This is a genomic window from Roseovarius sp. MBR-78, assembly GCF_040547535.1.
Classification (GTDB): domain Bacteria; phylum Pseudomonadota; class Alphaproteobacteria; order Rhodobacterales; family Rhodobacteraceae; genus Roseovarius.
Genome location: NZ_JBEPPX010000017.1, coordinates 1 through 54,368 on the forward strand (window position 1 = coordinate 1; position 54,368 = coordinate 54,368).

The window sequence follows — 54,368 nt, forward strand, 5'->3', positions numbered from 1 at the left end:
GGGAACTAAATGCGACAACTGTGTAGAAACCAAGGGCTTTCTGTTGAGCAGGGCCACAGAGAGCGCCCTTGCATCCGTTTTCAAACGGTCGTTTAGTTACGATACATAAAACTGCAAAAAGACTGTTTTGATGCCCCTGATCGGTTATGCGCGCGTATCGACCGAGGATCAGACCCCCCTGCCCCAGTCTGAGGCCCTGAGATCTGCGGGCTGCGCCGAGATCCATGAAGAACAGGCCTCGGGCGGCAATCGTGCGCGGCCGGTGCTTGCGCGGGTGTTGGAGCGGATCGGCAAAGGCGACACGCTGGTCGTCGTGCGAATCGACCGCCTCGCGCGATCCCTGTCGCATCTGCTGGAGGTGATCGAGCGGCTGGAGGCGAAGGGTGCGTTCTTCCGTTCCATTCAGGACCCCATCGACACCGGGTCCCCGCAGGGCAAGTTCACGTTGCAAGTGCTGGGGGCCGCGGCCGAGTTCGAACGCGCCCTGATCCGGGAACGCACCAAGGCGGGGCTGGCCTCTGCGCGCACCAAGGGCCGCGTGGGCGGAAACCCTGGGCTGCGGGACAAAGACCCTGCCGCTCTTCGTAAGGTACGGCTGGCGCGACAGGACGGCTACATGGAGCGGCTGAACGAGACTGCCCAAGACTGGGTGCCCCATGTGCGTCGCCTGCGCCCCGACTTGGCTTGGGAAGACGTGGTGCGCATCATCAACGGCCCCTTGCCCGAGGCGCGTCGCTGGACCCAAAGCCGCCTGCTACGCGCTGTGAAGGCCTATGTCCGCGACGGCTTCCTGCCTACCGAGGTGCTGGCCCGCGCCGGGCGCCGCGAAACCGATGACCGTCTGCCCGCCATCGTCGCCGGCATCAAGGGCGCGGATCCCGATATCACGCTTCAGGCGATCTGTAACCGCCTAGAGGCGATGCGCGAGCGCACACCCCGCGGTAGGACAAGCTGGCAGCCGTCTTCAGTGAAGATGCTGCTGGAGCGGGCCGAGAGACTTGGCTTGCTCGACTGAGCGCGAAGAGAACGATCTGTTCACGCGAAGGGGTTCACGATCCGGAGTTGGTCCTCCACAAGCAGGCCATCCTGCATATCTTCGCTCCACAGAGTCGTGCAGCCTGCGATCAAAGCGCTGGCCACGATCATCGCATCGTAGACCGAGAAGCTGTAGCGCTCTGCGAGAGCGCGGCCGACATCGTGGGTCTGCAGTGTAAGCTCCTCGACCGGACACAGGGTGCGCACGCCCGCAAGAAATGTCCCCGTCTCTTCCCAACTGAGGCCGGCCTTGCGGCGGCAGTTTACCAGCGCCTCGTTCAACACCTGAACACTGATCCGGGGCCCCTGCCCCAGGATCACCTCGGCGCGATCAGCCTTCGGACCGTCGTCGAGCAGGTAAAGAACGACATTCGTGTCCGCAAACTCAGCGCTCATGCGCGTCGTCGCGGCTCAGACGTTCTGCAGCGGACAACTTGCCCCGGAAGCGGCGCAGGCCGGTCAGCACCTCATCCGCACGAGCAAGGCGCCGCACTCTGACCCGTCCGTCGTCCTTGACCAGGTCGATCTGATCACCCTCCTTGAGACCAAGCTCTCGGACGAGCTCTGCGGGCAAACGGACGGCCAGCGAGTTACCCCATTTCGCGACCTGCATCTTGAGCTCCCATGCGGATATACGTCTTGTAATGTATATCCGAATGGTTCCGAAGACAAGCCAGCGCCGAACCCCGGCCACTCTTGTGCATGACGCAGCGAATGACACCATATCTAGAAAGAGCTTGCACGAATCTGAAAGCTCGGGCAATAGTCTCGATAAATAACGCGCGGTCACATAAAAAACGCGCCCACGAATCGAGGCAGAGATGAGCGAAGCTGAGCAGGACCTGGACATTGCCATCGGGCACTACGCAGAGCTTCTCGCGTCCAATCTTCATGCGCAACGTGCGGCCCACTTCCCTCCCGACGCCAAGAAAGTCATGCGCAGCCTGACTAGCGGCGAGGCGGCAGAGTTGCTTGGCGTCGATCATACCTACCTTCGCAAGCTTCATCGAGAAGGAAAGATCGCTGACGTCGAAACCACCGCAGGCAGCCACCGACGATATACCCTCGATGATATCTGGGAAATTCGCCACGCCCTAGAGGCAAACGCGAAGAAGCCTGGGACCTACGTCCCGGGGCGTCGTGCCGGTGACGAGCTTCAGATTGTCTCCGTTGTGAACTTCAAAGGCGGCTCGGGGAAAACGACAACATCAGCTCACCTTGCGCAGCGCTTGGCTCTCAAGGGATATCGTGTCCTTGCGATCGATCTGGACCCCCAAGCATCCTTTTCCGCGCTGCATGGCATCCAGCCTGAGCTGGACCTGATGGAGGGTGGAACGCTTTATGACGCAGTTCGCTATGATGAACCGGTCCCGATCTCGGATGTAATCCGTAAAACCTACATCCGAGGCCTCGACCTTATCCCCGGGAACCTAGAGCTCATGGAATTCGAACATGAGACGCCGGCTGCCATTCAGCGAGGCGGCGCCCGCGCGTTCTTTGCCCGTGTGCGTGATGCGCTTGATAGTGTTGAAGCAGACTATGACGTCGTCGTCATCGACTGTCCGCCGCAGCTTGGCTTCTTAACCATGTCCGCCCTTTCAGCATCGTCAGGGGTGCTTGTTACCGTTCACCCGCAAATGCTCGATCTGATGTCCATGTCGCAGTTTCTGCGAATGACCGCTGATCTGCTTGGCGTCATCCGGGATGCTGGCGCAAACCTTCGCTTCGACTGGCTGCGCTTTCTGCCGACCCGCTACAAGGTGGGTGATGCCCCGCAGACCGAAGTCATTGCTTTCATCCGGGGTCTGTTCGGCAGGTCAGTGCTGACCAACCATATGGTTGAGTCGACTGCGATCTCTGATGCAGGGCTGACGAAGCAGACGCTCTACGAGGCCGACAAGAAGGACTTCACGCGTCAGACTTTCGATCGTGCAATCGAATCCATGAACGCCGTCAACGACGAGATCGCGGCGATTATCCAGAACACGTGGGGACGCAATGGCAAGAAAGCCTAAACTGGGACTGCCGCTGCAGACCCTGCGCAACGCGCCCGATGCTCTTGAGGGGCGCAGGCTGCGCGGCGGCGTTTTCGAAATCGAGCCTGACCAAATCGAAACCACAGGTCGGCTCGATGACCGGCTGCAGATCGAGACAGAGGGCCTCAAGGCGTCAATTTCCAAGAACGGACAGCGAGTACCAATCCTCGTTCGGCCACTTGAGGGTGATCGCTACAGCCTGATCTATGGCCGTCGTCGACTGGAAGCTTGCAGAGAACTTGGGATCAAGGTCCGCGCCATTGTCACAGAGATGGAGGGCGATCAGGCACTTCGTGATCAGCTGTTAGAGAACCAGGAGCGGCGGGATCTAAGCTTCATCGAACGTGCGCTTGTTGCCGCAGCCTTGCTCGACGGTGACCATTTGAGCGTATCCGAACGCACTAACAAGGGTGTCGCCGAGGTTCTCAATCTGACCGAGGCAGGAGTGTCGCAGCTGTTAAGCGTGGTCCGCACCGTTGGGGAGGACCTGGTCCTCGCCATCGGTGCCGCTCCGGGCATTGGTCGGCCAAGGTGGGAAGAGCTCAAGAAGTTGCTGGGGGCTACGGATGCCGATCGCGAACTGCTTGCAGCTTTGGCCGGTGAGGCCAAGACATCCTGCCAAGGCGGTATTGACGAGAAATCCGATCATGCATTTTTGGCCGTCCTCTCTGCTGCAGGGAAGCCCGAACAGACCACATTCTCGTCTCGCCCTCGCGGGCGGCCCGGCACGGTGATTCCGGGGGTCGGTGCCGCCACTGTCACGACCGGACGTCGTGGAAAGCAACTCAAGCTCGAGTTGAAGGCCGAGGAGAGCGATTTTGTCAGCTGGCTTGAGGGCAACGCCCCGCAGCTGATCGCCGAGCTTCACGAGCGCTGGAAGCGTTCGGAAGACTGAGGAAGAGCAACAATCAAAAAGGAGGCACGAGACAGGCAGAAAAGAAAAAGGCCCCGAGAAGCAAGCTTCACGAGACCTTTCTTAGGTTTCGCACGGGACCAGCCCGCTACAAAACTTCAGTTTTCGCACCTCTGAATGTAGCGATCTGGCCCCTTTCCCGCAAGCGCAAAGCGATTCGCGGGCCAGGGAAATTTTGCCTTCGTGAATGACATCATGGATTACACACCGATTTCGCCGTTTATGCGGCCGATATCGCACGCCCATCTGCGCGTGATCGAGCGGCCCGAGGCCTCTGTTCCAGGCAAGCCCGTCAACAAGTGGGAGCTCCTCCGCGAGTTGTCCAAGGCGCAGGCAGCATTTGGGGTTTCTGAGCGCGATCTGACCGTTCTTCAGGGACTTCTCAGCTTCTTTCCGGACGATGTGCTTGGCGGCAACACCGAAATGGTCGTCTTTCCATCCAACAAGGCGATCTGCGAGCGGCTGAACGGCATGCCTTGCTCGACGATGCGCCGTCACCTCACCCGGTTGGTAGAGGCAGGCTTGCTCATGCGACGCGATAGCCCTAACGGGAAGCGGTATGTGCGCAAGCGTGGCGAAGATCGGGTGGCCTTCGGCTTCGACCTCTCACCGCTCTATTGCCGGGCAGAGGAAATTGCACGGGCCGCAGAGGCTGTGCGTGAGGCCGAGGACCGTGTGCGGCGACTGAGGGAGGTGGTGAGCCTCATGCGTCGCGACTTGGCCGCTCTGGCAGAGTTCGGCGAGGAGATCCATCCCGGGCTTGGCCTATGGGACCAGCTCCGCGACAAGTCCGCCCTCACAGCCCGCGCTCTTCGCCGTAAACTTTCGCTTGAGGAACTGTCGGCATTTCGGACGGAACTGGAGACCTTTCTTGACCAGGCGCGTAATGTCATTGATGGCCCTGAAACAGAAGAAATGAACACCAATGATGCCCGATTTGAGCATCACCATCATAATTCAAATAAAGAATCTATAGATCTTGAACCTGCCTTAGAAAAAGGCGGGGCGGCGGCCGGCGCGCCTGATGATGATACGGGTGAGCCCGTAGCTGACCTTGAAGAGCCTGACACGAGGCGGGTGCCGAAAATCCCACTTCACCTGGTGATTGCCAGCTGTCCCTCGCTCAAGACTTTCTATCAGGGCGACGTTCGACATTGGCACCAACTTTTCGATGCGGCTTGTCATGTACGGCCGGCTATGGGGATCAGTGTTTCCGCTTGGGAAGAAGCGCAGCGCTGCATGGGACCAGAGCAAGCCTCGATCGTCGTCGTGGCCATGCTGGAACGTTTCTCCGACATCAGATCACCGGGTGGATACTTGCGGGCGCTAACGACCAAGGCCGCGGCGGGCGAATTCTCTTGCGGTCCGATGGTCATGGCTTTGATCGGTCGGCGAAGTGCGGCTTAACAGCTGTTAAGTTTCCACGTCTTCGTTGCTCGGTTGGCCTGACTTAACAGCTGTTAAGTCGCCTATTGGCAACCATACGATCATCGAGAGGGAAAGGAGGGCTGGTTTGAGGGTGACGGGAAGTGAGATCGGGAGAGAGGCTTCCGACGCCCGTCGTGGAGAAGGTCTGATGACCAAAGCTGTCCAGAGAATCACCCTGTCCCCTTCGCGGGATATCCCTTTTGACAAGCTGGTGCTGAGCCAGTCCAACGTGCGGCGCATCAAGGCTGGCGTGTCCGTCGAGGAACTGGCCGAAGACATCGCCCGCCGCGGTCTGTTGCAGAGCCTGAGCGTACGGCCCGTGTTGGCTGACGATGGGATCGAGACCGACAAATTCGAGATCCCGGCCGGTGGCCGCCGGTTCCAAGCCTTGTCCTTGCTGGTGAAGCAGAAGCGGTTGGCGAAGACGACGCCCATTCCCTGCATCGTCCGCGATGCTTCGTCCGACATCCTGGCCGAGGATGATTCCTTGGCCGAGAACATGCAGCGCGTCGCCCTGCACCCGCTCGATCAGTTCCGCGCGTTTGTGGCGCTGCGGGACAAGGGTCAGAGCGATGCAGAGATTGCTGCCGCCTTCTTCGTGACGCCGCAGATCGTGAAGCAGCGCCTCAAACTTGCCGCCGTCGCCCCTGCCCTGCTTGAGGTCTATGCCGAGGATGGCATGACGCTGGAGCAGCTCATGGCCTTCACCGTGAACCCTGATCACGCGCGTCAGGTTCAGGTCTGGGATGTGATCCATTCATCCTGGAACAAGGAGCCATTCCAGATCCGGCGCATGCTGACCGAGACCTCGGTCCGGGCGTCAGACCGGCGTGCGGTCTTTGTTGGTGTTGAGGCCTATGAAGCGGCTGGTGGCACGATGCTGCATGACCTCTTTCAGGGCGATGACGGTGGCTGGCTCGAGGACCCTGCCCTGCTCGATCGGCTGGTGACGGAAAAACTCCAGGCCGAGGCTGAGACGGTTGCGGTTGAGGGCTGGAAGTGGATCGAGGTCGCGCTTGACCTGCCCTACGGCTACAGCCACGGGCTGCGGTCTCTGTCTGGTGATCCGGCACCGATGACGGATGACGAAGGTGCAGCTCATGCCAAGCTGCTCGCCGAGTACCGAGCGCTCGAGGAGGAATACGCGGATCAGGATGACATCCCCGATGAGATCGACACGCGGCTTGGCGTATTGGAAACGGAGATGGAAAAGATCGAGACCCGGCCGTTGATCTATCATCCGTTGGAAATCGGGCGGGCAGGGGCGTTCGTCACGCTCGACCGCTACGGTGCGCTGGCCGTCTATCGCGGCTATGTGCGGTCAGAGGATGAGCCTGTTGAGGAGGCCGCGGTCCAGGATGGTACTGATCCTGCGGTGGCGGGGCAGGGAGATGATCGTGGTCTCGCCGATGGCCAGGCCAGTGCCGCTCATGGCGGAACCGTCATCATGTCGGGTGGCCAGCCGATCGGAGCTGACTTGCCTTATGATGAGGATGAGGGAGCGCTGAAGCCACTACCCGAGCGATTGGTCATGGAGTTGACGGCCCACCGGACGCTGGCGCTGCGTGAAGCGATCGGGCGCTCGCCGGATGTCGCGCTGACGCTGCTGCTGCTGAAGCTTGTTACCGACACCTTCCGCACCCCCTCTGCTTCGGGCAGCTGTCTCGAGGCGTCCGTGCGTCACGTCTACATGTCGGCGCAGGCGTCTGATCTGAAGGACAGCGTGGTGGCAAAGCTGGTCGACCAGCGTCATGCGGAATGGGAAGCCGGTCTGCCGCTTGGCGACGATGCAGCGCTCTGGGACTATCTGACGGTCCTTGACCAGAGCAGCCGTCTGGCTCTGCTGGCGCATTGCCTCAGCTTCGGTGTCAACGCGTTGCATGAGAAGGTGAACCCCTACGGGGCAGGCATCTCTGCCGGCGGTCTGACCCGGCGGATGGCGCATGCCGATCTCGTGGCGCGCGCGACAGATCTCGACATGGTCGAGGCGGGATGGGAGCCGACGGTCGACACCTATCTCAATCGCGTGCCCAAGGCGCGCATCCTTGAGGCCGTGCGCGAGGCGAAAGGGGAGGGGACTGCCCAGCTTCTCGATCACCTGAAGAAGGGCGAGATGGCCAATGAAGCCGAGCGCCTGCTGAAGGGCAGCGGCTGGTTGCCCGAAGTCCTGCGCCGGAACGATCTCGTGGCGCTGGACGATGAGGACCATGCCGAAGGGCAGGGGGCGGATGTCGATGCTGAAGTGGCCGACAGCGTCAGTGAAGCTGACCTTCCTGCATTCCTGACGGATGACCTGCCTGCTGAAGGCGCGGCGATGCTGGCTGCGGAATAACGTTATCTGGCAGGGGGCGGGCATTCCGCCCCCTATCATCCGATAACGTAATAATATCAATAGGATAGATGAAAGTTCTCGAATTCGGAATGAGGAATCCTGTCTGCAACAACCATTATCGATACCGCACCCCTCGGGGCGCTCATTCGCTACACCGACGGCAGTCCCAAGCCGCCGGCACGCTTCACGAAGAAGCTCGCAGCCTGGGAGCGCTCGAACGGCGTGGGCCGTCTTGTGAAAAAGGAACCACCCCGACCTTACCCGACATGGACGGCTCCCGCGTCGTTCACGCTGCATGAGGGTAACTTCTCCTCGGACGGGGTGATCCTCGTCACCATCATGCGCAGCCATTCCGCTGACAGCGCCCTTGTCTTCGAGGTGGCCGAGGAGCCGAAGCCCGGGCAGGTCCGCGTGCTTCTGGACTTCGGCGGGAATACGGAACTGCTGCATCTGGCGGAGTCCGTCACCGCGGCCGAGCTTTGGATCGCGCGGGAGGGCTATCGCAACGCGCGGCTCGAAATCGTCGGCGATGAAGAGGGCGAAAGGGCAGGGGGCGCGGACCTGGCCGCCTGAGCCCAACTGAAACCGAGGGGCCCGCCGAAGCGCGGGCCTCTCAACCATCACAACCTTGTCCTTTGAGTTCGCGGGGCACCAAAGGATCCATCCCCAAGGAAGGACGTCTTCAACCAAGAGCGTGGCCGGGAGGCTGGCGGCGTTCCAAACATCAGCGGGACAATCGGCTCCTGACGTTGGGGGACCATCCCCCGCTCGCCATTCCCTTCCTTGGCCCGAATCCCGTCTTCGAGATCAACCCGCGGGGGGTCGGACTACGGGCAAGCCCGTGCCGCCGGGCGGATTCGGAGCAAGTCCGAACGCACCCGGTGATGTCAGCCAGGCCTCTAGCCTTCGAGGTCCTGTCGCGCGGGGGATGGTCCCCCGCCTCCAAGACAGGAGCCAAACAAATGTCCCGCAAAGATGCACACGCCTTCGCCGCCTCCCTCGCCGCCACGCTCATGGTCTCGATCGTCGTCTTCCAGGCAGGGGATGGAACCTTCGGCGCCGTCCCCGCCGATGAAATCGACGGCGACGAGGTTCATGTGCTGGTTGAGATTGACCCGTGGGCTTAGGCCCACGGTTGCCTCGGCAACTTTCATGGTAACGGCTACCCCCAGAATGTCCGGCTGTCGCATCCCTGTAACATTAGACGTCTAGACGTCTCTATGAAGAGATTCGGGAGATGCACCTTGCCACAGCTTGTCAGACAATCCGGGATGGCCGTCTGGGCGCAGATTGCAACAGCCTTGCGTGGCCAAATCGAGCAGGGTCTCGACGACGGGGATTGGCTGCCCGCCGAACCCGAGTTGGCCTCGCGCTTCGGCGTCAACCGCCATACCTTGCGCCGTGCGGTGGATGAACTGATCGCCGAAGGGTTGGTCGAGCGGGTCCATGGCCGTGGCACGCGGGTCCTTGCGCGCGGGCTGGTCTACGGCATCGGGCCGGATACCAAATTTACCGAGCGTTTGGCTGCAAGCGGGCGGACGGCACAAGTCACATTGATCGACACGAAAGAGATTGTGGCCGAGGGCGGCGTTGCGCGACGGTTGCGTGTGACCGAGGGCGCGCCTGTGCTGCGTCTGCGCACCCTGCGCGGTGAAAGTGATATGCCCTATGCGTTGACCTTGCACTTCATGACCGGTGATGCGGCAGAGGCGGCGCGCAGCTACACCGGCGGTTCTCTGACGCAACATCTGCGTGCGGTGGCGGGTATCACGCTTGACCGGGTTGAAAGCCTTATCACCACACGCATGCCATTGCCCGAGGACGCGCTTGCCCTGCGGATGCCGCGCACCCAGCCGGTGCTGCGCGTCAAGGGCGTGAACGCCTGCCGGGAATGTGGCGTGATACAAGAATATGCGATCACCCAGTTTCGTGGCGACCGCATCCAGCTTTCGGTGGCAGATCCCGAGTGGGCCACCGAAAACCCGCCGCCGGACTAAGGTGCGGCTGCAACCCTGACTCCCCAGTCATTCAACGCGAACCAAAAGGAAGAACCATGTCCATCCTCAAGACCTTTGTTGCGGCTGCAGCCGCAACTGTGATCTCTATCACTGGCGCTCTTGCGCAACAAGCCGACGGCACCGCCGGCAATCCCTACCGCGTCATGCTCGTGCCCGCCGATGGTGGCACTGAAGATGGCACGCGGGCCGACTTCCAGCCAGTCTTCGATGCTGTCACACAGACCACCGGTATCCACTTCGATATCAAGGTCGGTCAGACCTATGCGACCGTGATCGAGGCGATCTGCTCGGACGTGGTGGAAATCGCCTGGTTCGGCGCTGCCTCTTACCTGCCCGCACAACAGCGCGGTTGCGCCGAACTTCTGGCGGTGGACGTCGTCAAGGGCGAGTCGACCTACTTCTCTGGCATCTACGCCCGCAAGGACAGCGGCATCGCCACCGTGGCGGATCTGGCTGGTCACTCCATGGCCTTTGGTGATGCCAACTCCACATCGAGCTTTGTCTATCCGGTTGCGATGATCGTTGCAGCGGGCCTCGATCCGGCGACGGATCTGAGCGTGATCCGCATGACCGGCAGCCACGCCAACAGCCTCAAAGCACTGGCCGAAGGTCAGGTGGACGCGGCGGCGGCCTCGTTCGACAGCTTCGAGAAGGCGATCAACCAGGGCACGATCAGCGCCGAGGACTTCGTCGTCGTGGGCAAGTCGGACCCGATCCCGAACCCGCCGCTGGCGATGTCGACCAAGCTGCCGCAAGACGTGAAAGACGCGCTGCGCGCCGCCTTCAATACTGTCCATGAAGCCTCCGGCGTGACCCCGGAGATGATCCGCGGTTATGGCGGCAAGCAGGTGGACCGCTACGACGCCAACATCACCGACGAAATGCTGGCACCGGCACTTGTGACCTTGTCGGGCGTGTCGGGCGACTTGCGCGCGTCGATCATCGCCAAGGCGGGTGAATAATGTCTGTCGCGGCGATCCAATCCGCCGCGCAGGCAACCGGGGGAGAGGTGCAACCGCACCTCTCCTTCCGGGACTTGCGCAAGGTCTATCCGGACGGTGTCGCCGCATTGGATGGCGTGTCGGCCAATGTTCGCAAAGGCGAATTCTGCGTCGTACTTGGCCCGTCCGGTTCGGGCAAGTCCACGCTTCTGCGGGTGGTCAACGGACTGACTGACCTGACCTCTGGTACAATGACCCTGGGGACAACGGCCCTGTCCGCACGGACCTTGCGCGGCATTCGCCGCCGCGTGGCGATGGTGCATCAGCAGTTCAACCTGGTGGAACGTGCCAGCGTGGCGTCCAATGTTCTGACCGGGGCCGTGGCCGAGGTGCCGTCATGGCGTGCGATGCTGGGCTGGTATCCCGATCATCTCCGGGACCGCGTCTGTGAAGTTGTCGCCCGCGTGGGGCTTGATGAAATCCATCTGCCGCGCCGTGCCTCGGCCCTGTCGGGCGGGCAACAACAGCGCGTCGGCATCGCGCGGGCGCTGCTTTTGAAGCCCGAAGTCATCCTTGCCGACGAACCCGTCGCCAGCCTTGACCCCGCAATCAGCCGCGAAGTTCTGGGCCTGTTGCGAGAGGCGGCTCTTGAACAGGGGGCGACCGTGCTGTGCAGCCTGCACCAGACCGATCTGGCGCGGGAATTCGCCGACCGGATCATCGGGATGCGCAAGGGCCGTGTGGTCTTTGACGGGCCACCGCATCTGTTCGACAGCACTGCGGAAGAAAAACTCTACGAAGGCCTGACCGCGCCTGCGGATCAGCCCGCCAAAAGGGAACAAGCCTATGCGTGAAGGTGAACTGGCGATCGGGGCGCATCATCCCCGCCCTGCGAAAGAATGGCACCTGCCTGCCCCCTATGACTGGCGCGCGGCGCTTGCCGTCCTGCTGATCGCGCTGGCGCTGATCTGGTCGGGCAACCGCATGGAAGTCGACAAGATGCTTGGCCTGTCCGGCGAGGCGGTGTTGTCTGCCGTTGGCCTTCAGGAAACCAGTCAGGTCGGTCGTGGTCTTGGCCGGATGCTGGGAGCGCTGTTTCCCTTTGTGATCGAAGACCGGCTGGAACTGGCGCGGCTGACCGACATCGATCGCGACGCGTTGCCGATGTTCACGCGGATCGAGGCAATCGAGGTCACGACATTCCACATGAATGCCGAGACGCTTCAGGCCGAACCACGGATAGAGGTGAAGGAATATCTGGTCCACCCGTTCGGCTATCTGACCAAAGTGCTGGCCAAGATGGTCGAGACCTTCGAGATCGCGATCTGGGCGACGATTATTTCGGTCATTCTGTCGATCCCGCTGGCGTTCTTCGGCGCGCGCAACTACACGCCCAACCGTTTTGCCTATTCCGCCAGCCGGGGCGTCGTCAGCTTTCTGCGCGCCATGCCGGAACTGATCATCGCGATGTTTCTGGTGCTGGGCTTCGGGTTCGGGGCGATTGCGGGCTATCTTGCGCTTGGGCTGCACGGCGCGGGCTTTCTGGGCAAGTTCTATGCCGAGGATATCGAGGCCGCGGACCGCAAGCCGCAAGAGGCGTTGACCGCCCTTGGCGCGGGCAAGCTGCGGGTGCTGCGCGCCGCCGTGCTGCCACAAGTGGCACCATCCTATGTGGCCTACACCCTGTATATTCTGGACCGCAACGTGCGCATGGCCGCCGTCATCGGCTTGGTCGGTGCGGGCGGTATCGGGCAGGAACTTAAGGGCCGCTACGACACGTTTGAATATGGTCATGTCGGCACGATCCTTTTGGTGATTTTCCTCACCGTCTTCGTGCTTGATCAAATCTCGGCGCGGGTGCGTTCCCGCCTGATTGGATAAGGAATTGATGATGAGACCGGAGAGAGAAAACTGGACTGCGGCACTTGCTGCGGCTGACACCGGACGGGTTGCGGCGCTTGCCGACCGCATCCGCGACCGCGCACAGGTAGAGCCGCTGGCCCCGCCCCGTGAAGGGCTGATGCTGATGCAGACGCGCGATTCTGTCGCGGGTGCCGCCTTCCATCTGGGCGAAATCCCCATGGCCCGCGTCCATCTGCGCCTGACCACGCCCGAAGGAATGGCGAGCGGCGGTGCTGCTTTGATGAGCGACGATCTAGCCTTGGTCACACGGCTTGCCATTCTGGATGCGGCGCTGATGGCCGATCTACCCGAAGCGCCCGAGATCGAGGCGCTGCTGGCCGAAGGTATGGCGGCCCGCGCCGAGGTGCAGGCCCGCCGCGCGCTGGCGCTGGACCGCACACGCGTCGATTTTCAACTTTTGTCGGAGGAAGACGAATGAGCGTTCTTGACCTGCCCCGCCTTTGGCGGCCTGCGACGCATCAGGCATTGTTCAGGCGGATTCTGGACGTGGCTGCGCGCCCCGGCCAGATCGCCGATCTGGGGGACCTGCTGGACGGGCGGCCTGCTGCACTGGCAGCACTTGCCACCTTTTGCGACAACACCCAGACACTGTCCGATTTGACCGGCACGCTTTCTGGAACTGATCTGGCCTTTCTGGACGTCAACAAGGCCGCAGTTGACAAGGCGGGTTTTATCCTTGCCGCTGGCACTGCCGCCCCTGATTTTGCCCCCCACCTTGGCACGCTTGATTCACCCGAAGGCGGGGCGACGATTATTGTGATGGTCGAAAGCCTGACAGATGGTGCCGCCCTGACGCTGACCGGACCCGGGATCGCGACCCAGACACGGCTTGCGCCATCGGGCCTTGCAGACGGCTGGCTGACCGCCCGCGCGCGCTGGTGCGCCGATTTCCCGATGGGGGTAGATTTGGTGCTGGCCGATGCCACCTGCCTGACCGTCATCCCCCGCACAACCAAGATAGGAGCCTGAGCCATGGCCTATGTAGCCATTCGCGGCGGCGCTGACGCGATCAAGGGGTCTTCGCGCCTGATGGACGCGATGCGCGCCATGGGCGAGAGCGCCCCGCTGGAGCTTGACCAGATCGAACGCCAGATGCCGCTTTTGCATTCCAAGGTCCTGTCCGAGGGCAGCCTGTATCACCCGCGCCTTGCCTCGCTCGCGCTGAAACAATCACTGGGCGACAGCCTTGAAGCCGCGTTCTTTTTGCGCGCTTACCGCTCGACCAAGCCCCGCCTTGGCGAAACCGCGCCGCATGACACCCGCAACATGCGCGTGATCCGCCGTGTTTCTGCCGCGTTCAAGGACATTCCCGGCGGGCAGATGTTGGGGGCAACGCCCGATTACCTGCACCGGTTGTTCCGGTTCGAGTTGATGGACGAGGGCGCAGAGCGGTTTGACGAGATCGCACGCGACTGGCTGGGCAACCGCGCCGCAAGCGACACGCCGCTGACCTTCCCCAAGGTGCTGGACAGCTTGCGCGACGAGGGTCTGCTTGCCCCGCTGGAAGACAACGACGAGACGCCTTTTGATATCACCCGCGAGCCGCTTATTTTTCCGGTGCCGCGTTCGGCGCAACTGGCGACCATGGCACGCGGGGAAACCGGCGGTCTGCTGGCGCTCGCTTATTCCAACATGCGCGGGTACGGCGACGTCCACCCCACGGTCGGCGAATTGCGTGTCGGTTACGTGCCGGTCATGGTGCCGCATCCGGTGACGGGCAAGCCGATGGAGGCAGGCGAGGTTCTGGTGACGGAATGTGAAATCGTCGCCATGTTCGAGAAATCCGACGATGGCGCGCCGGTCTTCACTTTGGGCTACGGGGCCTGCTTTGGTCATAACGAGGTTAAGGCGATTGCCATGTCCGTGCTGGACCGCGCGATCAGTGTCGCCAAGGAAAAGGGCCGCATCGCCAACCCTTCGGAAGACCCCGAATTCGTGCTGCTGCATGTGGACGGGATCGAAAGCATGGGCTTTTGCACCCACTACAAGATGCCCCACTACGTCACCTTCCAATCCGACATGGACCGCCTGCGCGCCGCGCGCGGCAAAGCCGAGGAGTCTACCGATGCACCCCGTTGACACCATGGGCCAGAACCGCGACGGCGCGGAATACGGCTTTGCCTTTCTGGACGAGGACGCCAAGCGCGAATTGCGCCGCTCGATTTTCAAGGCGGTCTGTATTCCAGGCCATCAGGTCCCCTATGCCAGCCGCGAAATGCCCATTGCGCGCGGTTTCGGCACTGGCGGGATGCAGTTGACGCTGGCGCTGCTTGGCCCCGATGACGCCTGCAAGGTGATTGATCAGGGCGCCGATGACAGCGTGAACGCGGCCAATATCCGCAACTTTTTCGCGCTCACCTGTCCGGGCGTCACCGGCACACTGCGGACCGAAGAGGCAAGCGTGATCCAGACCCGCCACCGTATCCCCGAACTGCCGCTGCGCGCCGATCAGATCCTTGTGTTTCAGGTGCCGTATCCTGATCCGCTGGTGGTGGTGGAACCCAACGCGGCCAAACGCCGCCGGATGCACGGGCGCGCCGATTATGCGCGGCTTTGGGTCAAGCTCTATGAAGATATGGTCGCCTTTGACGAGATCACCATCTCGCACCGCTATCCCACGCGGATCAACGGGCATTATATCATCGACCCCTCACCGATCCCGCGCTTTGACGTGCCGAAACTGCATCAGGCCGATTGCCTATATCTGTTCGGCGCAGGCCGCGAAAAGCGTATCTATGCCGTGCCGCCACATACGGATGCCGTGCCGATCACCTTTAACGACGTGACCTTTGCAGTGGAAAATTTCCGCGACAAAGCCACGGGCAAACGCCACTGCTGCCGCCGCTGCGGGGCTGATGACAGCTTTCTTGATGAATTCCTCGATGATGCGGGCGCGCGGGTCTTCCAATGCTCGGATGCCGCCTATTGCGACATGCGCCTTGAACGGCTGGAGGCCGCAGAATGAAACCTATCCTAGATGTAGACAACCTCACCCGCATCCACGGCCCCGGCTGCGCCGCCTGTCTGGACGTGACCGGGCCGGAGCATGACACCAACATCTGCCGCCATTGCGGATCGGTGGTGGCCGTGGCGGGCGCATCGTTCCGGCTCCACAAGGGCGAGGTGCTGGGCATCATGGGCGAGAGTGGTTCGGGCAAATCGTCCCTCGTGAAGATGCTCTATTTCGATGACAAGCCGACTTCGGGCCGCGCCACATTCCACGACGAAGGCCAGGCGCATGACCTCTTCTCACTGAACGAAGCACAGCAACTGCGCCTGCGCGATACCCGCATGGGCATGGTCTATCAGAACCCGTCGCTGGGGCTGAATTTCGACATATCAGCGGGGGGCAACATCGCCGAGCGGCTGTTGATGTCGGATGAACTCAGCTACCGGGTGATCCGCGAAAAGGCCACGGCGCTGCTGTCCCGGACCGAGGTGCCGCCCGCGCGCATGGACGAATTGCCGCGCAACTTCTCGGGCGGGATGCAGCAACGGGTGCAGATTGCCCGCGCCCTGTCCACCGGCGCGCCGCTGTTGCTGCTGGACGAGGTGACAACCGGACTTGATCTGTCGGTGCAAGCGCGCATCCTTGATCTGATCATGGAACTGCAAGAGGTGACGGGCGTGTCCATGCTGGTCGTCACGCATGATCTGGGCGTGGTGCGTCACCTGACCACCCGCACCATCGTGATGAAATACGGCCGCATTATTGAATCCGGGCTGACCGACCAGATCCTTGAGGATCCGCAGGCGGCCTATACCCAGCAACTTGTTTCCAGCGCATTGTGAGGGCCTGATGGACAATATTCTTTCCGTGCGCGATCTGGGTAAGGGGTTCTATATCCACGACCGCGCCAAACATGTACCCGCCGCAATGGGCATCAGTTTTGATCTGAAACCGGGGCAACTTGCGGCGCTGGTGGGGCCATCGGGGGCGGGGAAGTCCTCGCTACTCAAGGCGATCTACCGCACCTATGTGCCGTCGTCGGGGCAGGTTCTGTATCGCAGTGCTGCGGGCGATCTGGTGGATCTTGTGACCGCCCCCGAAACGCAAATCACCGACCTGCGCCGGTCCGAGATCGGCTTTGTGACGCAGTTTCTGCATTGCCTGCCGCGCCTGTCCACGCTGGACGTGGTGGCCCGGCCCCTGCTGCAACAGGGCGTCGCGCGCGAGGCCGCGCATGACAAGGCGGCACGGATGCTGGCCGCACTCGCCATCCCCGAACAGCTCTGGGATGCAACGCCCGCAACCTTCTCGGGCGGGGAACGCCAGCGTGTGAACATCGCGCGCAGCTTTACCCAAGGGGGGCGGCTGATGCTGCTGGACGAACCCACCGCATCACTGGACCCTGCCGCACGCGAAAACGTCTGCGCCATGATCGAGGCCGCCAAGGCCGAGGGTGCTGCCATGGTCGGCATCTTTCACGACATGGCCATTGTTGAACGGCTGGCCGATGTGAAGATCACGGTAGAGCGCCGCGCGTTCGAGGCGGTGGCATGACCCGGCATCTGGAAAACGCGCGCATCGTTACGGCTGATGGCCTGCATCATGGCAGTGTCACGATTGAGGATGGGCGCATCGTGGCGCTGAACGGGGACGCGCCGAAGGGGGCAGCTTGTCTTGATCTGCGCGGCGATCTGCTCTTGCCCGGTCTGATCGACCTGCACGGCGATGCGATTGAAAAAGAGGTGGAACCCCGCCCCAACGCCTTTTTCCCGCTGCCGGTCGCGTTGGATGCCATTGACCGGCGCATGGCAGCGGCAGGGGTGACGACTGCGTTCCACGGCATCAGCTTTGCCGAGGGCGAATTGGGCGTGCGTGATGTGGAATTTGCGGAAAAGCTGGCGCGGGGTCTGCATGGTTTCAAGGGCGCGGTCGATCACCTTGTGCATATCCGCTACGAGCTGACGGATGCCGGATCCGAGGCGCGGGTCACGCGGCTGATTGATGATGGCGTTGCAGGCCTCTTGTCGTTCATGGATCACACACCGGGGCAGGGACAGTTCAAGGATGCCGCAGCCTACGGCGCCTATTTTAGTCGCGTCTATGCCAAGCAAGACGGCGAGATTCTGGAAAAGATCAGCGCGAAACAGGCCGAAGCGGGCAATATCGTGGCCCGCGTGGAACGACTGGCCGATCACGCCCGTCCGCATGGTGTAGCACTGGCGGGGCATGACGACGAAGGCGCGGACCGCGTTGCTTTCATGGCGCGTGTGGGGGCGACGATCAGCGAATTTCCCCTTGATCTGGACACGGCGCGCGCGGGCTGTGCCGCCGGTCTTGTCACGCTGTTCGGCGCGCCCAACGTATTGCGCGGGCGCAGCCAGTCCGGTGCGCTGTCGGCGCGCGATGCGATTGCGGCAGGTGTCGCGGGGGCGCTGTGTTCGGACTATGCGCCGCAGGCGATGCTGCCCGCGCTTGGTGTGTTGACGGGTGAAATGGGCCTTGGCTGGAGCCAGGCGATTGACCTGCTGTCCGGCGCGCCTGCGCGTGCAACGGGACTGACGGATCGGGGCGAAATCGCGCAGGGCAAACGCGCCGATCTGATCCGGGTGCGCGATGCGCAGGGTGCGCTGTCTGTTGCGGCGACTTGGGTTGCGGGCGCGCAGGTTTACGGGTTCGGGGCACCATGACGGGACGGCTGTTTCTGATCGTCGGGCCATCCGGTGCGGGCAAGGATACGGTGATTGCAGGGGCAATGGCGCGGCTTGCCCCTGAAGATGACGTCATCCTTGCGCGCCGGTTCATCACCCGGCCCTTGCATCCCGGCGGTGCCGAGCAACATGTTCCCGTGACACCCGCCGCCTTTGCGCGGATGCGCGCGGCGGGGGCGTTCGCGCTGGATTGGGACAGTCACGGGCTGCGCTATGGCCTCGGGATCGAGCTGCGGGCGTGGCTGGCGGCGGGCATGACAGTGATTGCCAACGGATCACGCGCGGCTTTACCACAGGCACGCGCGGTGTTTGGCGCAGCACTGATCGCCACCGAAATCACCGCCCGCCCCGAAACGCTGGCGGCACGGCTGGCAGCACGCGGTCGCGAAAGCGCCGGGGACATCGCGGCGCGCCTGTCCCGCACCGATGCCCTGCCACATGCACCGGTCGATCTGAGAATCCCTAACGATGACGCCCCCGATGTGGCCTCTGGCCTGCTACTGGCCGCGATCCGGCAAGGGGCCATGATATGCGCCTGACATTCCTTGGCACGGGTGGTGTCTGGGCCGCGCCCGTTCACGGCTGCCCCTGTTCCGCTTGCGATGCTGCCCGCACCGACCCCTCGCGCGCCCGCGCCCCTGCCTCGGCCCTGCTAGAGGTTGCGGGGCTGCGCCTGCTGATCGACGCGGGCCGCACCGATCTGCCGGACCGCTTCCCGCCCGGCAGCCTTGACGGTGTGTTGTTGACGCATTTCCACGCCGACCATTGCCTTGGCCTGACCCTGATGCGCTGGAGCCTGGCCGAACCCTTGCCTGTCTGGTGCCCCCATGATCCGCGCGGCTATGACGACCTGACCAAACACCAAGGACGGCTGCGGTTCCAGACCTGTGCGGCGGGCGATGCATTCTGCATAGGGCCGGTCACGGTGACGCCGGTTACGCTGATCCATTCGCGCCCGACACTCGGCTGGGTGATCGAACACGGGGCAGAACGAATCGCCTACCTGTCCGACACACGCGGCCTGCCCGAGCAGACCTTTGCGGTCCTCGAGGCCGCCCCCCTCGACCTCGTTGTACTCGACTGCGCCTATCCGCCAGGCAGCCCCGACCCACGGGGCCACAACGATCTGGACGAAGCCAATGCGATTCTCGCGCGGCTTGCCCCGAAACAGGCACGGCTGACGCATCTCAATCACGATCTCGATCAGTATCTGGCCGCCTCGGGGGTCGCGTGCAGGACCGCGCGGGATCATGAGGTCGTCGAGGTTGCTGAGCAGGGTTTCTAGCATGGCACCAGATGCTAGACCTGACAGTCAAATCCACTGCCGCCTTCCCCCGCCCTCACGAACCACCGCAGTTTGCGCCCCCGGCCTGACCACGTGAGCGCCGGGTTCTCAGGGTCCCGTTACTTCGCCGCTGCAGGCGCACGGGAGGATTTCGTCTCAGTCCCGACCAGTTCAGCCAGCGAGTAGAACATTTTTCTGGCCACAGCTTCCACCTTGGTGCGGACTTCCACCTTCTGTCGATATTGATTGGTGGAGATCGCCTTGGCGATGTCCTTCTGCATTCTCTTCAGCTCGGGAAGCAACAACGCCTCGAGATCGTAATCAGCCATGCTATGCCTCGTGTCCTGAATGTTCCGGTATCGATAGCCTGTCGCAGTATGGCCCCGCAACTCCCGCCAGGCAGGGTGAGGGGTGGCGGGAGCCGGTGATCGTCATTTTCGCCGCCAGTGGGGTGCTGGGCTTGGGTTCAGGCAGTCCCGATTGGCAAGATGACAGGGTCTGGCATGGGCTCCCCGCGCCTCTCTGGCTTCTGGTCCATCCCTTCGACGGACAATCCCCTAATCCCGTTCGGTCTCCTGCGCGCAACCCCGCGTCAGCCCGGGCCGTGTTGGCCGCCTATGGCGTCCTGCCCGCTCCACCCCGGTCCTTTGGGGGTTTCCGGTGTCCATGCTGTCCACCGTGCACGCATCACCCGACGGGCTTTTTCCGGGTCTTGTCGAAGGGACGGTCCCGAAGACAGGAAACACAGGAGCTAATCATGCAAAACATCGTCATCCTCGCCGGCAACATCGGTCAGACCCCCGAAGTCCGCACCACCCAGGGCGGCACCAAGATCACCAACTTCAGCCTCGCCACCTCCCGCCCCCGCCTCTCGGAAGGTCGCGTCCTGCGCGACGAGAACGGCTACCGGGTCAGGGACACCGAATGGCACCGCATCACTTGCTTCAACGGTCTCGGCAAGACGGTTGCGGAGCATTGCGAAAAGGGCATGAAGATCCTCGTCCACGGCCGCATCCACTACACCAAGTGGATCGACAGCATGGGGAACGACCGCTACGGCTGCGAGATCATCGCCGAGAAGGTCGACTTCCTGAGCCGGCCGAAGTCGGCCGAGAACGAAAACCCCGAGCTGGTCGACCGCGACGATGAGATCCCGTTCTGAAGAACGGGGTCTCCCCCCTCGGGCCCGGCGGGGAAACCCGCCGGGTTCGCTGCGCTGCTACAATGTAGCTTCGAGCCGACTTTGGCCGATGATGCAATTTATTTGAACGGCAGCTATCTGCCGAGCAGTGCACGCATTAACGGGTTCGTCATGGCAATGTCGGGCATGCTTTCTGGTCGGTATGGAATACTGAAATTAATCAAGTCGTCGGACTCGCGCGAAGCTTCGACACCAATACTCTCAGCCATGTCCTCTAAGACATCGCCAATTGCCTCGAAGGCATCCAGATTCTTCCATTTCCCAAATTCGCTCCAAAGCGCTTCGTGCACTTCAATTAAGCGTTCGTAGAACGGAGCAAACCACCCAAACTCAGACTCATCGGTGAGAGCAGGCGGATGCGTTTCTGGGGTTTCCTGCGCCGCTGCGGCACCGACAAAGTAAGATGAATACTTTAGCAGATCGCCGAGCTTGCCATACACTTCCCCTACAATCTGCCCAACATCCCCGTGGGTCCGATATGCCTTGATCAGCTCATAGCATTGGCCCCTGGTATCGCCCAACACCTTGACCAAGGTTTCGAGGTAACCCTCTGCGGGGTCATATCCGATAGAGCCGGCGATGCGGCATACTCATCCCACGTTGCCAGAATTACCTGCCAGCGCATGTTGTCTAGGATATTGCTATGTGTTTTCTGAAGAAGAAACCCGGGGAAAGACCTGTCAAATGCTGCTGTCACCTCCACATGCGCGCATTCGTGCGCAACTAGATGAAGCGGTTGCCAGAAGTATTCGGTTTCCTCCCCGGGTTCTTCTAGGATGCTGAGCGCGTAGTTCGCGTTAAGTACTAGATGCGTTTTGATCACACCGTTGCGAATTACCGTGGGTGCCATTGCAACACCGATGGCGACACCTTTGGTGGCGGTGAGCGTGTAGGTTGTCTCATATCCACGATCAAGATCAGCTAGTGCCTCGTCGTAGTCGAAGGCGACGGTGACGCCATCCAGGTTGGCTAGGTCAATGGATTGACTGATGACGCTGAGAACGGAATGCAACTTGTACATCGCCTCCTTGGCGTAGTCCTCATCTGCAAACATTCTGGCGGAAAACTGAAGATCGCTCGGAATCGTAACGCCTTGTGGCAGTTCGTCGGTCTTGCCCTCTTCATCCTGCATCTTGCTCACCATTCACCCGCTAAGTCTGAGATTCCCCGCGCACATCTAGATATGGACACATACTGTGCTGGCACAACCGAATCTGGGTAAGAAATTCGGAGATGGCGCAGGCGCAGCGAGCGCCCGCTTCGTCCCGCATTGCTGCCGCTCGTGCCTCTCTTGAAGAGTGAAAGAAAGGCTGACTGCTTTCGCGACAGGTTGAAGGCTGGGAGAGTGGCTCCCGGCGCCTGTCACGGGAGATAGCCGATGGGCGTTGTAGAAGTTCTGGATCCGGTACAGCCGGCGCGGGCTGGTGGCTGGAAAGTGGATGTGAGCCGGGGTGAACGGAACGGGCGGGTGTCGTCCGAGTGGTTCAACCGGCCGGATGACGAGCGGTATCTGTCGCTCGACGATCTGTGGGCATCGGTGAAGGGCCGCTCCGAGCGCAGCCGCAGTCGCGTGGTGCAGACGGCGGACATCCGGGTCGAGGCCGCGCGTGACAGCGCCGAACGGCTGCATCTGGTCCTGCCGAAAGCCGATGCGCCCGTCGCGCCCACACACTGGGCGTTCGGGCAGTTGGCCAGCATCGTCGGCGCTCCTGCCTCCTACCTGCGGCAGTTGCCCGCGCCGCTGGCGGGGATCAACCTGCAATACGGCCTGACCAACCACCGCGCCGAGCAGGTAAAGACCTTCGAGACGGAAGACGGCCGCACCGAACTGCGCGCCGTGACCGGCCCCGACTATGGCCGCATTCATGACCACGAGCTGGTCGAGGCGGTGCAGCGCATCGCGGGCAATGGCACCGGCGACACGCGCTGGAAGGTGCCGGGAGTGCTCGACTGGTCGACCGGGGTCTACAACCCCGATGTCGAGATCAGCCGCGACACGACCACCCTCTATGCCTCGGACCGCGACGTCTTCCTGTTCCTTGTCGACGATCACAACCCGATCGAGGCGGGACGGCTGCCCGACGGCTCCCCCGATCTCTACTTCCGGGGCTTCTACTGCTGGAACTCCGAGGTGGGGGCCAAGACCCTCGGAATGGCGAGCTTCTATCTGCGGGCCGTGTGCCAGAACCGCAACCTCTGGGGCGTCGAGGATTTCCAGGAGATCAAGATCCGGCATTCGAAATACGCCGCCTCCCGCTTCGCCCATGAGGCGGCACCGGCGCTGACGCGGTTCGCCAATTCCTCGCCGCAGGGCTTCGTGAACGGCATCAAGGCCGCTCGGCAGCAGATCGTGGCGCGGACGGACGAGGACCGGGACGGCTTCCTGCGCAAGCGCGGCTTCTCGAAGGCGGAGTCCAGCAAGATCATCGAGAAGGTGCTGATGGAAGAGGGCCGCCCGCCGGAAAGCATCTTCGACTTCGTGCAGGGCATCACGCGGCTGGCCCGCGACAAAACCCAGCAGGATGCGCGGCTCGACATGGAGGGGCGCGCCAAGAAGCTCCTTGACCGGGTCGGCTGACGTCGGGCCCGACAATGCGACCGCCCTCGCGCGCGGCGGTCGCGCATTCCCCTTCCATATGCATGCCACTGGCCCCGCCCCGAGAGGGCAGGGGGCTTTGGCCTGCGCATTTCAGCGAGAAGCCCCATGACCCCCCAGGAAGAAACCATCGTCCTCGAGGCCCGCGACATCCTCGGCCGCTACCTTAGCCAGAACCCGGTCATCGGCAGCTGGCAAGCACTGATGGACTATTGCGCTCTGACCGTCCGAGGTCCCATCGAGCGCTTCCACGTCCTCTACCTCGACCGTAAGAACCGCATCATCGCCGATGAGCTTCTCTCGACCGGCACAGTCGATCATGTGCCGGTCTATCCGCGCGAGGTGATCAAGAGGGCCCTGATGCTGAACGCCAGCGCCCTGATCCTGATCCACAACCACCCGTCGGGTGATCCGACGCCGTCCGAGGCTGATCTCAGCATGACCAAGGAGATCCAGAAGGGCTGCAAGTATCTCGGCCTGACGCTGCATGACCACATCATCGTCGGTGCCGGAACGGAGCTGAGCCTGCGGGCCCTCGGCAAGCTCTGATCGTGGCACCAGACTTGCTACCGTCGCCCCTTCGAGGACGAGGGCGGCGGTTTGGTCTTTGACGGATGAGGCGGGGAGAGTGGCTTCCCGCGCCGTCGGAGATATTGCCATGTTTGATCTTCCCCTGCCGATCCAACCGAGCCCGCGCCCGATGGGTCCTGGCACAAATGGTGGGACTGTCGCTTCTGATCCCAGCCTGCCTTTCGCGCTGACGCGGATGCACCGGACGCCGGCAGCCCTGATGTCGGGCACTGCTGCTCCCGTGATCGTTGAGCGTTTCGCGACATTGGTCGACGCCATGCAGGGGGCGTTTGAGCATGCAAAGGATAACGGCCTCGATGCAGCGCCGCAGCTTCTGGCCATCCTTGATTGCGACGAGCGCCTGGTTCTTGCCGGGGCCACCAGTCATGGCGCTGTGGCTTGGTGCCACCCTGTCGCCAATGCTCTTGAGGCGCGGGCCGTTGTGACCGAGGCGGTTCAACTTCGCGCCCAGGCTGGCCGTGCCACTGACTGGCACGAGCCTGAACTGGCGCAGCGACTGCGTCACCGTGCCGATCTGCTGGATGCCCGCCTTGTCGATCCGCTCTGGCGCGCCTTTGCCGCCCGCGCGCTGCAGATCGCGGCGTGACGCCCGAGAGACAGAGGAGGGATGGGAGGGGTTTGAGCCTTCGGGGGGCAGAGGAGTGCGCCACCCGGGGATCTGACCTGTCCTCACCGAACGGAGATATCCATGACCCAGACTGAACCCACTCTGGCCGCCCCGCTGCGGCCTTCCACCGTCGATTTCGGGGCGATCCTTGCCGCGCATGCCGAACGCACCGCCCGGATCCTCGCCCTGCGCCCGGGCAACAAAGACCGTCTCTTCGATGGTCTTTTAGCCGCCGGCATCACCCATGTCACCGTGACCTTCGACGGTGCTGGTGACAGCGGCCAGATCGAAAGCATCGGCGCCTGGTCCGGCGAGACCGCCGTCGATTTCCCTGCGACCGAGATCGAATACGCCGCGCTGACCTGGGACGACCCCGAGGTCGAGATGCGGCAGCTCTCGCTGGAGGATGTCGTCGAGCAGCTCACCTACGACTTCCTCTCCGACACCCATGGCGGTTGGGAAAATAACGACGGCGCGTGGGGCGAGTTCTGCTTCGACGCGTCCGCCCGCTGCATCCATCTCGAGTTCAACGAGCGCTTCACCTCGTCCGAACTTTACACGCATGATTTCTGAGGGGGCAGCGATGGCACATCCCTATCACCACGCGCTCTCCTCGGTGAAGAAATGGGGCGGCACGGTCGAGGATACCTTGGAGGTGCATGCCTGGTTAGACCAGAGCAAGGAGATCACCGCTGATTTTCGGCATCGTGCGCTCCGCCACCACGCCGAGGGCATATTCATGGCCGAGACGATTTTCGGTCCGACCCTCACGCTCTCGACCGGGCGCATCATCCCGACGCGTTGGGTCGGCGAGCAGCATGTGAAGGAGGACCTCGGCTTCATCCCGAGCTTTGCCGACTGGGTGAAGGCCATCCGTCCCGAGCCCTGGATGGGCCGGACCGAGCAGATCGAGGCGCTGGTCGATCCGCATCGCGTCTCGCCCGTGGTCGAGCTCTCATGACATGACCGATCCCACTTATCTACGTCTTGGCTTGCCGCCGACAGCTTCGCCACTGGCAGTGGTTCGCGCGGCGGTCCGGGCGCTGCACCCCGACACGCGCGCTGTTCGCGGCTTTCGGACGGCGCGCAAGCGCTTCTACCGGCAGATGCTCTGCGCGCATGCCGCGCGGCAGGCATCGGGCGACAAGCCCACCGGCTTATCGCTCCCAACCATCTCTTAATCCCAATCCCGCGCCCGGCCCCAAGGCCCGGGTTTGTCAATCTCAGGAGGTCCCCATGGCGGATTACTTCACCCATTTCTCATGCCTGATCGACGTCGGCAGCCCCGACAAGGCCGCGCGCGCGCTCGCGCTGTTTCATGACCTGCGCGCTGCGGATCAGGACGCAGACGAGCCTGAGGTCTCGGGCTTCACTCTTGAGCGCCAGGACGCGCCCGAAGGCAGCACCCTCTGGATCCATGACGACGAGCACGGCGATGTCGAAGCCGTCATCCGCTTCGTGCTGCGCCTGGCCGAAAACCTCGACCTCACCGGCCTCTGGGGGTTTCAGTACGGGCTGACCTGTTCCCGGCCTCGCCTCGACGCCTTCGGCGGCGGTGCGCATGTCATCGATCTCGGCGCGCGCAAATCCGTCGGCTGGACCAGCACGCAAGAATGGCTGGCCGCTGCGCTGAATGGGGAGGACGTCGATGCCTGAGGTCATCTGCACAACAGTCTACCAGTTCCAGGAACTCTCGGATGCGGCGAAGGAAAAGGCGCGCAGCTGGTATCGCGAGCTCGGTCCCCACGACGATTGGTGGGACGCGGTCTACGAGGATTTCGAGCGGGTCTGTGAGATCCTCGGCATCCGCCTGAAAACCACGCCCGTGCGCCTGATGGGCGGCGGCACGCGTCAAAAGCCCTGCATCTGGTTCTCGGGGTTCTGGAGCCAAGGGGATGGCGCATCGCTCGAGGGCTATCTCAGTCATGCCAAGGGCGCGGCCGCGCGCATCCGGGACTATGCGCCCCAGGATGCGACGCTGCACGGTATCGCCGACCGGCTGCGGGCCATCCAGCGGCGCAACTTTTACCAGCTTGCTGCTGAGGTCAGCCATCGGGGCCGCTACTACCACGAATATACCATGTCCGTGGACGTCACCCGCGACAGCCCGACCTGGCAACCGCCCACTCAGGATGCCGAAGAGATTGTGACTGAGGCGATCCGCGATCTCGCCCGCTGGCTCTACCGTCAGCTACAGAGTGAATACGACCACCTTACCTCGGACGAGTCCGTTGAGGACGGCATCATCGCCAATGAATACACCTTCACGGAAGGGGGGCGGCGGTTTGGGTGAGAACGCAGAGTTGAAACCTGTCAGAAAACCGCTTATGTTTCTGACAAAGGAGTGATCATGGAGCGCATGACTGAAAGCATTATGCAAGTCGCAACAACGTTGCCGGAGGGGGTGCCCTTGGCAGCGAAGGGGCTTTTGCACCTCGGCTCGCGCGCGGCAGTCGATCAGACCCTCTCGCGCTTGGCCGCGCGTGGAGAGTTGATCCGGGCCGGACGCGGGATCTACATGCGCCCGGTCCAGACGCGCTTTGGCCCGCGTAGCCCCTCGGCCGAACAGGCGATCGAGGCGCTTGCTGCACAGAGGGGCGAGACGATCGTCCCAAGCGGCGCTTCTGCTGCGAATGCCCTGGGCCTGACGACGCAGGTGCCGGTTCAGTCGGTCTATCTCACCTCTGGTCGAAGTCGTGTACTCAGCCTTGGCCGTCAAGTGGTCGAGCTGCGCCACGCGCCGCGCTGGCAATTGGCCCTTGGGAACAAGACCTCCGGGCAGGTCGTGCGTGCTCTTGCCTGGCTTGGGCCGGAGCAAGCGACCGGCGCTCTGCCTATCCTGCGTTCCAAGCTCACGGACACAGCGAAGATGGAGTTGATCACTGTCGCGCCGCAGTTTCCGACCTGGCTGGCACAAATGATCGGGAAACTGGTCCATGGCTGAGGCGTTCCTCCGCCTCAGCGCTGGCGACCGTCTGGACGCGCTTGGTGTCGCAGCCGATCAGCTTGGGCGGCCAAGCCATCTGCTCGAAAAGGACGTCTGGGTTGTCTGGGCGATCCAGCAGCTATTCGGATCGCCCATCGGTGCCAGTCTTGTCTTCAAGGGTGGCACCTCGCTCTCGAAGGCCTATCAGGTCATTGACCGGTTTTCCGAAGATGTAGATCTGACCTTTGATATCCGCGCGCTGATCCCGGATTTGGTGGATGGTCGTGAGGATGCCATGCCGGTCTCATCCAGCGAAGAGCGGCGTTGGTCAAAGCGGGTCCGACAGGCGTTGCCCGAATGGGTGGCAGGGACCGTCCAGCCGATCTTGCAGCAAGCCCTCGAGCAGGATGGGATCGAAGCCGCGCTTCGCCTCGACGGCGACAAGTTGTTCATCAACTATCCCAACCTCGCTCAAGGTACGGGATATGTTTCGCCGAGCGTGATGCTGGAATTCGGGGCGCGCTCCACCGGAGAGCCCGCATCTGCGCGCAACATTGTCTGCGATGCTGCTGCTGCGATTGAAGGCGTGGAGTTTCCGGTGGCGCGTCCCCGCGTCATGCATGCCGAGCGAACGTTCTGGGAGAAGGCGACGGCGATCCACGTGTTTTGTCTGCAGGCTCGCATGCGCGGAGATCGCTTCTCCCGACACTGGCATGATGTTTTCCGCCTGGATGAGGCGGGTATCGCTGCCGTAGCCATCGAAGATCGGGCGCTCGCGGCCGCAGTGGCTCGTCACAAGACGATGTTCTTCTCTGAAAAGGCCGCCGATGGCGAAAAAGTCAACTACGACGCAGCGATTGCTGGACATCTGCAACTGGTGCCAAGTGGTGACGCCTTTGACCTCCTCGCGGACGATTACCGTCGGATGACAGAAGACGGCTTACTTTCTATTGCGCCTGAGCCGTTCAACATCTTGATGGATCGCTGTGCTGATATCGCGCGCAGGGTTAATACAGCTTTCAAAGCGGAATAGGCGACAGGGGCATCGGACCCAGTGTCACTTGTTCCCGTCGATCCACTTCGACATCAGCCCCTTGTCGCGGAAACACTCGTCCGGCACGGCGCGGCGCTTGATGCGGGCGAGGCGTTCGGCGAAGGCAACCTGCTTTGATGTCGGGAGGCTGTCCTGCGCGCCCGGGTTCATCTTGGCTTGTGCGTCGATCCAGGCGCTCAAGGAGCGCCGATCTTGCTGAATCTCCCACGGCAGAAGCGTCTGGTTGCGCAGGGCCAGCGCGCGCGCATAGGCGATCTGCTTTGGCGTCGCGGGCAGGGCTTGGGTTGTGCTTTCCATCAGGGCTCTCCCTTCATAGCTTGGTTTCAGAATAGAACATAACGGGAACAAAATCAAGCCAACTGCGAAAATCATGGGGTTTGAGAGGAAGAGGAGGGCCGGGGAGGGTCAGGCCTGAGGATGCTCGAAAGAGGGTGTCCGGGCCTGACCCTGTCTCTTATTCCGGAGTTCCCCGATGACCCATCTCGCCCATTTTGCGACCGAGCGCGCACTTGCGTCTGTTGTCCCCATCCCGTCCCTCGATACGGCCGCTGCGATCTTGAGCGTGGCTGAAGCGCTGCAACCCGATCTGGCGCAAGGTTTCCAGATCGACGCGCTGCGCCTGCGCGTTGAGATGGAGCGCGCCTTTGGCGGCTCTGACGCGACCGGCGCCTGGGACTGGAAGCTGGCCTATGAAGCGGGTGAGGCAGCGCTGGTCTTGTTCCTGCGGAAGTTTGGCCGCGCGCTGTTGGCGCGGGCGGGCTCGCCCGCAGCGCTGTTGCCGATCCTTGCCAAGGTGTCCGGCCTTTTGCCGACCCATACGCGGCGGTCCGAGGGGATGGAGCGGTTCCAGCAGTTCTCGACGCCCCTGCCCATGGGGCTGGCGGCACTGGCGGCGGCGCAGATCACACCGCGCGATCTGGTCCTCGAGCCTTCGGCCGGGACCGGCCTTCTGGCGATCCTCGCCGAGATCGCGGGCGGCGGCCTCGCGCTGAACGAGTTGGCTGAGACCCGCGCTGATCTTCTTGGCTTGCTGTTCCCGGGCCGCCCGGTCACGCGGTTCGATGCTGCGCAGATCGATGATCATCTCGATATATCCTCAAACCCGAGCGTCATCATGATGAACCCGCCGTTCTCGGCCGTGGCCAATGTCGACGCCCGCACCACCGAGGCGACAGCCCGGCATCTGCGCTCGGCGCTGGCACGGCTGGCCCCCGGTGGAAGGCTCGTGGCCATCACGGGAGCGGGTTTTGCGCCCGATGCGCCCGCCTGGGTGGAAACCTTTGCCCGCCTGACCGAGACCGCGCATCTGGTTTTTACCGGGGCCGTGTCCGGTGCCGCCTTCGCCAAGCACGGCACCAGCTTTGAGACGCGGATTTCGGTCTTCGACAAATGCCGCGGTGGCGAGCCGAGCGGCATCACAGCCGATCTGGCGAGCCCGATATCGCCTGATGTCGCCAGCCTGATGTCGCTGATCACGGCCCATGTCCCGCCGCGCCTCGAACTGGATCAGATTCCACCGTTGAAGCAGGACCGCTCTTCCCCCTTCCCGGGCAATACTGCCCCCACCAAGCGTATCGCGCCTACGGGTTCTCGCGCTACGCCAGCAACACCCGCCAGCAACACCACTTCGCAGAGCGAGGCCGCAGACCTGGCCTACAGCCTGCGGGATGCGACCAAGGACGGTGCCAGCGCGCGCCTTTCTGACGCGATCTACGAGACCTTCCGCCTGCAGGCGATCGACATCCCCGGGGCGGAACCGCACCCGACCAAGCTCGTCCAGTCGGCAGCGATGGCCTCGGTCGCGCCCCCAAAACCCAGCTATCGCCCCAAGCTGCCAGCCGCTGTACTGTGTGATGGCCTGCTGTCCGACGCGCAGCTTGAGACGGTGATCTACGCGGGCGAGGCGCATGGCGCGTATCTCGCGGGGTCTTGGACTGTCGATAAAACCGGCGACATGGTCTCGGCCGCGCCGGACGATGCCGCTGACGCCGTCCGTTTCCGCCGCGGCTTCTTCCTTGGCGACGGCACCGGGGCGGGCAAGGGCCGCCAGTCGGCCGGGATTGTGCTCGACAACTGGGCCCGAGGAAGACGCAAGGCGCTCTGGATCTCGAAGAGCGACAAGCTGCTCGAGGACGCTCAGCGCGACTGGTCTGCCCTTGGCCAGGAGCGCCTGCTGGTCACGCCGCTCTCGCGCTTTGCCCAAGGCCGCGACATCCCGCTTTCTGAGGGCATCCTCTTCACCACCTATGCCACGCTGCGCTCGGAAGAGCGAGGTGCCAAAAAGTCCCGCGTCGACCAGATCGTCGACTGGCTCGGGGCTGATTTCGACGGGGTGATCCTGTTCGATGAAAGCCATGCCATGGCCAACGCCGCAGGAAGCAAGGGCGAGCGCGGCGATGTTACGGCCTCGCAGCAGGGCAGGGCGGGTCTGCGGCTGCAGCACAAGCTGCCGAATGCCCGCGTGGTGTATGTTTCGGCCACGGGGGCAACCTCGGTGCACAACCTTGCCTATGCGCAGCGCCTCGGTCTGTGGGGCGGGGAAGACTTTCCGTTTTCGACGTGGGCGGAATTTGTGCAAGCGATTGAGGCGGGCGGCGTTGCCGCGATGGAGGTCCTGGCCCGCGATCTGCGGTCGCTTGGCCTCTACACGGCGCGCTCGCTGTCCTATGACGGCGTCGAATACGAGATGCTGGAACATGCGCTGACGCCGGAGCAGCGCGGCATCTATGATGCATATGCGCTCGCCTTCGGAGTCATACATCGGAACCTGTCCGCGGCGCTGGAAGCGGCCAACATTACTGGCGAATCCGGCGGCACGCTAAACCGTCAGGCCAAATCCGCGGCACGCTCGGCCTTCGAGTCCGCCAAGCAGCGCTTCTTCGGTCATCTCCTGACCTCCATGAAGACCCCCAGCCTCATTTCCAGCATCGAGGCTGATCTTGCCGCAGGCCATGCTGCCGTCATCCAGATCGTCTCAACCGGTGAGGCGCTGATGGAGCGCCGCCTGTCGGACATCCCCACGGATGAATGGAACGATGTGCGGGTGGATATCACGCCAAGAGAGGCCTGCCTTGACTACCTCGCCCATTCCTTTCCGGTGCAGCTCTACGAGCCCTTCACTGACAGCGAGGGCAATCTGTCGTCCCGGCCCGTGGTACGCGAAGGCCAGCCTGTGGAATGCCGCGAAGCCGCGCGGCGGCGCGATGCGCTCATCGAGAAGCTGGCGTCGCTCCCGCCTGTGCCGGGGGCGCTTGATCAGATCGTCCAGCGCTTCGGCACCGATCTGGTGGCCGAGGTCACGGGCCGCTCGCGCCGCATTGTGCGCAAGGGCGAGGGCCTTGCCGCGCTCCTCGTGGTCGAATCCCGGGCGGGGTCTGCCAATCTCGCGGAAACTGCCGCCTTCATGGATGACCAGAAGCGCATCCTGATCTTCTCGGACGCCGGCGGCACGGGGCGCAGCTATCACGCCGATCTTGGGGCGAAGAACCAGCGCCTGCGGGTCCATTACCTTCTGGAACCCGGTTGGAAGGCGGACGCTGCCATCCAGGGCCTCGGGCGGACCAACCGCACCAATCAGGCGCAACCACCGCTGTTCCGGCCCGTTGCTACCGATGTGAAAGCAGAGAAACGCTTCCTCAGCACCATCGCGCGTCGCCTCGACACGCTCGGGGCGATCACGCGCGGCCAGCGTCAAACCGGCGGGCAGGGGCTGTTCAGGCCCGAGGACAATCTGGAGTCTCCCTATGCCCGCGACGCTCTGCGCCAGCTTTACCGCCGCCTATATCGCGGTGATGTTGCGGGCTGCTCGCTCGGGGCGTTTGAGGATGCGACCGGCCTCAGCCTGACTGATGACAACGGTCTGAAGGATGACCTGCCGCCGATCACCACCTTCCTCAATCGCCTGCTGGCGCTCACAATCGACATGCAGGCTGTGGTCTTCGCGGCCTTCGAGGAACTCCTCGACCAACGGATCGAGGGCGCTATCGCCGCCGGGGTCTACGACCTCGGGCTCGAGACGCTGCGCGCCGAAAGTTTTCGCGTCACGGATGCGCGGGTGATCTACACCCATCCCGGCTCCGGCGCTGAAACCCAGCTGCTGAGCATCGCGCAAAAGCAGCGCAATACACCGCTGTCACTGGCGGATGCGCTTGACTGGCTCGACGACCTAAAGGCACGCCTGCTGGTCAACAGCCGCTCGGGCCGGGCTGCCGTGCAGGTGCCCGCGACCAGCCTGATGCTGGACGATGGCACCATCGAACCCCGCCTGCGGCTGATCCGCCCGCTGGAGGCGAGCACGGTTCCGGCCAAGATCATGGACGACACCCATTGGCTGGAGGCAGATCGGGCGGCCTTCACTGAAGCCTGGACGGCAGAACTGGCTGAAGTGCCGGAGTTCTCGGAAACCACCCTGCATATCGTGGCGGGCCTCTTGCTGCCGATCTGGAAGCAACTGCCGCAGGACGAGACCCGCGTCTACCGCCTGCAGACCGATGACGGTCAGCGCATCATCGGTCGCCGCGTCTCGCCGTCGTGGGTCGCGACCACACTTGCCGCCGATGCGCCGAAGCTCACGGCGGCGCAGGTCCATGCCCTTGTTCTGGAGGGCAAGACGGTCGTGCGCTTGGCCGAAGGGATGGAGCTGCACCGCTCGCGTGTCATGGGCGTCAACCGGATCGAGCTGTCGGGCTTTTTGGGTGCCGCCAAGGACCGGCTGAAGGCAGATGGGTTCTTCTCGGAGATCATCGCCTGGAAGCTGCGGCTCTTCTGCCCAGCAGACTCCAGCGGCATCGCAGTGCTTGATCGTCTGCTTGCACGTTGTCCCGTGACAGGACTACATGCGCGCGGAGGGTGCTGAGCCATGTATTCCGAGACTGAAGATGTGATCTGCGCTCTGGCGGAGAATGCAGAGAGCGTGTGTCGCGCCTACCTTCCCGCCGGACGGCGGGAAGGGTCCTACTGGATCGTGGGCGATCTGCAGAACAACCCCGGAAGGTCACTGTTCGTGCGGCTGACCGGGCCTGCGTCAGGGCCCGGTGCGGCAGGCAAGTTTACCGACGGCGCCACGGGCGAGCACGGTGATCTGCTCGACATCATCCGCGAGCGAACCGGGATCTCCCGCTTTCCCGATCTTCTGGCCGAGGCCCGAGCGCATCTTGGCCGTCCGCAGCCGGTTCTCCCGGAGCTACCACGCCCTCGGAAAGCCAAGGCCCCCGGTGGCACACCAGCGGCGGCGGCGCGATTGTTTTCTGCCTCGGTGCCGGTCGCAGGCACGCTTGCCGACACCTACCTCCGCGCCCGTGGCCTGACCCAGTTCGGCATGATGAGTGCGCTGCGCTTCCACCCGAAGTGCTGGCATCGGGACCACGGTCAGACCCGGAGCATCCCCAGACCTGCGTTGATCGCTGCGGTGACCGATGGGGCAGGGGCTTTGCAGGGCGTGCATCGCACCTGGCTTGCGCCTGACGGACAGGGGAAAGCGGCTGTCGAGACGCAACGGCGTGCCATGGGTCACCTCCTCGGCAATGCCGTCAGGCTGACCCCGCATGACGACATCCTCGTGGTCGGTGAAGGCATCGAGACCATGCTATCCTTGGTCGAGGCAGTGCCCGGCCTGCCCGTCTGGGCGGCGCTCTCGTCCGGTCACCTCGGGGCCGTCCTGCTGCCGGAGGGGGTGCAGCGCCTCTACATCGCCATCGACCGCGATCCCGCGGGCCAACGCGCGGCAGAGAGGTTGAGCGCCAGAGCAACCGAGGCCGGGATTTCTGTTGGGGTGCTGGAACCGCTTCTCGGGGATTTCAACGATGATCTCCGGGCGAACGGCAAGGAGGCGTTGCGCCAGCATCTGGCAGGGCAGATCTGGCCCGAGGATCGGCAGCGCCTGTTGGGCTGACTTGCATCGCGCAAGGGGCTGTCCGGGAGTGCGGGGCAGGGGTCAAGGTTCCCTGTCATGGCTGTGGATCGTCGCTTTGCCTTTTCCGGGGCAATCTCATCCACCCGTCCCCCGAGCGGCCTTCAAGAGATGGGCAGGCGGCCGTCAAAGGGGCCGCCCCTTCAAGGACGGGGGGCGACTGATTTCCGCCGGCGGGGACGAGCCCCGCCTTTGCATCGCGAAAGACAAATCAGCCGCCCCCCGTCCTCCTCCACATGCGTTCCGGCCCCGAAAGGGGGTGAAGGGGCGTTCCCCGTGACGGCTTCCGCAGCCCATGAAGGCCGCGCGGGATGACGCGCGGACGAGACAGGCCCGGAGGCAAGAACCGATGACGATCCACACCCACGACGACGCGTATGAACCCGCCCACACCGCATCCCAGACCGCCCATGCGCTCGACGAGCTGCAGCTCTATGGCTACCGCCCCTTTGACGAGCCCGATCCGCGCCCGATGCCCGATGGGCAGCGCCTCGCGGTCGCCGTCGCCGACATCTTCGATGCCCTCGTCGCGACCCTAGAAGACACCCGCATGGAACCCGACCTCGAAGAGGTGCTCTGGGGCCAGGTCAACCTCTTCCACCGCGCCACGGCGAGGGTTGAGCGGTCGCTCGATGAAAACGAACAGGCGCAACGCCGCCTGCAGCGCGAGCAGGACGGCTCGGAGGTGAAATCCACCGAGCTTGAGCGCCTGACGGCCGAAGGCCTGACGCTGATCGAACGGCGCAACTGCATGGACATGATGCGCGATCACGCAGCGACAGAGTTCGTCCATCACACGGGCTCCACCTGGCGCCCCCGCACCGGCTCGATGGTGAACCGCCAGCACATGACCGCAGCGTTGATCGACAGCCGCGACTTCCTTGCCGCCAAGCGCCGCGCAGAAACCGAGGTGATGCTGCCCGCAGGCCCCAAGGTTGCCCTCACCGGTGGAACCGACTTCAACGATCACCGCCTGATCTGGGGCAAGCTCGATCAGGTCCGGACCAAGTATCCCGACATGGTCCTTCTGCATGGTGGAAGCCCGAAGGGCGCAGAACTCATCGCCGCCAAATGGGCCGAGGCCCGCGGCGTGACGCAGGTGGCCTTCAAGCCCGACTGGAGCAAGCACGCCAAGGCCGCGCCCTTCAAGCGCAACGACGCGATGCTGGAGGTGCTGCCCGTGGGTGTTCTGGTGTTCCCCGGCACGGGTATCCAGGAGAACCTCGCCGACAAGGCTTCGAGGCTCGGTATCCCGGTCATGAAGTTCGAGAAGGGGGCGTGAGCCCCCTTTTCCCTCTCGGGGAAATCGAAGTGGAAGCGCAGGCTTCCACCTGATATTTTGGAAGAAAGCCTGCTGGATCACGATATGTCTCACTCTGTTGCTCAACTTGAGGTGTTCCCTACCGACCTGCAGATGCGGCGGATCGATCCAGCCTGCAACATGCGGCGGTTTTACCGCATGAGCATTCAACCCGATCTCTTTGGGGGCGCCAGCCTGGTGCGCGAATGGGGCCGCATTGGCGCACGCGGGCAGATGATGATCGAGCAGCATCCAGATGAAGGGCGCGCCGTCACCGCGCTGATGAAGCTTGCCGCGGTGAAGAAGCGGCGGGGGTATGCATGAAGTGCGCGCGTGCGAAACGGCGCGAAACCAACGTAAGGGGAGGGAGATGACACTCGACACGGACAAGATCGACGACGCAGCCCTCGCGATCCTCAGCCTGACGCTGCATGACGGTGATCGGGTCTGGAAGGGGATCGATTGGAACATCACAGACCGGCTTTTTGAGAAAGGCTTGATCTATGATCCGAAAAACAAGACGAAATCACTGAGCCTGACGCCAGAGGGGATCGCACATGCGCGGGCAATTCTCGCGCGGGAGTTCAGCAAGGCCGAGTGACGGGCGGCTTTGCGGGTGACCTTCCAGTCGTTCACTGCATCTGCGCGCAATTTGCCCGCATCCGCAGCATCAGCAACGTGCACGGCGGAAAGCTGCCTGATGGAAACGCGGCATTGCAATCGCGGCAAGTCGGAAAAGCGGTCACCCCTACAGGGTTCGATTAGAGCTTGACGCGGACCCAAACCCCGCGCTGTCAGCTGGTCGGCTGAGGTCTGGAAAGCTCGATGGACGCACAGCGTTAGGCCTCTTCGTCGAGACGCTCAGGCCCGCAAGCCGCACAACTAGCAGAATGCCACGGTCGATCAACTGTCCGAACGCCCTCTTCAACTTCGCCAAAAGCGGAGCGCCAGCCTTCGGTCAGTTGCCCGCCAAGTGACATGATGCGGCGCGGCGACGCGACAAGTGTGCGGCTGAAAGATAGCACAGGTGGATCGAGAAGACAGTCTAGCGCGACTTCCGCGATCATCGCGTTCACATAGGCGAGCTCTACTGGCCCATAGGGCTGATAATGCGCTCCGCAGGCCGGCTCCTCCAGAGCGATATCGCCGCCATCCGGCCATTTCACAGCTGTGAGTTCCGGCACGCCGGTACTCCCGATGTGACATTGCAGGCAGCCGTCCTCCTGACCGATTGCAACCGCGTGGCCAGCGCAGGCATGCGCCTCGGTCCACCCGTAGACAATGGGCCGTCCGCGCCCTTGCTGGACTTGCCAACGGTTGAGAGCGCTTTCGGCGACCCAGCTTCCGGTCGCAGCGACGATCATATCCGCCGCGGCGAGCAGATCCCCGTAGTGCGCGAGCAGCTGGTGGAGACCGCAAGCGCGATGTTCGACGCTGAGATGCGGAAAGTCGGCCTGCAGCCGTTCGGCCAACGCTTCAGCCTTGTTGCGCCCAACGGCGGTCGCACCGAGCGGATGGCGCCCGACGTTGGACCAGGTCAACGTCTCGGGATCGACTAGGATGAGGCGGCCGACACCCGCCTGGGCCAGCGCGCAGGCAACTGGAGCCCCGACCGAACCACAGCCGATCACCACAACCGTCGCGCCGAGCAGTAGGCGCGTGCGGGCGTCCTGGCCGCGCCCATGAACCCAGTCGGCATTGGCGCGCTGCACCAAGGTCCTGACGACCGGAACCGCGCCAAAAAACCGCCTGAGCAGCAGCGGCTGTGGCGTATGGCCAGGCCGGAACCCAATGGATAGGGGTTCGTGGGGTGCGCGCGGTCGGCCATTGCGCCGCTTCGGGTTGCGAACCTTTACCCCGATCGACGCGGCGCCCCCTCGTCCATTGGCGCCGAGCAGCGCCAGCACCTCGTCGCGCTCGCCCTTCGCCGCCTGCTCCAGAACTGTCCTCGCCTCGTCACTGATCCGCTCCGCCAAATGATACAAATTGGCGGCCGTCTCCGGGTATTCCACAGGAAGCAGCGGCGCGTTGAGCCAAAGGAACGCGGCCGGCTCGGTCTTTACCGGGGTCTTCTCTCCAAAGCGGCGATACACCCATCTCTCGAGTGCGTCCTGATCCTCCCCGGCGACTTCGAGACCCTTGCCGCGCCAAACACGCACCACCCGTGACGGTGGCTCGAGCGCGACCAGGCTGTATAGGTTTTCGCCCTGCGAATGCACTCGGTAACCCCAGTAGGTGACGAACTCCTCACTGAAGTCGCGCTCTACCATGCTGCCCTCAAGCAGCTCCTCGACCAGCCTTACCGAACGGTTCAACAAGTCCATGGCGACCTCGGAGGGATCGTCCGGGTCCCACTCGGCCAAATTCGGCAACAGGCACAGGATGCCGTCGCTCTCGACATGCGGCCAAGTCATCGGTTCAGGATGATCGACCAGAGCAGTCCTGATCGGCGTCGTCGGAAACTGCACGCCGGCTACAAGGTCGAACCGGCGGGTCACCCGGTCGGAAAACACCACGCTGATCCGCCAGGCTGCGGCGATCCAGTCACGGCCCGGGTAGTCGCGGGCGATCGTAGCGCGGTCGAGGCGCTCGGGTGCCTGACCCGCCCGCTCGCGCAGGGTCGCTTCGAGCCGAAGCGCCGCCTGTCGCCAGCCGAGCGGCAACCCGTCCTTAGGCATGGCGGCCGCCGCCGGCACTGCTAACGGCGCTGGCCGCCGCCGCCGTCGCGCTCAGCAGGGCGGCGGAGCTGATGACGGCGGCGGCGGCCACGGACGCGCGCTGCTCCTCTTCTAGGCGCTCGCTGAAGAAGGTCGTGGCGAACACCTTGTCCCAGCACTTAAGTGCTTTCTTACGCGTGCAATCGGCGTCGAATAGCGGCTCAAGGCTATCTATCGCTTCGGTCAGCTTTTCGCGAAAGGAGCGCGCCTTGGAGTCGTCGGACCCGCTGGTAATACAGTCGCCCGGGGTAACCGGATGGGCGACCTCCAGGTTCCAGTTCAAGCGGTCGCGGATAGCGACCATGCTGTGATAGAGCGCCCAATCCTCGCGGTCGTTGGCGCGGAACTTCTCGGTCGTCAGGACCGAGATGCCGAAACCGCTGAGGATCGAACCGCGCCAACTGTAGCGGCTGCGGGCGTATTTTTTCAGGTCGCGATTGATGCGGCGTAGCTGGATGCCATCGACTGAGGTGGCGCGCTGCTCTTCGTACCAGTTCGACACATCGCGGGCGTCGGACCGCTTCCAGCCGCTGCTCGCCGCTAGTTCGTAATGCACCTCCTCGCCGAAGGCAGTGTCAGCGACGACGCGGCGGTAGACCGGAAGATCAACGTGGTAGCCCTTCTCGTAGAAGATTCTTACGCAGTTCGATCGCACCTCAGGCGCTCGCTTAAACTTGCCGTCGTCGACCGCGTCGCGCACCATCCAGCGCGCCTGGAGGGACGTCATTTCGGCACCGCGATTGCCGACCAGGTCCTTCTTGTGGAAGTAGACGCCGTCGTCGATGTCGTAGTCTTTATCGGGATCGCGGCACATCGTCTTCATGGCATAGCTGCCCTGTTTGACGAACTCGATCGGCTTAGGCTTACCGGCCTTCTCCAAGCCGTTCCGCAGCCGCATCCGGTTTGAATCGCGACGGTCGCGCATCGCATCCTGTTCGACCTTAGGCAGGGTCACATCTTGATCGTGGTACGCACGCACATCTTTGGAGCAATCGAACATCAGCTATCCTTTCTGGTTGTCGGTGGTGGCGTTGCGCCAGACGGCGCCGGTCGCGGGCATCGCCGGCAGGTCGTGCATGAGGCGGCGAATCATGCGCCCCTCCTCGCTGTTGGGATCGTCGCAGGCGCTCTTGGTCAGATCGGCGTCAGTGTGGGCCTGACCGACCAGCCGATCCATCGCCTCTGGCCGGGTGTCGTCCAGGGCGAGGTATGGCATCATGCTCGCCGGCACCGGCTTGTTGGGAAAGCGTACGCGCCGGATCGAGCGGCCGCAGTTGCTGATGGCGTTGGTCAAAAGCCGCGCCATGTGGTCGAAGGCGAACTCCTGTGCCGAGATGCTGAGCGGCGCGACGTCAGCGCCGAGCGACCAGTCGAGCATGGAGCGGTGCGCGCTCTCGGCGTCGAGGTGATCACCCTCGGGGCGCGGACATGTGCCGAGTGAGTAAATCTCGATCGGACGGTCGGGCGGTGCCACCGTTAGCGCATCGACGAGTCCGACCATGATCGGATTATTGGCCCAAAGCCCCCCATCGGCGAACACCTGCTTAGGCCCACCTGGCACATTCGGATCATCGATGGCGGCCAGCGAGCGGTAGATGGGCGCGGCGCTCGTCGCCATGCAGACGTCCACCAGCGGATAGTGATCGTCGCGAACGCCGCTCTTGGGCGTCTTCTTGAAGACCCAGGCCCGGTGCTCGCTCATCAGCACCGTCGGGATCGCGAGTGAGATGCCGCGACCTTCGAATACGTCAATCATAGTGACGTCGTGAAGCACGCCACGCAGCGCTTCGCGCAGCGCCTTGTCGCCTTCGCGCACGAAACGGCTGCCTTGGCTCGCTCGGTAGATCGCACTACGTTTCCCCGCAATCCGATGCGGGAAGATCTTGGGGCCGTGCTCGCGATAAAGTGCCACGACTTCTGTCAGCGGCCTCCCGATGGCCAGCGCGCAGCCGACGATCGCGCCAGTGCTGGTCCCGGTGATCAGATCGAAACCGCGGCCCAAATCAAGGGCAGAATCTCCTCGGATGCGTGCGAACTGGTCGGTCAGGCGCGCGAGAAATGCCGCCGTATAAATTCCCCGCATCCCTCCACCGTCCAAGCTGAGAACTCGGTACGGCCGCTCAGAACACTGTTTTTGCTCGACTTTCACCATTCGCGTGACGCTTCCCCTGCGACGACTCAGTTGCCAACCTCGCGGCTGGCGTCTATAAGATGTGGGGACGTAGGGCTATCGAGTCAAGTAACTTGATGTGATCGGCAAAATATAATCGTATTTATGGATGGATGCAGCATGGAAGAAAGTGGCGAGCGCCTGCGGTGGGGTGTCCAACGACGCCTTGAATTCATTGATTTTCGGCTATTCTGGGACGGGCGTTTCAACCGCAGTGACCTCTCTGCCACCTTCGGCATCTCCGCTCAGCAAGCGTCATCCGACATTGGGCAATACGAAAAGATCGCACCTGCCAACCTCCGATATGATCGTACCGAGAAGGCTTACATCCGCAGCGGCGACTTCGCCCCAGCATTCATCGGCCAGACGATCGAGCGTTACTTGCTGCAGTTGGTCGCCATCGAGAACCGGTGGATGCGCCCAGAAGACACTTGGTTTGACGCGATCCCACCGGTAGAACTGATCACGTTAGGTCGGCGGCCGACCGACTCGACAGTTCTGCTGCGCGTGTTGGACGCCGTTCGTAAACGGCAAGAGATCGACATCAGTTATGCTTCCCTGACCGGCTCTGTTCAGCCGTCGCGAACAATAGCTCCGCATGCCCTCGCTCACAGCGCCGGTCGCTGGTACGTTCGCTCTTGGTCAAAAGATCATAACGACTTCCGCGACTACAACCTAAACCGCATTGCAACCGTTGGCGATCATCGGCCTTCGACGATTGACACAGCGTTGGATTTCGAATGGGTTCATCAGTTCAATCTTGACATCCGCCCCAATCCGAAACTTTCGCCCGAACGGCAAGTGGCCGTAGCAGCAGAGCATGGCATGACAGACGGTCGGTTGTTACGGCCTTGTCGCTTGAGCCTCAGCTTCTACCTCATGAGCGAGTATAACCTCGACGTCGAGCCAGGCATCCTCAAGCCCGAGAAGCAGCAGATTGTGCTGCAAAATCGAGACGAGGTAACACAGGCTCGAGCCTTGTCGCGCCAAATGTCGATTGAAGCGCTTGCGCGTGCTTTGGAGGGGATCTGATCGTGAAAAACAAAGATCGACTGCCGCTTGCTCGATTGAAGCGACGCTGCTTGCCATGGCGATAGCCGCCAGCCTTCTGTTCGGAAGTCACGCCCGGGATGATCATGAGGAAGGGTCAGATACGGACCTTTTGATGATCAATCTCGCAAACGAAACGCGCCACGTTTCGGTCGGACACCTCTCCCTTTTTGTCTATCCATGGCGTCAACTTGAGCAGGACGCGCAGTCGGGCGATCTTTTCACTTGCCACCTGGTTCAAGAAGCGAAGGCTTTAGTGGATCCTGACGACTATCTGGCGCAGCTTCGGCGAACATTCTGTTTTCGGCCAAGCTATCAGCAGGAGATCGACCGAGCATCGGACCTCGGTTGGTATCTGGTTCTGTTCGGCGACGATCTGAACTCAGCACTACTTGCTAAACGCGTGCTGTGGTGCGTCAGAACGGTCCTGATCGCGCGCAGCGCCGAGCAGCGTGTCCCGGTCTTCGCCCCCCAAGAGCTCGCCAAGCGGACGCGGTCCCAGCCGGCACGGGATCTGCTGACTCGTAGACACCATCAGCGCAACGACAGCGGTCTCCGGCAGGCTTTGCGCATGTTTCTGGAAACCGAACTTTTGTCAACGCCCCCACCAATCGGTGCGGACAGGAGCATGTTTCTCACTCAGTTTGTGGAGACCTCAAACAAGGTCGCTTTGCAGACTCTCAAGCAGGAAGACCAGAGCCGGGCAGACTATTTGTAGCTTGATACAAATACATTGGTTATATCTTCACAAGCCCGAGAAGCCACCAACAGGGGGCTTTCCTCTGCGTCCGAGCCGTAAGTCGCGGCAGGTGAGAGACCAGATTAACGACTGGCTTGACCGCACCGCTACTGTGAATCTGTGAACATTTCTGCAATACAGCCTGAACGGCGGTTTTGGGAAATGTGGCGACGCAGCATGAAGCGCCATGGACCGGCAGCAATGGGCCGAACACGATGCTGCACCTGCGAAAGAGGCTTCCATGCTGCGATGTGCGTGACTGTCTGCAATGGTGAAGGTTTCGACATTGGCAAGCCCCGCAAGCGGGGCCGGGCTGCTGAGGCTCCGCCCTGAATTCTGACCTTGCTGTCTTCCTGTGCCAATACGTCTTGGTCTGTCTCATCCTGAGCCATCCCAAAACGTTTGCCACATGGTCGGCTTCACGATCAGCTTTCAGCCCTGACGGGTCTGCATCCCTCTTGCAAGGCGGACGCTGCCGCCGGGCGAAGCCGAGGGGCTCTAGTGTTCGCCACCTGGCATAAGATTCCGAAGGGCTATGCGTCTGGCTTCTGGTCGAACAGAATAACGTGCGCGCCTTCTTCACTGTCAGGGTTGCCTACCAGCACGAACGGCATATCCGACCCGTACTTCTCGTAGAGACAGCGGTATTTCATCTGGCCGCTGAGCGGATCGCGCACTTGGTCATAGCGAAAGCTGTGCTGAACGCCGTCTTCGATCCAGGCCTTGACGCCATCGGGGGTCACCAGTGCAAGCGGCGCGCCGTCCAGCAAGATTGTCTCGCCAACGTTGAAAATCTCTTTCATCTCATGGGTCTCCTATCGGTCTTCTTTGGTAGCGTTGCAAACCGTCGTCGCCTTTGCAACGATCGCTGCCCCGCGTGTTCTCTCTCTCGGTGTCATTGCCCTCGGATCACAATCGTGTCCTGCTCCGGTCGCTTACGAGCATTTTAGCGCTGGAGGCGGTCTATCCTGCGTCCTCATAGGGCTCGTACCTCAGGTTCGCACCGTCCGACGGATCAAAGTCATCAGACCATCTTGTACGGCGCATGCCGCAGATCCACTGGAATACGACGCCAACCTCGACATCTTCACCGTTTACCGACGCCAAAATAATTTCGACCGGGTAACCCGCATAATTCTTCATGCTCAACTCCTGACCTCCATTTGGTCGGAGCCGCAGTTATCAGGTGGCAGGTATATGCCTGTACCTATATATGCTTAGCCAACACAAAACGGAGTTTACAAACTTGCTTTACAGGCCTCTACATATTGCGCTCTTTCTGGGCGCGGCTTCATCGGCTGTCGCTGCCGAGTGGGAGATCGGCTTGTCGCGAGGTCTGGAGACCTATGCTGTGACTGCAAACGACGGAACTTTGCTCTTAGTTTGCGATCCTGACCGTGTCTACAACCCAAACGTGAGCCATGCGTACTTTTTGTCGCATTTTGACGATGACCAATTCCCGCAACAAGTTGTTCTTCTCGCGGCGACCGGAGAGCAGGCCGCCTTTTCTGTGCAGGACGGGATCGCAACGCAACGCGATGCTGATCCTGCCGAATGGGCACAGCTCATCGATATGATCGAGGCGGGCGGTCAGATCGCTGTCGTGACCGCGCGCGATGCCTTTACGCTGGATCAGGACGCACTGCCCGAGCTTCGATGCCGCTGATCTTTCGAGCGAGTTCTTCGATCTCGGATCTCAGCAGCGCCTTGCCGAAGGCAGACAACAGTTGCGTCATCCCATAGACGTTGAGCGGGTCATCAATGCTCATCTGCAGCGCTGCCACATGGGCGGCGTCGAGCCTGATCATCGATTTCATGAAGGGGCACCCAGTGCCTTTGGGCTCGGCCAGGCGTGGTCGTGCAGCGGAGGCAACCTCATGCCAGGTCGTGGTGTCGCGCAGGTTTTGCATGCGGGCGCGAACCGCTTTGATCAAGGCACGCTGAACGTAGTCCGGGTCAAGGCCAGATCGTTCTGCCAGCGCATCAATCCGTGCCTTATCCTCAGCCCCGATGCGCACGTAATAGGTTCGAGGCTGCGCTTCGGTGCTATTGCTGCAAGCATCATCCGCCAACGGCTGGGTAGATGCCCCCGAGTTGATGCGCGCCGTTTCAGCCGAGGCTGTCTTTTCCCCTTTCCGGGGTTCTTTCTTGTCCACCGAATTCGCCGCTAGGCCTTCTGTCGCGACCGCTGCCGCCGCACTCTGATCGAACGCTGCATATTTCGTGGCGCTCGTGGCGAACTGCCGCGACCGCGCCAGCCTGTCTTCGTTCGAGACAGCGGTCCCGGACCGGTTTGGAATCTTCCTAGCCATTGGCAGCATCCACCATGGCCTCGATGTCGCCAAGGATCTCACTGCATAAGGCGAGGGCGGAGGAAAGATGCCCCGCCTGCAACCGATGACGAAGATCCTGCTCATAAATGTCCCGCACATATCCCAGTGGTCCGGTCAGCGGCATGCGCTGGATCGCAGTGAGATGGGGCACCGGCGTGGGCAGAAGTGGCAGGGTTGAAATCACCTCGAAGACTTCAAGGTCCTGCCGGTGAACCCTGCGTCTTGCCGCATCACGCTCAAAGTCATCGCCTGCGGTCACGAAATCGATCGCGCGTTTGTCCGCGTTCATCAATACCGCCGAAAACAGCGGGGCGGGGTCATCCGGCCCGAGGGTCTCGATCATGCGCATAACCCATGTCAGGGTTTTCAGGGCCGCCACGAAATCCGATTGTACCGGCACGGCCGGCACCAGGATCATGTCGCAGGCCAGCGCCAGTGTTTCGGTGTCGGGGTGCTCGCCGGGGCGGGTGTCGATCAGAACCAGATCCACACCTTCAGCCTCAAAGCCGTCCAGCGCGTGGTAAAGGCCTTCAACGGTCTCGGGGGCATCGGCCACGGTCAAGCCTGTGGGCCATGGAAGGCGTGGCAGATCACCGAAGTCGGCGCGCGCGCTTTTTGATTCCCATTCGAGGATCTGCTTGTCAGCATCCGCATCCATAACATGCACACGGCGGCCGCGTGCCAGCATGGCGGACGCAAGCATCTGTATGAGAGTTGTCTTTCCCGAACCGCCCTTGGCGGAGATCGCCGTCACAACAAGCATTCACTGTCTCCATAACGTATATCTTGATCCGTTATGGCGATGCCTCGGGATGGCGTCCACACCTTGCGCGATACAGGCGGTCAACTTTTGGGGCAGAACAATCTGTAGCTGTTGAGGCGATCTACTGTTGGTGCAATCATCGGCGTACGCGTTTGGGCAATCGAGCATGCATGCAAAGAGGCGTTGTGTCATGCATCACTTGCGCCATCGCGCCGTTGCAGCAATGCTCCAACAATGCCCGAAGCCTTCGAGGTGTTGGCTCTCAGGGGCCTTATGGCGTCTGGCAATTGATCCTTGATCATCCGTGTCACCACCAACGGCATAACCACTGCGCCGCGCAGGCATTCCAATCCCACAAGGTCTTCTTCTCCTTCCGGGAAAACCCCTTTGAGCATTCAACGCCAATGAAGCGATATCGTGTCGGCTGCGCCGACGTCATTCCCGCGCCTGTTCAGGATCCGGGCCGGGGTCCCGGATCGCGGCGCGGGGGAGGCGGTGTCCCTTCGGTCTGTTCGTTGTCGCGCGGGGTTTGCAGCAGGCATGGCCAAGGCCCTGCCTGCTGATCACCGAAGGTGCGACAACGGACCGAAGGGACGTTGACAGGAACGGTATTGTGTATGACAAAACTTGTGCGGCGACTCATTAGAGTTTTCGTGTTTACAATAACTATCTAATGATAAATCTTGCCGCCTATGTCCAAACGCCTCTCCACCATAGCCCGACAAGAGGTTCTCCGGCTCGCCGCGCAAGGGCTTGGCGATGGGGAGATCGCCGTGCGTGTTGGCTGCTCCCGGCCCACTGTCGCCCGCGTGCGGGCGCGCGGTGTGGTGACGGATCGAACCACAAAGGGCCGCGTTCTGCAGGTTCGGGTGTCCGCCCGTGAGGCCGAAGCATTCGAGGCGCTTGTGGCTGAGACGGGCATGACCACGTCGGGTCTGCTCCGGCACATGATCCGCCTGTCATCCGGCATTGTCGCGTTTCGCCGGGACGAGGTCACGGCGCTCAAGGCGTCGGCCAATCAGCTCAATGCCTTAGCGCGCAATCTTGTGCAGATGCTGAAGCTTGCCCATGCGGGCAAGCTGCGGTGGAACGCGCGCGACGCGGCACTGGTCTGTCGGCTTGCGGACCGGGCCGAAGAGGTTGCCCGGGCTGTGCAGGCTTTGCGCGCGGCCTCGCTGCGCGGGGCCTTCGTCCGGGTGTCCGATCTTCGGGACGTTGGGGAGGGGCAGCGCGATGGCTGAAACACGCACTCTCCAGCAGGCGGTATTGGGCGAGATACTGCCTCATGTGGGGCGGCGGTCTGCAGCCATGGCAGGCGAGGCGCGCGTATCTTCGGGCCGTCGGCGTGGCACGTCCGGCGGGGCAGTTGCGGGAATGTCCTGGAACGCGCTGCGGGTGCCGCAAAGCGTGGTGAAGCGGGTCGGCACGGGCGGGTGTCATTCACCCAAAGAGTTACGCCGGCAGATGAAATACATCCTGCGCGACGAGGCGCAGGTCGCAGCCTGGTCGAACCAGATCGGCATCGATCGTGTCTTTGGCGAGCGTGGCATGGAAAATGTCATTGCCGATTGGAGTGCTTCCTGGTGCGGGGCGCCGAAACGGGGTCACACCGATCACATCATCCTGTCCTTTCCCAAGGGAACCGAGGCGGAGTTGGCGGAAGCCATCTCGCGCGAATGGGCGCAGGAGGTGTTCGGCGGGGATTACCGGGATCGATATCGGTATGTGGCGGCCCTTCATTGCAACACAGATCATGTGCATGCCCATGTTCTTGTCGACAAGGTCGGGATGGAGGACGGCAAGTTCCTCTCGATCAGCCGCCATTCCGAGATCAGCTATGACATGATGCGCGAGCTGCATGCGCAGATCGCGGGCGAGCACGGGCTGGTGCTGAACGCCTCTTCCCGTCTGTCGCGCGGCATCATGGAAAACGCCCCGCGGGACACTGATTTGCAGGCGGCCCGCAAGGAGGGACGCGAGCCAGTGGTTGCCCCGCTGGATCCTGAAAGCCGCGCTCTGCGAGAGGCCGAGATACGCAGGCACGCCGAGGGGTATCGGCAGCTGGCGCAACTTGCCGGGATGGGTCTGGAGGCCGACACCCCTACGGATGGATGGATGGGGCGCATCGCGGAGGGCGCAGAGCTTGCCGCCACCAACTTGATGAAAGGAATGCCGGTGAAAGAAGGGTTTGCCGAAGGGGTTGATATCCCCGCTGCCGGAGCGGATGTGATCGGTCGTCTGATCGCCGCCCGCGAGACATTGCAAGCGGAAGCCGACACCGCCTGGAGCGCCATTCAGGACATGGCGCCCGGTGCCGAAAAGGTCGAACTGGAACAACTCTTTGCCGGGCAGGCCCGCGAGATGGGCACGCTTCTGGGCCGCGACTTTCTTGCGGATCATTCTTCACCGGTGTCGCCGGAGCGCGATCCCTACAGTGTGCAGGGGATTGCGGGCCTGGCCGCACGCGCAGGCGAGGAGGGCAATCCGCTCGCAGCTGAGGCCGGTGCTGCGCTTGAGAGTTTCCGAGCGGAATTGTCGCGCGTTCTGGCACCGATGGAGACCCGGCTTGAGGAGGCGGGAAGCAGCATCGAAGAAGTTGCTGCCCGTTTCACCGCACCCCACCGCAGCGAGGCGCAACTCGAAGCGTCACGCCCAGTGGACGCTCAGGAGCGCTCGGACTGGCTTGGGCTCGAACGCGACCTGCAGGCGCGCGCGCGGGATGTTTTTGCGGAGCTGAACATGGATCGTGATCTTTTGGCGGATCTGGCGCGTCAGGACATTCTCGACGCGGGGCAGGGCAGCCGCCTTGCCGATATCGCCACGCTGGACAAGCTGATCTTCGACGTGCGGCAAGACCTGCGCGCCGGGGATATGGATCAGTTGGCCGCTGGCCGGATTGACCCGCTCATGGACCGCATCGAAGATCCCGGTCTGCGACAGGCCGTATTCTCGGAATTGAAGGCCATCGCTGCGGTGGATGCGGGTGATGATATTGCCGGCCGCGACAGCGAACCCGCCGCCACCTACCGGACCCGGATCGAGGCGTTCGAGCGCGCCGAGGAGCGGGGGCGCGACCGCGACGATGCCGATCATGATTACGGCCTGTAGAGGATTGCAAGACATGCTGCATGCAATGGAAAGCCGTTGGCGGTATCCGGTCGCCATCCTGCTCGGTCTCGGTGTTGGCACCTGGATCGGGGCCGCGATTGCCACGCTCTATCTGATGGCGCGATTTGGCGAAGACCTGGGTGGGTTCGATATTTTAGAACTTTGGTTGCTCAATCTGTCTGATCCACGGATCAAGGCAAACCCTGCGGTGGAGCATACCGCGTGGCTCATCACGGCCCTTCCTGCCCTGCTTCTGGCGGCGACAGGGGCCACATCTGTTCATCGCGGGGCGCTCACCGACTATGATGATGCACATTTCCAGTCGCGTCCCGAGCTTCGCCGCAACCGTATGTCGGCATCCCTCGCCCAGAACGGCTTTCTGTTCGGCAAGCTTGGCTCACCTGCGTCCAGCGCGCCTTTCGTGTCGGCCACGCCAGATCGCTTTCCGCATGCGATGATGATCGCGCCGACGGGACGCGGCAAAGGGGTGGGCTTCGTATTGCCGAACCTTTTGCACTTCCAGGGCAGCGCCGTGATCCTTGACGTCAAGGGCGAGAATTTCGAGAAGACATCCATCCATCGTCAAAAGGCGTTGAAGAATCAGGTCTGGTACTTTTCGCCCTATGACTACGTTCAGCCCGAGGGCCAGAACGGGCCTGTCCTGACCCGTACCCATCGCTTCAATCCCCTCCAGCGCATTGCCGATCTTCCCAGCCCTGAGCAGCAATACACCGCCGTCAACACCATGGCAGACTTGTTCCTCATCGTCGAAAGCGTGAACGCGCAGAGCTTTTTCCAGGCCGGACGGAGCCTGTTCGTGGCGTCTTGCCTCTACGCCATCGAGACCGGCAAGCCGACGATCGGTGAGGCGCTGCGGATTATGACCGGCGGCGGCAACAAGAAAGAATTCTACAAACGGGCCGCGACCCAAACCGCAAACCCGGTGGTGTCCGAGATTTTCCTGAGCATGGCCGACGAAGTCGACAAGATCCTCGATTCCTATGTCAGTGTGATCCGCGGGGCCGGATTGGAGCTTTGGCTCGATCCGGCGGTGGACCGGGCGACGCAGGCAAGCGATTTTGACTTCGGGACGTTCCGACGAGAGCCACAGTCGCTCTATATCGTCGTGCAGCCGGAGCACCTGAAAACCCTTGCCCCATTGATCCGGCTCCTGTTTGCCGACGCGATCGCAAGTTTGCAGCGCGCGCATCCCGGAGCGGATGAGCCACATCCCGTCATGTTCCTGATGGATGAATTCGACCAACTGGGCAAACAGCCTCTGGTCTTGCAGAGCATTAAGACGATCCGCTCTTATGGCGGGCGGCTTTTTATCATTTCGCAGTCGATCCCCGGTCTTGAAGGCATCTACGGTGAAACCGACCGCCGCGCGCTGCAGGCCGGTGCTGGTGTGCAGATTTACATGACCCCCCAGGATGATCGCACCGCCGACGTGCTGTCCGCAGCCCTGGGCAAACACACGATCGTGGGCAAGACCAGATCACAGGCAACGGTGCGCAAGCTCTCGGAGAGCGCAAATCTAAGCCGCCGTTCGGAAGAACGGGCGTTGGTATCGCCCGCTGAATTGCTGCGCTTCCCGCTCGACAAGGTCCTTGTTCTGCCCGAGGGGCAATATCCCATCAAGGCCAATCACATCCGTTACTATGCGGACCGCCACTTTGCGGAGATCGACAAAGCACGGCAGGGGCATGCCTTGCCCTATCCGCCTGCTGCAGCGCCAGTCTCGAACAGGTCGAAGAAAATCACCCTCGAGCAACCAGAGCCCGCAGCTCCCGCGGCGATCTCCATGGGCGACAAGGAATTCGAGACTGCGGTCCAGACCTATGCAGGCGCGCTGCGGGGATATGCGGAGATGGCAAAGGCGCGGCCAAAGAAAACACGATCCGGTGGTCGGCCGCGGCCTTCGGAAGCAAAGGTGAGGGGATAATCTGAAAATCGAATGTGGCTATACTGTTATCTCGCTCGGAGCAGCTGCCATGCGCCAGTTACGAACCAGATACCAATTGCGCCTGTTTTGGATCATAGACATAGCCCGAAATCGTCCCGTCCTTGATCCGTTCAACCGCATCCTTGATCGCGAATATTGGCACGAGAAACCACTCCCTCGGGATCACGGGGCGACCGAAGCGATCCATGATTTCGATTTCGAGCCGCGCGGGCTCGAAAATGCGATGGATCAGGTTCTCCAGCTTGGTCCGGTTGATGTTGTAGAGCTCGTATGTTGCAACCACCTCCACGTTCGCCATGAGAAACGTCGGCTGAAGATGCGCGCCAGCGATCCGCTTTTCAACGCTCATGTTGGTGACGCCGATCTTGTGTACGAGGTCGCGGTTTTCGGCAACAAGTGGATGATCGGACTTGCTGCGGAGCACATAGATGATGCCGCTGGCCTCATCCCCGTCTATCGTACGATCAGAGAAAAGCGGACCGGCATGGGGCTCGGATATGCGCCGCCCTGCGTCGCCATCTGCGTTAAGGGCACGCTGCAGCGATCGCATCAGCATATTGCTTTCGGTGCCGTTATCGAAAATCACCCGCAGCCGCGCATCTGTGCGCCCCTGATCCGTGAGCTTCATTTCCCCCATTTCTGCGACATAGGCCTTCTGCCCACCCACGATGAAGAAACGGCCGGGCTCGATTTCTGATTTCAGCTCGAATTTCCGTGCCTCGCGCAAGCCGGTGTCCAGCTCCTTCTGCACCTGCTCGAATAGCGGCTTGAAACGCGCAAAATCCTCGCAGCGGTCGCGGTTCGCGATCTCTTCTGCCGCTTTTTTCTCCGCCGTCGAGCGGACATGCTTCAGTTCTGTGATCGCTGGCGCTTCAACCTCGATCCCGAGCGCGTCCAAAAGCGCGTCGTCATCCATCTCCCCGGCATCACTGGCCTGCGAAAGTAGCATGCCATTCAGCAGTCCCTGATGATCCATTGGCTCTATAAGGTCGCGGCACTCCTGTAACTCGGCAATCCGGTCGAGGCGGACGGCATAGAGGCGCTCGAAGATATCGCGATCCTCGCCATGCTGCGGGCGGTGGTCGTGCTCCTCGACAAAACGCTGAATTTCTTCAAAGCCTGCGATGATCCGCTCTTCGCGCGGGGTGCGGGAGACTTGCTTTTTCGTCTCGACCTCAACGCCCAGTTCGGCCAGCAGGGCGTCATCTTCATCTGTGAAGCCGTTAGCCATTGGCGGCCTCCTGTTTCATGCGGACAAGGTAGGCCACCCCTTCGGCCATTTTCTTCTCCCATGGGTCCGCCGATGTGATCGACGGCAATCGTCCCCGTTCCTGCTTGAATGCCGCCGCACGTTTGGCCAGCGCGCGCGCCTCTTCCGGGGTGAGCTGAACTTTCTTCGCAGTAATCACCGCAGCAACTTGCCTCAGGCTTTCCTCGCTCATGGTCTTGGCGAGAATCGCATAGGCTTCCCCGAATGGGTTGATCCGGTCGATCAGATCGATATCCAGCTCGCGCACATCCATGGCGAATTTGCGCACGCCGTCGATCAGTGCTGTGTTGGCGGATACCTCGCCATCATCACCGCCTGTCAGCGCGATTTCCTTGGCCTTCTGAGTCAGGTTAAGCGCGGCCACGGCATGCTGGCGCACGGCCTCCTGATCCTCGGTTTCCAGGTCGGGAAACCGAGCAGCGACGATTTTTCCCATGCGCACTTGCGTCAGTTCTTCGGGGACCAGTTCGTCATCAAACAACCCGCGCTCGATCGTGGTCTTGTCCTGAACGAAAGCTGTGATCACCTCGTTGAGGTCCTCCTGGCAGATGCGCTTGGCTTCCTTGCTCTTGGGTTCGACCAGACCCTTGATCTCGATCTGGAACTGCCCGCTGGCCTCGTTGAAGCCGACGTTCTCCTTGTTGGGATCATAGCCGCCCTCGCCGTAATCGAAACCATCGACAGGGCCACTTTTCACGGTTTTGGGCGTGAAGTTGAAACGCGGGGCCAGCACCTGCTCCATCAGCAGGCTTGCCGCGATCGCTTTCAGCGTATCGTTCACGGCCTCGGTCACAGCCTCTGCAGCTGCGTCAGGCTCGGCGATCAGGTTGGTGAAGCGCGCGCGCGTTTTGCCCTCGGCATCGCGGGTGGCGCGGCCGATGATCTGCACGATCTCGGTCAGGCTGGCGCGATAGCCGACCGTCAGGGCGTGCTCGCACCAGATCCAGTCGAACCCTTCCTTCGCCATCCCCAGGGCAATGATGATGTCGACATGGTCGCGGTTGCTCTTCTGCGCGGGGTCCTTCAGCGCGGCGGAAACCTTGTCCCGCTTGGCAGGTTCATCATCCACGAGATCGGCGATGCGCAGCACACGCCCCTCTGGCGTCTTGACCAGCTGAAATCCAGTGACAGGGTCCGTGCCCTGCCAATCGCCAAGAGCGTCGATGATATGCTCGACTTCGCGATGCTTGTCCTTCGTGCTCTCGCGCGAATTCACGTTCGGGATGTGCAGGATTGTCTTCTCAGACGGGTCCAGCACCTTGAGGATGTCGTCCGCATAGGACCCGGAATAGAAGAAATACCCGATGTCGAGCGACTTGAGGTATTTGTAGCCGTTCAGCTGCTCGTAATAGGTGTAGGTGACGGTGTCGAACCGCGCCTCGTCCTCGGGTGACAGAACGGCCTCGGCATCACCGCGAAAATACGATCCGGTCATCGCCACCAGATGCACCTTGTCGCGCGCGACCAGTGCGCCCAGATGCGTGCCCAGCTTGTTGTCGGGGTTGGCCGAGACATGGTGAAACTCGTCCACCGCGATCAGGCGATCATCAAACGCCTCGATCCCGAACTTGTCTACCGCAAAACGGAAAGTCGCGTGGGTGCAGACCAGAACCTGATCGTTGCTGGCTAAAAACTTGCCCAAGGATCCGACCTTGCCATCGTCCCCACCAGGGGCGTTGCACAGGTTCCATTGTGGCTTCACCGTCCAGTCTGCCCAGAAACCATACTTGCTTAGCGGCTCATCATTGAAGCTGGAGCCGATGGATTTTTCCGGCACCACGACGATGGCCTGACGCAGGCCCTGATTGTGCAGCTTGTCGAGCGCGATGAACATCAGCGCGCGGCTCTTTCCCGAGGCTGGCGGCGACTTTATCAGCAGGTATTGCTCGCCGCGCTTGGCGTAAGCGCGTTCCTGCATCGCCCGCATGCCCAACTCGTTCGATTTGGTCGAACTTCCATTGGCCGCGTAATTGACAGAGACGGAAGGAACCTGCTTTGTCATGATGCTTTCCTTCTGAGGGGCGCGGAATCATTCGCTTTGGGGCAGGCAATCAAAACCCGATCAAGTAGCCATACCGCACTCTGTCTATCGTAACAGTATGATTTATATGTATTTTCCAATTTATGCCCTCCAGCCCACATACGCACAATCAAAACCCGATCAAATGTTGTCCGGCCGTCAAAACCCGTGAAACAGCATGTCGAGCGCGGAGGTGATCGCCTCGAATCTTGCGGACAAATCCCCGACCGGGGCTTTCAGAATGCCAACCGGAACGGCGGCGATGTATTGCGTCATCATCAGATGTGGCGCGCCGTCGATCTCGAACACCGGGTTCAGGCGGCTGGCGGCGATCGGGGCGCGCCCCTGTGGCAAAAGCGGCACCACCGTGCGCACGTTCAGCCCGTCCAGCAGATCGTTTTGCACATCCAGAAGATAGCCATCGCCCGCAGGGGTCGCAAACAGATCATATTGCGCCATCAGAACTGCCGGTATTTCTCT

Annotated in this window: 60 protein-coding genes and 1 pseudogene (1 of these 61 running past the window's edge); 42 read left to right on the forward strand and 19 right to left on the reverse strand. The window is 62.1% G+C overall.

What is annotated here, in order from left to right; genetic code table 11:
• Positions 1-130 precede the first annotated feature (130 nt).
• The gene (locus ABIE58_RS13775; RefSeq protein ID WP_354545294.1) at positions 131-1,015 is read left to right on the forward strand and encodes a recombinase family protein; all 885 of its coding nucleotides are present in this window, start codon (positions 131-133) and stop codon (positions 1,013-1,015) included.
• 20 nt (positions 1,016-1,035) lie between these two features.
• Here ABIE58_RS13775 and ABIE58_RS13780 read toward each other — a convergent pair whose 3' ends face one another.
• Positions 1,036-1,431: a PIN domain-containing protein gene (locus ABIE58_RS13780; protein ID WP_219436667.1), complete on the reverse strand. Its 396-nt coding sequence runs from the start codon at positions 1,429-1,431 to the stop codon at positions 1,036-1,038.
• On the reverse strand, positions 1,421-1,648 hold the full coding sequence (locus ABIE58_RS13785; protein ID WP_009503866.1) for an AbrB/MazE/SpoVT family DNA-binding domain-containing protein: 228 nt from the start codon (positions 1,646-1,648) through the stop codon (positions 1,421-1,423). Before ABIE58_RS13785 ends, ABIE58_RS13780 begins: the two co-directional genes overlap by 11 nt.
• A gap of 208 nt (positions 1,649-1,856) precedes the next feature.
• On the opposite strand from ABIE58_RS13785, the gene repA reads away from it, so the two are divergent.
• From repA to ABIE58_RS13880, 19 genes are all read left to right on the forward strand, one after another.
• Positions 1,857-3,050 (forward strand): plasmid partitioning protein RepA, encoded by a 1,194-nt coding sequence (repA, locus tag ABIE58_RS13790; RefSeq protein ID WP_219436668.1) that lies wholly within the window; start codon positions 1,857-1,859, stop codon positions 3,048-3,050.
• Complete coding sequence (repB, locus tag ABIE58_RS13795) at positions 3,034-3,966, forward strand: plasmid partitioning protein RepB (RefSeq protein WP_354545295.1); 933 nt, start codon at positions 3,034-3,036, stop codon at positions 3,964-3,966. Before repA ends, repB begins: the two co-directional genes overlap by 17 nt.
• Before the next feature lie 213 nt (positions 3,967-4,179).
• Positions 4,180-5,391 carry a plasmid replication protein RepC gene (repC, locus tag ABIE58_RS13800; protein WP_354545296.1) on the forward strand — a complete coding sequence of 404 codons (1,212 nt, stop codon included), beginning with the start codon at positions 4,180-4,182 and terminating at the stop codon, positions 5,389-5,391.
• Positions 5,392-5,560: 169 nt separating this feature from the next.
• Positions 5,561-7,744 (forward strand): ParB/RepB/Spo0J family partition protein, encoded by a 2,184-nt coding sequence (locus tag ABIE58_RS13805; protein ID WP_354545297.1) that lies wholly within the window; start codon positions 5,561-5,563, stop codon positions 7,742-7,744.
• A 99-nt stretch (positions 7,745-7,843) separates the two neighbouring features.
• Positions 7,844-8,317 carry a UCP036055 family protein gene (locus ABIE58_RS13810; protein ID WP_354545364.1) on the forward strand — a complete coding sequence of 158 codons (474 nt, stop codon included), beginning with the start codon at positions 7,844-7,846 and terminating at the stop codon, positions 8,315-8,317.
• A gap of 389 nt (positions 8,318-8,706) precedes the next feature.
• A complete protein-coding gene (locus tag ABIE58_RS13815; protein ID WP_354545298.1) occupies positions 8,707-8,871 on the forward strand; it encodes a hypothetical protein in 165 nt (54 codons plus the stop codon).
• A 144-nt stretch (positions 8,872-9,015) separates the two neighbouring features.
• Positions 9,016-9,741 carry a phosphonate metabolism transcriptional regulator PhnF gene (gene phnF / locus ABIE58_RS13820; RefSeq protein WP_354545299.1) on the forward strand — a complete coding sequence of 242 codons (726 nt, stop codon included), beginning with the start codon at positions 9,016-9,018 and terminating at the stop codon, positions 9,739-9,741.
• Positions 9,742-9,797: 56 nt separating this feature from the next.
• Positions 9,798-10,724, forward strand: a complete 927-nt coding sequence (locus ABIE58_RS13825) for a phosphate/phosphite/phosphonate ABC transporter substrate-binding protein (RefSeq protein ID WP_354545300.1) — start codon at positions 9,798-9,800, stop codon at positions 10,722-10,724.
• The gene (gene phnC / locus ABIE58_RS13830) at positions 10,724-11,557 is read left to right on the forward strand and encodes a phosphonate ABC transporter ATP-binding protein (protein WP_354545301.1); all 834 of its coding nucleotides are present in this window, start codon (positions 10,724-10,726) and stop codon (positions 11,555-11,557) included. Before ABIE58_RS13825 ends, phnC begins: the two co-directional genes overlap by 1 nt.
• Positions 11,550-12,584 carry a phosphonate ABC transporter, permease protein PhnE gene (phnE, locus tag ABIE58_RS13835; protein ID WP_354545302.1) on the forward strand — a complete coding sequence of 345 codons (1,035 nt, stop codon included), beginning with the start codon at positions 11,550-11,552 and terminating at the stop codon, positions 12,582-12,584. The genes phnC and phnE overlap by 8 nt, the downstream gene beginning before the upstream one ends.
• Positions 12,585-12,594: 10 nt before the next feature.
• The gene (gene phnG / locus ABIE58_RS13840; RefSeq protein WP_354545304.1) at positions 12,595-13,044 is read left to right on the forward strand and encodes a phosphonate C-P lyase system protein PhnG; all 450 of its coding nucleotides are present in this window, start codon (positions 12,595-12,597) and stop codon (positions 13,042-13,044) included.
• Positions 13,041-13,595 (forward strand): phosphonate C-P lyase system protein PhnH, encoded by a 555-nt coding sequence (gene phnH / locus ABIE58_RS13845; RefSeq protein WP_354545306.1) that lies wholly within the window; start codon positions 13,041-13,043, stop codon positions 13,593-13,595. The genes phnG and phnH overlap by 4 nt, the downstream gene beginning before the upstream one ends.
• Before the next feature lie 3 nt (positions 13,596-13,598).
• The gene (locus ABIE58_RS13850) at positions 13,599-14,705 is read left to right on the forward strand and encodes a carbon-phosphorus lyase complex subunit PhnI (RefSeq protein WP_354545307.1); all 1,107 of its coding nucleotides are present in this window, start codon (positions 13,599-13,601) and stop codon (positions 14,703-14,705) included.
• A complete protein-coding gene (locus ABIE58_RS13855; protein WP_354545308.1) occupies positions 14,692-15,591 on the forward strand; it encodes an alpha-D-ribose 1-methylphosphonate 5-phosphate C-P-lyase PhnJ in 900 nt (299 codons plus the stop codon). The genes ABIE58_RS13850 and ABIE58_RS13855 overlap by 14 nt, the downstream gene beginning before the upstream one ends.
• Positions 15,588-16,418, forward strand: a complete 831-nt coding sequence (locus tag ABIE58_RS13860) for an ATP-binding cassette domain-containing protein (protein WP_354545309.1) — start codon at positions 15,588-15,590, stop codon at positions 16,416-16,418. Before ABIE58_RS13855 ends, ABIE58_RS13860 begins: the two co-directional genes overlap by 4 nt.
• 7 nt (positions 16,419-16,425) lie before the next feature.
• A complete protein-coding gene (phnL, locus tag ABIE58_RS13865) occupies positions 16,426-17,130 on the forward strand; it encodes a phosphonate C-P lyase system protein PhnL (RefSeq protein ID WP_354545310.1) in 705 nt (234 codons plus the stop codon).
• Positions 17,127-18,263, forward strand: a complete 1,137-nt coding sequence (locus tag ABIE58_RS13870) for an alpha-D-ribose 1-methylphosphonate 5-triphosphate diphosphatase (RefSeq protein ID WP_354545311.1) — start codon at positions 17,127-17,129, stop codon at positions 18,261-18,263. The genes phnL and ABIE58_RS13870 overlap by 4 nt, the downstream gene beginning before the upstream one ends.
• A complete protein-coding gene (gene phnN / locus ABIE58_RS13875) occupies positions 18,260-18,823 on the forward strand; it encodes a phosphonate metabolism protein/1,5-bisphosphokinase (PRPP-forming) PhnN (RefSeq protein WP_354545312.1) in 564 nt (187 codons plus the stop codon). The genes ABIE58_RS13870 and phnN overlap by 4 nt, the downstream gene beginning before the upstream one ends.
• Positions 18,814-19,569, forward strand: a complete 756-nt coding sequence (locus tag ABIE58_RS13880) for an MBL fold metallo-hydrolase (protein ID WP_354545313.1) — start codon at positions 18,814-18,816, stop codon at positions 19,567-19,569. The genes phnN and ABIE58_RS13880 overlap by 10 nt, the downstream gene beginning before the upstream one ends.
• Positions 19,570-19,583: 14 nt before the next feature.
• On the opposite strand, the pseudogene ABIE58_RS13885 reads toward ABIE58_RS13880, so the two are convergent.
• Together ABIE58_RS13885 and ABIE58_RS13890 are read right to left on the reverse strand one after the other, a co-directional pair.
• A pseudogene (locus tag ABIE58_RS13885) lies at positions 19,584-19,676 on the reverse strand (H-NS histone family protein); the annotation flags it as partial.
• A 12-nt stretch (positions 19,677-19,688) separates the two neighbouring features.
• The gene (locus ABIE58_RS13890) at positions 19,689-19,898 is read right to left on the reverse strand and encodes a hypothetical protein (RefSeq protein WP_354545314.1); all 210 of its coding nucleotides are present in this window, start codon (positions 19,896-19,898) and stop codon (positions 19,689-19,691) included.
• Between the two features lie 428 nt (positions 19,899-20,326).
• On the opposite strand from ABIE58_RS13890, the gene ABIE58_RS13895 reads away from it, so the two are divergent.
• Positions 20,327-20,731 (forward strand): single-stranded DNA-binding protein, encoded by a 405-nt coding sequence (locus tag ABIE58_RS13895; protein ID WP_354545315.1) that lies wholly within the window; start codon positions 20,327-20,329, stop codon positions 20,729-20,731.
• 113 nt (positions 20,732-20,844) lie between these two features.
• Here the strand turns inward: ABIE58_RS13895 and ABIE58_RS13900 are convergent, their stop codons facing one another.
• Positions 20,845-21,210, reverse strand: coding sequence for a hypothetical protein (locus ABIE58_RS13900; RefSeq protein ID WP_354545316.1), 366 nt, complete (start codon positions 21,208-21,210; stop codon positions 20,845-20,847).
• 47 nt (positions 21,211-21,257) lie between these two features.
• On the reverse strand, positions 21,258-21,902 hold the full coding sequence (locus ABIE58_RS13905; RefSeq protein ID WP_354545317.1) for a hypothetical protein: 645 nt from the start codon (positions 21,900-21,902) through the stop codon (positions 21,258-21,260).
• Between the two features lie 246 nt (positions 21,903-22,148).
• Between ABIE58_RS13905 and ABIE58_RS13910 the strand changes: the two genes are divergently transcribed.
• The 10 genes from ABIE58_RS13910 to ABIE58_RS13955 all read left to right on the forward strand — a co-directional run bounded on the left by ABIE58_RS13910 (position 22,149) and on the right by ABIE58_RS13955 (position 28,523).
• Positions 22,149-23,348, forward strand: coding sequence for a DUF932 domain-containing protein (locus ABIE58_RS13910; RefSeq protein ID WP_354545318.1), 1,200 nt, complete (start codon positions 22,149-22,151; stop codon positions 23,346-23,348).
• 126 nt (positions 23,349-23,474) lie between these two features.
• Complete coding sequence (locus ABIE58_RS13915) at positions 23,475-23,915, forward strand: JAB domain-containing protein (RefSeq protein ID WP_068242599.1); 441 nt, start codon at positions 23,475-23,477, stop codon at positions 23,913-23,915.
• Between the two features lie 109 nt (positions 23,916-24,024).
• Positions 24,025-24,543 (forward strand): DNA repair protein RadC, encoded by a 519-nt coding sequence (locus ABIE58_RS13920; protein WP_354545319.1) that lies wholly within the window; start codon positions 24,025-24,027, stop codon positions 24,541-24,543.
• Between the two features lie 102 nt (positions 24,544-24,645).
• The gene (locus tag ABIE58_RS13925) at positions 24,646-25,137 is read left to right on the forward strand and encodes a DUF6878 family protein (protein WP_354545320.1); all 492 of its coding nucleotides are present in this window, start codon (positions 24,646-24,648) and stop codon (positions 25,135-25,137) included.
• Positions 25,138-25,147: 10 nt separating this feature from the next.
• Positions 25,148-25,525: a DUF6915 family protein gene (locus tag ABIE58_RS13930; protein ID WP_354545321.1), complete on the forward strand. Its 378-nt coding sequence runs from the start codon at positions 25,148-25,150 to the stop codon at positions 25,523-25,525.
• 1 nt (position 25,526) lies between these two features.
• Positions 25,527-25,745, forward strand: a complete 219-nt coding sequence (locus ABIE58_RS13935) for a hypothetical protein (RefSeq protein WP_354545322.1) — start codon at positions 25,527-25,529, stop codon at positions 25,743-25,745.
• A 55-nt stretch (positions 25,746-25,800) separates the two neighbouring features.
• Complete coding sequence (locus ABIE58_RS13940; RefSeq protein ID WP_354545323.1) at positions 25,801-26,220, forward strand: hypothetical protein; 420 nt, start codon at positions 25,801-25,803, stop codon at positions 26,218-26,220.
• Complete coding sequence (locus ABIE58_RS13945; protein WP_354545324.1) at positions 26,213-26,857, forward strand: DUF8835 domain-containing pootine; 645 nt, start codon at positions 26,213-26,215, stop codon at positions 26,855-26,857. The genes ABIE58_RS13940 and ABIE58_RS13945 overlap by 8 nt, the downstream gene beginning before the upstream one ends.
• Positions 26,858-26,914: 57 nt before the next feature.
• Positions 26,915-27,508, forward strand: a complete 594-nt coding sequence (locus ABIE58_RS13950) for a DUF6088 family protein (RefSeq protein WP_354545325.1) — start codon at positions 26,915-26,917, stop codon at positions 27,506-27,508.
• Positions 27,501-28,523, forward strand: a complete 1,023-nt coding sequence (locus tag ABIE58_RS13955; RefSeq protein WP_354545326.1) for a nucleotidyl transferase AbiEii/AbiGii toxin family protein — start codon at positions 27,501-27,503, stop codon at positions 28,521-28,523. The genes ABIE58_RS13950 and ABIE58_RS13955 overlap by 8 nt, the downstream gene beginning before the upstream one ends.
• 24 nt (positions 28,524-28,547) lie before the next feature.
• Here ABIE58_RS13955 and ABIE58_RS13960 read toward each other — a convergent pair whose 3' ends face one another.
• Entirely contained in the window at positions 28,548-28,841 is a 294-nt protein-coding gene (locus ABIE58_RS13960; RefSeq protein WP_354545327.1) for a hypothetical protein, read from the reverse strand.
• Positions 28,842-29,016: 175 nt separating this feature from the next.
• Between ABIE58_RS13960 and ABIE58_RS13965 the strand changes: the two genes are divergently transcribed.
• The 5 genes from ABIE58_RS13965 to ABIE58_RS13985 all read left to right on the forward strand — a co-directional run bounded on the left by ABIE58_RS13965 (position 29,017) and on the right by ABIE58_RS13985 (position 36,353).
• Positions 29,017-33,399: a strawberry notch-like NTP hydrolase domain-containing protein gene (locus ABIE58_RS13965; protein WP_354545328.1), complete on the forward strand. Its 4,383-nt coding sequence runs from the start codon at positions 29,017-29,019 to the stop codon at positions 33,397-33,399.
• A 3-nt stretch (positions 33,400-33,402) separates the two neighbouring features.
• A complete protein-coding gene (locus ABIE58_RS13970; RefSeq protein WP_354545329.1) occupies positions 33,403-34,434 on the forward strand; it encodes a DUF7146 domain-containing protein in 1,032 nt (343 codons plus the stop codon).
• Between the two features lie 367 nt (positions 34,435-34,801).
• Entirely contained in the window at positions 34,802-35,734 is a 933-nt protein-coding gene (locus ABIE58_RS13975) for a DUF2493 domain-containing protein (protein ID WP_354545330.1), read from the forward strand.
• 84 nt (positions 35,735-35,818) lie between these two features.
• Complete coding sequence (locus tag ABIE58_RS13980; RefSeq protein WP_104017778.1) at positions 35,819-36,076, forward strand: WGR domain-containing protein; 258 nt, start codon at positions 35,819-35,821, stop codon at positions 36,074-36,076.
• A gap of 46 nt (positions 36,077-36,122) precedes the next feature.
• Complete coding sequence (locus tag ABIE58_RS13985; protein WP_037954952.1) at positions 36,123-36,353, forward strand: DUF6429 family protein; 231 nt, start codon at positions 36,123-36,125, stop codon at positions 36,351-36,353.
• A gap of 238 nt (positions 36,354-36,591) precedes the next feature.
• Here ABIE58_RS13985 and ABIE58_RS13990 read toward each other — a convergent pair whose 3' ends face one another.
• The 3 genes from ABIE58_RS13990 to ABIE58_RS14000 are packed head-to-tail and all read right to left on the reverse strand — an operon-like array spanning position 36,592 to position 40,621.
• Positions 36,592-38,430 carry a ThiF family adenylyltransferase gene (locus ABIE58_RS13990; protein WP_354545331.1) on the reverse strand — a complete coding sequence of 613 codons (1,839 nt, stop codon included), beginning with the start codon at positions 38,428-38,430 and terminating at the stop codon, positions 36,592-36,594.
• A complete protein-coding gene (locus tag ABIE58_RS13995) occupies positions 38,423-39,469 on the reverse strand; it encodes a cyclic GMP-AMP synthase DncV-like nucleotidyltransferase (protein WP_354545332.1) in 1,047 nt (348 codons plus the stop codon). Before ABIE58_RS13995 ends, ABIE58_RS13990 begins: the two co-directional genes overlap by 8 nt.
• Positions 39,470-39,472: 3 nt before the next feature.
• The gene (locus ABIE58_RS14000; protein ID WP_354545333.1) at positions 39,473-40,621 is read right to left on the reverse strand and encodes a patatin-like phospholipase family protein; all 1,149 of its coding nucleotides are present in this window, start codon (positions 40,619-40,621) and stop codon (positions 39,473-39,475) included.
• A gap of 138 nt (positions 40,622-40,759) precedes the next feature.
• Here ABIE58_RS14000 and ABIE58_RS14005 point away from each other — a divergent pair, with 138 nt between their 5' ends.
• Entirely contained in the window at positions 40,760-41,671 is a 912-nt protein-coding gene (locus tag ABIE58_RS14005; protein ID WP_354545334.1) for a BrxR family helix-turn-helix transcriptional regulator, read from the forward strand.
• Positions 41,672-41,804: 133 nt separating this feature from the next.
• Positions 41,805-42,407 carry a hypothetical protein gene (locus tag ABIE58_RS14010; protein WP_354545335.1) on the forward strand — a complete coding sequence of 201 codons (603 nt, stop codon included), beginning with the start codon at positions 41,805-41,807 and terminating at the stop codon, positions 42,405-42,407.
• A gap of 554 nt (positions 42,408-42,961) precedes the next feature.
• Here ABIE58_RS14010 and ABIE58_RS14015 read toward each other — a convergent pair.
• Together ABIE58_RS14015 and ABIE58_RS14020 are read right to left on the reverse strand one after the other, a co-directional pair.
• Positions 42,962-43,231 (reverse strand): hypothetical protein, encoded by a 270-nt coding sequence (locus tag ABIE58_RS14015; protein WP_009819899.1) that lies wholly within the window; start codon positions 43,229-43,231, stop codon positions 42,962-42,964.
• Between the two features lie 160 nt (positions 43,232-43,391).
• Entirely contained in the window at positions 43,392-43,571 is a 180-nt protein-coding gene (locus ABIE58_RS14020) for a hypothetical protein (protein ID WP_354545336.1), read from the reverse strand.
• Between the two features lie 70 nt (positions 43,572-43,641).
• Between ABIE58_RS14020 and ABIE58_RS14025 the strand changes: the two genes are divergently transcribed.
• Complete coding sequence (locus tag ABIE58_RS14025; RefSeq protein WP_354545337.1) at positions 43,642-44,094, forward strand: hypothetical protein; 453 nt, start codon at positions 43,642-43,644, stop codon at positions 44,092-44,094.
• On the opposite strand, the gene ABIE58_RS14030 is transcribed toward ABIE58_RS14025, so the two are convergent.
• From ABIE58_RS14030 to ABIE58_RS14040, 3 genes are all read right to left on the reverse strand, one after another.
• Complete coding sequence (locus tag ABIE58_RS14030) at positions 44,051-44,740, reverse strand: hypothetical protein (protein WP_354545338.1); 690 nt, start codon at positions 44,738-44,740, stop codon at positions 44,051-44,053. The genes ABIE58_RS14025 and ABIE58_RS14030 overlap by 44 nt on opposite strands.
• A complete protein-coding gene (locus ABIE58_RS14035; protein WP_354545340.1) occupies positions 44,733-45,524 on the reverse strand; it encodes a nucleotide-binding protein in 792 nt (263 codons plus the stop codon). The genes ABIE58_RS14030 and ABIE58_RS14035 overlap by 8 nt, the downstream gene beginning before the upstream one ends.
• Positions 45,525-45,712: 188 nt before the next feature.
• Positions 45,713-45,919 (reverse strand): hypothetical protein, encoded by a 207-nt coding sequence (locus ABIE58_RS14040; RefSeq protein WP_354545341.1) that lies wholly within the window; start codon positions 45,917-45,919, stop codon positions 45,713-45,715.
• Positions 45,920-46,216: 297 nt separating this feature from the next.
• Between ABIE58_RS14040 and ABIE58_RS14045 the strand changes: the two genes are divergently transcribed.
• From ABIE58_RS14045 to ABIE58_RS14055, 3 genes are read left to right on the forward strand one after another with little or no spacing between them, the layout of a single operon-like run.
• Positions 46,217-46,765: a plasmid mobilization protein gene (locus ABIE58_RS14045; protein WP_354545342.1), complete on the forward strand. Its 549-nt coding sequence runs from the start codon at positions 46,217-46,219 to the stop codon at positions 46,763-46,765.
• Positions 46,758-48,632 (forward strand): relaxase/mobilization nuclease domain-containing protein, encoded by a 1,875-nt coding sequence (locus ABIE58_RS14050; RefSeq protein WP_354545343.1) that lies wholly within the window; start codon positions 46,758-46,760, stop codon positions 48,630-48,632. The genes ABIE58_RS14045 and ABIE58_RS14050 overlap by 8 nt, the downstream gene beginning before the upstream one ends.
• A 13-nt stretch (positions 48,633-48,645) precedes the next feature.
• A complete protein-coding gene (locus ABIE58_RS14055) occupies positions 48,646-50,577 on the forward strand; it encodes a type IV secretory system conjugative DNA transfer family protein (RefSeq protein ID WP_354545345.1) in 1,932 nt (643 codons plus the stop codon).
• A 58-nt stretch (positions 50,578-50,635) separates the two neighbouring features.
• Here the strand turns inward: ABIE58_RS14055 and ABIE58_RS14060 are convergent, their stop codons facing one another.
• From ABIE58_RS14060 to ABIE58_RS14075, 4 genes are all read right to left on the reverse strand, one after another.
• A complete protein-coding gene (locus ABIE58_RS14060) occupies positions 50,636-51,829 on the reverse strand; it encodes a GIY-YIG nuclease family protein (protein WP_354545346.1) in 1,194 nt (397 codons plus the stop codon).
• On the reverse strand, positions 51,822-53,795 hold the full coding sequence (locus tag ABIE58_RS14065; protein WP_502950101.1) for a DEAD/DEAH box helicase: 1,974 nt from the start codon (positions 53,793-53,795) through the stop codon (positions 51,822-51,824). Before ABIE58_RS14065 ends, ABIE58_RS14060 begins: the two co-directional genes overlap by 8 nt.
• 252 nt (positions 53,796-54,047) lie before the next feature.
• The gene (locus ABIE58_RS14070) at positions 54,048-54,347 is read right to left on the reverse strand and encodes a CcdB family protein (protein WP_354545348.1); all 300 of its coding nucleotides are present in this window, start codon (positions 54,345-54,347) and stop codon (positions 54,048-54,050) included.
• Positions 54,347-54,368 carry the final stretch of a type II toxin-antitoxin system CcdA family antitoxin gene (locus ABIE58_RS14075; RefSeq protein ID WP_354545349.1) on the reverse strand. Its footprint extends 224 nt past the window's final position, so the window shows 22 of its 246 coding nt (coding positions 225-246); the start codon falls outside the window, past its right edge; the stop codon is at positions 54,347-54,349. The genes ABIE58_RS14070 and ABIE58_RS14075 overlap by 1 nt, the downstream gene beginning before the upstream one ends.

Excerpts from the sequence above, each read along its gene's own strand:
- ABIE58_RS13775 (WP_354545294.1), top strand. The coding sequence starts at position 131 with ATGCCCCTGATCGGTTATGCGCGCGTATCGACCGAGGATCAGACCCCC.
- ABIE58_RS13780 (WP_219436667.1), bottom strand. The coding sequence starts at position 1,431 with ATGAGCGCTGAGTTTGCGGACACGAATGTCGTTCTTTACCTGCTCGAC.
- ABIE58_RS13785 (WP_009503866.1), bottom strand. The coding sequence starts at position 1,648 with ATGCAGGTCGCGAAATGGGGTAACTCGCTGGCCGTCCGTTTGCCCGCA.
- repA (WP_219436668.1), top strand. The coding sequence starts at position 1,857 with ATGAGCGAAGCTGAGCAGGACCTGGACATTGCCATCGGGCACTACGCA.
- repB (WP_354545295.1), top strand. The coding sequence starts at position 3,034 with ATGGCAAGAAAGCCTAAACTGGGACTGCCGCTGCAGACCCTGCGCAAC.
- repC (WP_354545296.1), top strand. The coding sequence starts at position 4,180 with ATGGATTACACACCGATTTCGCCGTTTATGCGGCCGATATCGCACGCC.
- ABIE58_RS13805 (WP_354545297.1), top strand. The coding sequence starts at position 5,561 with ATGACCAAAGCTGTCCAGAGAATCACCCTGTCCCCTTCGCGGGATATC.
- ABIE58_RS13815 (WP_354545298.1), top strand. The coding sequence starts at position 8,707 with ATGTCCCGCAAAGATGCACACGCCTTCGCCGCCTCCCTCGCCGCCACG.
- phnF (WP_354545299.1), top strand. The coding sequence starts at position 9,016 with ATGGCCGTCTGGGCGCAGATTGCAACAGCCTTGCGTGGCCAAATCGAG.
- ABIE58_RS13825 (WP_354545300.1), top strand. The coding sequence starts at position 9,798 with ATGTCCATCCTCAAGACCTTTGTTGCGGCTGCAGCCGCAACTGTGATC.
- phnC (WP_354545301.1), top strand. The coding sequence starts at position 10,724 with ATGTCTGTCGCGGCGATCCAATCCGCCGCGCAGGCAACCGGGGGAGAG.
- phnE (WP_354545302.1), top strand. The coding sequence starts at position 11,550 with ATGCGTGAAGGTGAACTGGCGATCGGGGCGCATCATCCCCGCCCTGCG.
- phnG (WP_354545304.1), top strand. The coding sequence starts at position 12,595 with ATGAGACCGGAGAGAGAAAACTGGACTGCGGCACTTGCTGCGGCTGAC.
- phnH (WP_354545306.1), top strand. The coding sequence starts at position 13,041 with ATGAGCGTTCTTGACCTGCCCCGCCTTTGGCGGCCTGCGACGCATCAG.
- ABIE58_RS13850 (WP_354545307.1), top strand. The coding sequence starts at position 13,599 with ATGGCCTATGTAGCCATTCGCGGCGGCGCTGACGCGATCAAGGGGTCT.
- ABIE58_RS13855 (WP_354545308.1), top strand. The coding sequence starts at position 14,692 with ATGCACCCCGTTGACACCATGGGCCAGAACCGCGACGGCGCGGAATAC.
- ABIE58_RS13860 (WP_354545309.1), top strand. The coding sequence starts at position 15,588 with ATGAAACCTATCCTAGATGTAGACAACCTCACCCGCATCCACGGCCCC.
- phnL (WP_354545310.1), top strand. The coding sequence starts at position 16,426 with ATGGACAATATTCTTTCCGTGCGCGATCTGGGTAAGGGGTTCTATATC.
- ABIE58_RS13870 (WP_354545311.1), top strand. The coding sequence starts at position 17,127 with ATGACCCGGCATCTGGAAAACGCGCGCATCGTTACGGCTGATGGCCTG.
- phnN (WP_354545312.1), top strand. The coding sequence starts at position 18,260 with ATGACGGGACGGCTGTTTCTGATCGTCGGGCCATCCGGTGCGGGCAAG.
- ABIE58_RS13880 (WP_354545313.1), top strand. The coding sequence starts at position 18,814 with ATGCGCCTGACATTCCTTGGCACGGGTGGTGTCTGGGCCGCGCCCGTT.
- ABIE58_RS13890 (WP_354545314.1), bottom strand. The coding sequence starts at position 19,898 with ATGGCTGATTACGATCTCGAGGCGTTGTTGCTTCCCGAGCTGAAGAGA.
- ABIE58_RS13895 (WP_354545315.1), top strand. The coding sequence starts at position 20,327 with ATGCAAAACATCGTCATCCTCGCCGGCAACATCGGTCAGACCCCCGAA.
- ABIE58_RS13905 (WP_354545317.1), bottom strand. The coding sequence starts at position 21,902 with ATGCAGGATGAAGAGGGCAAGACCGACGAACTGCCACAAGGCGTTACG.
- ABIE58_RS13910 (WP_354545318.1), top strand. The coding sequence starts at position 22,149 with ATGGGCGTTGTAGAAGTTCTGGATCCGGTACAGCCGGCGCGGGCTGGT.
- ABIE58_RS13915 (WP_068242599.1), top strand. The coding sequence starts at position 23,475 with ATGACCCCCCAGGAAGAAACCATCGTCCTCGAGGCCCGCGACATCCTC.
- ABIE58_RS13920 (WP_354545319.1), top strand. The coding sequence starts at position 24,025 with ATGTTTGATCTTCCCCTGCCGATCCAACCGAGCCCGCGCCCGATGGGT.
- ABIE58_RS13925 (WP_354545320.1), top strand. The coding sequence starts at position 24,646 with ATGACCCAGACTGAACCCACTCTGGCCGCCCCGCTGCGGCCTTCCACC.
- ABIE58_RS13930 (WP_354545321.1), top strand. The coding sequence starts at position 25,148 with ATGGCACATCCCTATCACCACGCGCTCTCCTCGGTGAAGAAATGGGGC.
- ABIE58_RS13935 (WP_354545322.1), top strand. The coding sequence starts at position 25,527 with ATGACCGATCCCACTTATCTACGTCTTGGCTTGCCGCCGACAGCTTCG.
- ABIE58_RS13940 (WP_354545323.1), top strand. The coding sequence starts at position 25,801 with ATGGCGGATTACTTCACCCATTTCTCATGCCTGATCGACGTCGGCAGC.
- ABIE58_RS13945 (WP_354545324.1), top strand. The coding sequence starts at position 26,213 with ATGCCTGAGGTCATCTGCACAACAGTCTACCAGTTCCAGGAACTCTCG.
- ABIE58_RS13950 (WP_354545325.1), top strand. The coding sequence starts at position 26,915 with ATGGAGCGCATGACTGAAAGCATTATGCAAGTCGCAACAACGTTGCCG.
- ABIE58_RS13955 (WP_354545326.1), top strand. The coding sequence starts at position 27,501 with ATGGCTGAGGCGTTCCTCCGCCTCAGCGCTGGCGACCGTCTGGACGCG.
- ABIE58_RS13960 (WP_354545327.1), bottom strand. The coding sequence starts at position 28,841 with ATGGAAAGCACAACCCAAGCCCTGCCCGCGACGCCAAAGCAGATCGCC.
- ABIE58_RS13965 (WP_354545328.1), top strand. The coding sequence starts at position 29,017 with ATGACCCATCTCGCCCATTTTGCGACCGAGCGCGCACTTGCGTCTGTT.
- ABIE58_RS13970 (WP_354545329.1), top strand. The coding sequence starts at position 33,403 with ATGTATTCCGAGACTGAAGATGTGATCTGCGCTCTGGCGGAGAATGCA.
- ABIE58_RS13975 (WP_354545330.1), top strand. The coding sequence starts at position 34,802 with ATGACGATCCACACCCACGACGACGCGTATGAACCCGCCCACACCGCA.
- ABIE58_RS13980 (WP_104017778.1), top strand. The coding sequence starts at position 35,819 with ATGTCTCACTCTGTTGCTCAACTTGAGGTGTTCCCTACCGACCTGCAG.
- ABIE58_RS13985 (WP_037954952.1), top strand. The coding sequence starts at position 36,123 with ATGACACTCGACACGGACAAGATCGACGACGCAGCCCTCGCGATCCTC.
- ABIE58_RS13990 (WP_354545331.1), bottom strand. The coding sequence starts at position 38,430 with ATGCCTAAGGACGGGTTGCCGCTCGGCTGGCGACAGGCGGCGCTTCGG.
- ABIE58_RS13995 (WP_354545332.1), bottom strand. The coding sequence starts at position 39,469 with ATGTTCGATTGCTCCAAAGATGTGCGTGCGTACCACGATCAAGATGTG.
- ABIE58_RS14000 (WP_354545333.1), bottom strand. The coding sequence starts at position 40,621 with ATGGTGAAAGTCGAGCAAAAACAGTGTTCTGAGCGGCCGTACCGAGTT.
- ABIE58_RS14005 (WP_354545334.1), top strand. The coding sequence starts at position 40,760 with ATGGAAGAAAGTGGCGAGCGCCTGCGGTGGGGTGTCCAACGACGCCTT.
- ABIE58_RS14010 (WP_354545335.1), top strand. The coding sequence starts at position 41,805 with ATGATCAATCTCGCAAACGAAACGCGCCACGTTTCGGTCGGACACCTC.
- ABIE58_RS14015 (WP_009819899.1), bottom strand. The coding sequence starts at position 43,231 with ATGAAAGAGATTTTCAACGTTGGCGAGACAATCTTGCTGGACGGCGCG.
- ABIE58_RS14020 (WP_354545336.1), bottom strand. The coding sequence starts at position 43,571 with ATGAAGAATTATGCGGGTTACCCGGTCGAAATTATTTTGGCGTCGGTA.
- ABIE58_RS14025 (WP_354545337.1), top strand. The coding sequence starts at position 43,642 with ATGCTTAGCCAACACAAAACGGAGTTTACAAACTTGCTTTACAGGCCT.
- ABIE58_RS14030 (WP_354545338.1), bottom strand. The coding sequence starts at position 44,740 with ATGGCTAGGAAGATTCCAAACCGGTCCGGGACCGCTGTCTCGAACGAA.
- ABIE58_RS14035 (WP_354545340.1), bottom strand. The coding sequence starts at position 45,524 with ATGCTTGTTGTGACGGCGATCTCCGCCAAGGGCGGTTCGGGAAAGACA.
- ABIE58_RS14040 (WP_354545341.1), bottom strand. The coding sequence starts at position 45,919 with ATGCTCAAAGGGGTTTTCCCGGAAGGAGAAGAAGACCTTGTGGGATTG.
- ABIE58_RS14045 (WP_354545342.1), top strand. The coding sequence starts at position 46,217 with ATGTCCAAACGCCTCTCCACCATAGCCCGACAAGAGGTTCTCCGGCTC.
- ABIE58_RS14050 (WP_354545343.1), top strand. The coding sequence starts at position 46,758 with ATGGCTGAAACACGCACTCTCCAGCAGGCGGTATTGGGCGAGATACTG.
- ABIE58_RS14055 (WP_354545345.1), top strand. The coding sequence starts at position 48,646 with ATGCTGCATGCAATGGAAAGCCGTTGGCGGTATCCGGTCGCCATCCTG.
- ABIE58_RS14060 (WP_354545346.1), bottom strand. The coding sequence starts at position 51,829 with ATGGCTAACGGCTTCACAGATGAAGATGACGCCCTGCTGGCCGAACTG.
- ABIE58_RS14065 (WP_502950101.1), bottom strand. The coding sequence starts at position 53,795 with ATGCGGGCGATGCAGGAACGCGCTTACGCCAAGCGCGGCGAGCAATAC.
- ABIE58_RS14070 (WP_354545348.1), bottom strand. The coding sequence starts at position 54,347 with ATGGCGCAATATGATCTGTTTGCGACCCCTGCGGGCGATGGCTATCTT.